Origin of the sequence: Tomitella fengzijianii, from assembly GCF_007559025.1 — a bacterium.
GTDB classification, from domain to species: Bacteria; Actinomycetota; Actinomycetes; order Mycobacteriales; family Mycobacteriaceae; genus Tomitella; species Tomitella fengzijianii.
In genome coordinates, this window is the sequence record NZ_CP041765.1 from 3,038,622 (window position 1) to 3,092,500 (window position 53,879).

The 53,879-nt window shown below is 68.3% G+C and carries 43 protein-coding genes and 5 rRNA genes (1 of these 48 only partly in view); 27 read left to right on the top strand and 21 right to left on the bottom strand.

The features are described 5' to 3' along the window. Positions 1-96: 96 nt before the first annotated feature. From FO059_RS13880 to FO059_RS13895, 4 genes are all read right to left on the bottom strand, one after another. Positions 97-1,245, bottom strand: coding sequence for an acetyl-CoA C-acetyltransferase (locus tag FO059_RS13880; protein ID WP_143909606.1), 1,149 nt, complete (start codon positions 1,243-1,245; stop codon positions 97-99). A 116-nt stretch (positions 1,246-1,361) separates the two neighbouring features. Next, positions 1,362-1,970, bottom strand: coding sequence for a TetR/AcrR family transcriptional regulator (locus FO059_RS13885; protein WP_233266756.1), 609 nt, complete (start codon positions 1,968-1,970; stop codon positions 1,362-1,364). A gap of 79 nt (positions 1,971-2,049) precedes the next feature. After that, positions 2,050-2,889 (bottom strand): SDR family oxidoreductase, encoded by an 840-nt coding sequence (locus FO059_RS13890; RefSeq protein ID WP_143909607.1) that lies wholly within the window; start codon positions 2,887-2,889, stop codon positions 2,050-2,052. Further along, positions 2,886-4,109, bottom strand: a complete 1,224-nt coding sequence (locus FO059_RS13895) for an acyl-CoA dehydrogenase family protein (RefSeq protein WP_143909608.1) — start codon at positions 4,107-4,109, stop codon at positions 2,886-2,888. Before FO059_RS13895 ends, FO059_RS13890 begins: the two co-directional genes overlap by 4 nt. Positions 4,110-4,233: 124 nt before the next feature. On the opposite strand from FO059_RS13895, the gene FO059_RS13900 reads away from it, so the two are divergent. Genes FO059_RS13900 through FO059_RS13915 form a run of 4 tightly spaced genes read left to right on the top strand, consistent with a single transcriptional unit; the run spans position 4,234 to position 9,189 of the window. Further along, positions 4,234-5,850, top strand: coding sequence for a FadD3 family acyl-CoA ligase (locus FO059_RS13900; protein ID WP_143909609.1), 1,617 nt, complete (start codon positions 4,234-4,236; stop codon positions 5,848-5,850). 56 nt (positions 5,851-5,906) lie between these two features. Beyond that, entirely contained in the window at positions 5,907-7,085 is a 1,179-nt protein-coding gene (locus FO059_RS13905; RefSeq protein ID WP_143909610.1) for an acyl-CoA dehydrogenase family protein, read from the top strand. Then, entirely contained in the window at positions 7,082-8,062 is a 981-nt protein-coding gene (locus FO059_RS13910) for an acyl-CoA dehydrogenase family protein (protein ID WP_143909611.1), read from the top strand. The genes FO059_RS13905 and FO059_RS13910 overlap by 4 nt, the downstream gene beginning before the upstream one ends. Positions 8,063-8,064: 2 nt before the next feature. Further along, on the top strand, positions 8,065-9,189 hold the full coding sequence (locus FO059_RS13915) for an acyl-CoA dehydrogenase family protein (RefSeq protein WP_143909612.1): 1,125 nt from the start codon (positions 8,065-8,067) through the stop codon (positions 9,187-9,189). Positions 9,190-9,237: 48 nt separating this feature from the next. On the opposite strand, the gene FO059_RS13920 is transcribed toward FO059_RS13915, so the two are convergent. Then, positions 9,238-10,143: an alpha/beta fold hydrolase gene (locus tag FO059_RS13920; protein ID WP_143909613.1), complete on the bottom strand. Its 906-nt coding sequence runs from the start codon at positions 10,141-10,143 to the stop codon at positions 9,238-9,240. A 238-nt stretch (positions 10,144-10,381) separates the two neighbouring features. On the opposite strand from FO059_RS13920, the gene FO059_RS13925 reads away from it, so the two are divergent. Both FO059_RS13925 and FO059_RS13930 read left to right on the top strand, forming a co-directional pair. Continuing rightward, on the top strand, positions 10,382-11,275 hold the full coding sequence (locus tag FO059_RS13925) for a metal-dependent hydrolase (RefSeq protein ID WP_143909614.1): 894 nt from the start codon (positions 10,382-10,384) through the stop codon (positions 11,273-11,275). Further along, on the top strand, positions 11,275-12,435 hold the full coding sequence (locus FO059_RS13930; RefSeq protein ID WP_143909615.1) for a PDR/VanB family oxidoreductase: 1,161 nt from the start codon (positions 11,275-11,277) through the stop codon (positions 12,433-12,435). The genes FO059_RS13925 and FO059_RS13930 overlap by 1 nt, the downstream gene beginning before the upstream one ends. A 10-nt stretch (positions 12,436-12,445) precedes the next feature. Here the strand turns inward: FO059_RS13930 and catC are convergent, their stop codons facing one another. From catC to catA, 3 genes are read right to left on the bottom strand one after another with little or no spacing between them, the layout of a single operon-like run. Further along, positions 12,446-12,727, bottom strand: a complete 282-nt coding sequence (gene catC, locus FO059_RS13935) for a muconolactone Delta-isomerase (RefSeq protein WP_143909616.1) — start codon at positions 12,725-12,727, stop codon at positions 12,446-12,448. A 55-nt stretch (positions 12,728-12,782) separates the two neighbouring features. Then, a complete protein-coding gene (locus FO059_RS13940) occupies positions 12,783-13,904 on the bottom strand; it encodes a muconate/chloromuconate family cycloisomerase (RefSeq protein ID WP_143909617.1) in 1,122 nt (373 codons plus the stop codon). A gap of 5 nt (positions 13,905-13,909) precedes the next feature. After that, the gene (catA, locus tag FO059_RS13945) at positions 13,910-14,773 is read right to left on the bottom strand and encodes a catechol 1,2-dioxygenase (RefSeq protein WP_143909618.1); all 864 of its coding nucleotides are present in this window, start codon (positions 14,771-14,773) and stop codon (positions 13,910-13,912) included. A gap of 347 nt (positions 14,774-15,120) precedes the next feature. On the opposite strand from catA, the gene FO059_RS13950 reads away from it, so the two are divergent. The 9 genes from FO059_RS13950 to FO059_RS13990 all read left to right on the top strand — a co-directional run bounded on the left by FO059_RS13950 (position 15,121) and on the right by FO059_RS13990 (position 22,415). Next, entirely contained in the window at positions 15,121-15,918 is a 798-nt protein-coding gene (locus tag FO059_RS13950) for an IclR family transcriptional regulator domain-containing protein (protein WP_143909619.1), read from the top strand. Between the two features lie 14 nt (positions 15,919-15,932). Then, positions 15,933-16,853 carry a LysR substrate-binding domain-containing protein gene (locus tag FO059_RS13955; protein WP_143909620.1) on the top strand — a complete coding sequence of 307 codons (921 nt, stop codon included), beginning with the start codon at positions 15,933-15,935 and terminating at the stop codon, positions 16,851-16,853. A gap of 147 nt (positions 16,854-17,000) precedes the next feature. Further along, complete coding sequence (locus tag FO059_RS13960) at positions 17,001-17,405, top strand: hypothetical protein (RefSeq protein WP_143909621.1); 405 nt, start codon at positions 17,001-17,003, stop codon at positions 17,403-17,405. A 66-nt stretch (positions 17,406-17,471) separates the two neighbouring features. Next, positions 17,472-18,488 (top strand): ferritin family protein, encoded by a 1,017-nt coding sequence (locus FO059_RS13965; RefSeq protein WP_143909622.1) that lies wholly within the window; start codon positions 17,472-17,474, stop codon positions 18,486-18,488. Continuing rightward, positions 18,485-18,772, top strand: coding sequence for an MmoB/DmpM family protein (locus tag FO059_RS13970; RefSeq protein ID WP_143909623.1), 288 nt, complete (start codon positions 18,485-18,487; stop codon positions 18,770-18,772). Before FO059_RS13965 ends, FO059_RS13970 begins: the two co-directional genes overlap by 4 nt. A 1-nt stretch (position 18,773) precedes the next feature. Beyond that, on the top strand, positions 18,774-20,318 hold the full coding sequence (locus FO059_RS13975; protein ID WP_143909624.1) for a YHS domain-containing protein: 1,545 nt from the start codon (positions 18,774-18,776) through the stop codon (positions 20,316-20,318). 1 nt (position 20,319) lies between these two features. Beyond that, positions 20,320-20,640 (top strand): phenol hydroxylase subunit P4, encoded by a 321-nt coding sequence (locus tag FO059_RS13980; protein ID WP_143909625.1) that lies wholly within the window; start codon positions 20,320-20,322, stop codon positions 20,638-20,640. A 31-nt stretch (positions 20,641-20,671) separates the two neighbouring features. Further along, positions 20,672-21,724, top strand: coding sequence for a 2Fe-2S iron-sulfur cluster-binding protein (locus FO059_RS13985; protein WP_143909626.1), 1,053 nt, complete (start codon positions 20,672-20,674; stop codon positions 21,722-21,724). A gap of 31 nt (positions 21,725-21,755) precedes the next feature. Further along, positions 21,756-22,415 (top strand): LysR family substrate-binding domain-containing protein, encoded by a 660-nt coding sequence (locus tag FO059_RS13990; protein ID WP_143909627.1) that lies wholly within the window; start codon positions 21,756-21,758, stop codon positions 22,413-22,415. 129 nt (positions 22,416-22,544) lie between these two features. On the opposite strand, the gene FO059_RS13995 is transcribed toward FO059_RS13990, so the two are convergent. The 4 genes from FO059_RS13995 to hsaA form a co-directional block, all read right to left on the bottom strand. Further along, positions 22,545-23,489: an alpha/beta hydrolase gene (locus FO059_RS13995; protein WP_143910776.1), complete on the bottom strand. Its 945-nt coding sequence runs from the start codon at positions 23,487-23,489 to the stop codon at positions 22,545-22,547. A 215-nt stretch (positions 23,490-23,704) separates the two neighbouring features. Further along, positions 23,705-24,274, bottom strand: a complete 570-nt coding sequence (gene hsaB / locus FO059_RS14000; protein ID WP_143909628.1) for a 3-hydroxy-9,10-secoandrosta-1,3,5(10)-triene-9,17-dione monooxygenase reductase subunit — start codon at positions 24,272-24,274, stop codon at positions 23,705-23,707. Between the two features lie 2 nt (positions 24,275-24,276). Then, positions 24,277-25,185 carry an iron-dependent extradiol dioxygenase HsaC gene (hsaC, locus tag FO059_RS14005; protein WP_143909629.1) on the bottom strand — a complete coding sequence of 303 codons (909 nt, stop codon included), beginning with the start codon at positions 25,183-25,185 and terminating at the stop codon, positions 24,277-24,279. 45 nt (positions 25,186-25,230) lie between these two features. Further along, entirely contained in the window at positions 25,231-26,388 is a 1,158-nt protein-coding gene (hsaA, locus tag FO059_RS14010; RefSeq protein WP_268892842.1) for a 3-hydroxy-9,10-secoandrosta-1,3,5(10)-triene-9,17-dione monooxygenase oxygenase subunit, read from the bottom strand. A gap of 434 nt (positions 26,389-26,822) precedes the next feature. On the opposite strand from hsaA, the gene FO059_RS14015 reads away from it, so the two are divergent. The 4 genes from FO059_RS14015 to FO059_RS14030 are packed head-to-tail and all read left to right on the top strand — an operon-like array spanning position 26,823 to position 31,201. Continuing rightward, the gene (locus FO059_RS14015) at positions 26,823-28,019 is read left to right on the top strand and encodes a Rieske 2Fe-2S domain-containing protein (RefSeq protein ID WP_143909630.1); all 1,197 of its coding nucleotides are present in this window, start codon (positions 26,823-26,825) and stop codon (positions 28,017-28,019) included. Between the two features lie 5 nt (positions 28,020-28,024). Then, on the top strand, positions 28,025-28,408 hold the full coding sequence (locus tag FO059_RS14020) for a hypothetical protein (protein WP_143909631.1): 384 nt from the start codon (positions 28,025-28,027) through the stop codon (positions 28,406-28,408). A gap of 14 nt (positions 28,409-28,422) precedes the next feature. Beyond that, on the top strand, positions 28,423-29,571 hold the full coding sequence (locus tag FO059_RS14025; RefSeq protein WP_143909632.1) for a ferredoxin--NADP reductase: 1,149 nt from the start codon (positions 28,423-28,425) through the stop codon (positions 29,569-29,571). A gap of 28 nt (positions 29,572-29,599) precedes the next feature. Further along, positions 29,600-31,201: an AMP-binding protein gene (locus tag FO059_RS14030; RefSeq protein ID WP_143909633.1), complete on the top strand. Its 1,602-nt coding sequence runs from the start codon at positions 29,600-29,602 to the stop codon at positions 31,199-31,201. Here the strand turns inward: FO059_RS14030 and FO059_RS14035 are convergent. Then, entirely contained in the window at positions 31,185-32,192 is a 1,008-nt protein-coding gene (locus FO059_RS14035) for a hypothetical protein (protein WP_143909634.1), read from the bottom strand. The two genes, FO059_RS14030 and FO059_RS14035, sit on opposite strands and share 17 nt — an antisense overlap. Then, the gene (locus tag FO059_RS14040) at positions 32,189-33,412 is read right to left on the bottom strand and encodes a CaiB/BaiF CoA transferase family protein (RefSeq protein WP_233266739.1); all 1,224 of its coding nucleotides are present in this window, start codon (positions 33,410-33,412) and stop codon (positions 32,189-32,191) included. Before FO059_RS14040 ends, FO059_RS14035 begins: the two co-directional genes overlap by 4 nt. Before the next feature lie 253 nt (positions 33,413-33,665). On the opposite strand from FO059_RS14040, the gene kstD reads away from it, so the two are divergent. The 3 genes from kstD to FO059_RS14055 all read left to right on the top strand — a co-directional run bounded on the left by kstD (position 33,666) and on the right by FO059_RS14055 (position 37,470). Then, positions 33,666-35,372 (top strand): 3-oxosteroid 1-dehydrogenase, encoded by a 1,707-nt coding sequence (kstD, locus tag FO059_RS14045; RefSeq protein ID WP_199257001.1) that lies wholly within the window; start codon positions 33,666-33,668, stop codon positions 35,370-35,372. Further along, positions 35,362-36,225, top strand: a complete 864-nt coding sequence (locus tag FO059_RS14050) for a MaoC/PaaZ C-terminal domain-containing protein (RefSeq protein ID WP_143909635.1) — start codon at positions 35,362-35,364, stop codon at positions 36,223-36,225. The genes kstD and FO059_RS14050 overlap by 11 nt, the downstream gene beginning before the upstream one ends. A 642-nt stretch (positions 36,226-36,867) precedes the next feature. Continuing rightward, a complete protein-coding gene (locus FO059_RS14055; RefSeq protein WP_143909636.1) occupies positions 36,868-37,470 on the top strand; it encodes a hypothetical protein in 603 nt (200 codons plus the stop codon). A 229-nt stretch (positions 37,471-37,699) separates the two neighbouring features. On the opposite strand, the gene FO059_RS14060 is transcribed toward FO059_RS14055, so the two are convergent. Beyond that, entirely contained in the window at positions 37,700-38,152 is a 453-nt protein-coding gene (locus tag FO059_RS14060; RefSeq protein WP_143909637.1) for an RrF2 family transcriptional regulator, read from the bottom strand. Between the two features lie 62 nt (positions 38,153-38,214). On the opposite strand from FO059_RS14060, the gene FO059_RS14065 reads away from it, so the two are divergent. After that, on the top strand, positions 38,215-39,207 hold the full coding sequence (locus tag FO059_RS14065; protein WP_143909638.1) for a sulfite exporter TauE/SafE family protein: 993 nt from the start codon (positions 38,215-38,217) through the stop codon (positions 39,205-39,207). A 109-nt stretch (positions 39,208-39,316) separates the two neighbouring features. Here FO059_RS14065 and FO059_RS14070 read toward each other — a convergent pair whose 3' ends face one another. Then, positions 39,317-40,165, bottom strand: coding sequence for a mycofactocin-coupled SDR family oxidoreductase (locus FO059_RS14070; protein ID WP_143909639.1), 849 nt, complete (start codon positions 40,163-40,165; stop codon positions 39,317-39,319). 489 nt (positions 40,166-40,654) lie between these two features. Here FO059_RS14070 and FO059_RS14075 point away from each other — a divergent pair, with 489 nt between their 5' ends. Beyond that, a complete protein-coding gene (locus FO059_RS14075) occupies positions 40,655-41,380 on the top strand; it encodes a DUF998 domain-containing protein (RefSeq protein ID WP_143909640.1) in 726 nt (241 codons plus the stop codon). A 113-nt stretch (positions 41,381-41,493) separates the two neighbouring features. Here the strand turns inward: FO059_RS14075 and rrf (FO059_RS14080) are convergent. The 3 genes from rrf (FO059_RS14080) to FO059_RS14090 form a co-directional block, all read right to left on the bottom strand. After that, positions 41,494-41,609 (bottom strand): 5S ribosomal RNA (rrf, locus tag FO059_RS14080). Positions 41,610-41,696: 87 nt separating this feature from the next. Further along, a 23S ribosomal RNA gene (locus tag FO059_RS14085) occupies positions 41,697-44,844 on the bottom strand. A 344-nt stretch (positions 44,845-45,188) separates the two neighbouring features. Then, a 16S ribosomal RNA gene (locus FO059_RS14090) occupies positions 45,189-46,712 on the bottom strand. Together the 16S, 23S and 5S rRNA genes form the textbook arrangement of a ribosomal RNA operon. Positions 46,713-47,714: 1,002 nt before the next feature. Here FO059_RS14090 and FO059_RS18415 point away from each other — a divergent pair. The 3 genes from FO059_RS18415 (at position 47,715) to FO059_RS14100 (ending at position 51,428) form a co-directional block, all read left to right on the top strand. After that, positions 47,715-47,876 (top strand): hypothetical protein, encoded by a 162-nt coding sequence (locus tag FO059_RS18415; protein ID WP_158726877.1) that lies wholly within the window; start codon positions 47,715-47,717, stop codon positions 47,874-47,876. 831 nt (positions 47,877-48,707) lie between these two features. Beyond that, positions 48,708-49,484 carry an ABC transporter ATP-binding protein gene (locus tag FO059_RS14095; protein ID WP_233267129.1) on the top strand — a complete coding sequence of 259 codons (777 nt, stop codon included), beginning with the start codon at positions 48,708-48,710 and terminating at the stop codon, positions 49,482-49,484. Between the two features lie 3 nt (positions 49,485-49,487). Continuing rightward, the gene (locus FO059_RS14100) at positions 49,488-51,428 is read left to right on the top strand and encodes an ABC transporter permease (protein WP_143909641.1); all 1,941 of its coding nucleotides are present in this window, start codon (positions 49,488-49,490) and stop codon (positions 51,426-51,428) included. A 420-nt stretch (positions 51,429-51,848) separates the two neighbouring features. On the opposite strand, the gene rrf (FO059_RS14105) is transcribed toward FO059_RS14100, so the two are convergent. Together rrf (FO059_RS14105) and FO059_RS14110 are read right to left on the bottom strand one after the other, a co-directional pair. Next, positions 51,849-51,964: ribosomal RNA gene (gene rrf / locus FO059_RS14105) — 5S ribosomal RNA — on the bottom strand. Positions 51,965-52,051: 87 nt separating this feature from the next. Then, a 23S ribosomal RNA gene (locus tag FO059_RS14110) occupies positions 52,052-53,879 on the bottom strand (it continues 1,319 nt past the right edge of the window).

Genomic DNA, 53,879 nt, shown 5'->3' on the forward strand with positions numbered 1-53,879 from the left:
TGCCCCGACACAGCGGACGGCGGCCTCCGGGGGTTTTCCCCGAAGGCCGCCGAATCGATGTGGACTTGTGATCTCAACAGCGTTGAGAGGACCCTGTCAGAGCCGTTCGATGATGGTGACGTTGGCGGTGCCGCCGCCCTCGCACATCGTCTGCAGCCCGTAGCGGCCGCCGGTGCGCTCGAGCTCGCACAGCATGGTCGCGAACAGCTTCGCGCCCGTCGCCCCCAGCGGATGCCCCAGGGCGATCCCGCCGCCGTTGACGTTGACGCGGGCCGGGTCGGCGCCGGTCTCCTTGAGCCACGACAGCACGACCGACGCGAAGGCCTCGTTGATCTCGACCACGTCGATGTCGTCGATCGACAGGCCCGCCTTCTCCAGCGCGTACCGCGTGGCGGGGATCGGGGCGGACAGCATCATCACGGGATCCGCGCCGCGCACCGAGATGTGGTGGACGCGCGCGCGGGGCTTGAGGTTGAACCGCTGCACGGCCGCCTCGGACGCGACCAGCGTGGCGGACGCCGCGTCGGAGATCTGGCTGGCGACGGCCGCGGTGAGGCGGCTGCCCTCGGACAGCGGCTTGAGGCCCGCCATCTTCTCCATGGACGTCTCGCGGGGGCCCTCGTCGGTCGTGAACTCGCCGAACGGCACGATCTCCCGCTCGAAGCGCCCCTCGGCGATGGCGGAGCGGGCGCGGTCGTGGCTGCGCAGCGCGAACTCCTCCATGTCGAGCCTGGAGATGTCCCACTTCTCGGCGATCATGTCGGCACCGCGGAACTGCGAGACCTCCTGGTCCCCGTAGCGGGCGCGCCAGCCCTCGGAGCCGGAGAACGGGTCGTCGAAGCCGAACTCCTTGCCGGCGATCATCGCCGCGCTGATGGGGATCTGGCTCATGTTCTGCACGCCGCCGGCCAGGACGAGGTCGGACGTGCCGCTCATGACGGCCTGCGCCGCGAAGTGGATGGCCTGCTGCGACGAGCCGCACTGGCGGTCGACCGTGGTGCCCGGCACCTCCTCGGGCAGGCCCGCGGCCAGCCACGCGGTGCGGGCGATGTTGCCGGCCTGGCCGCCGATCGCGTCGACGCAGCCGAAGACCACGTCGTCCACCGCGGACGGGTCGATCTCGTTGCGATCGACCGCGGCCTTCATGATGTGCGCGCCCAGGTCGGCCGGGTGCACTCCGGAAAGCGAGCCGCCCCTCTTACCGGTGGGGGTCCGGATCGCGTCGATGATGTATGCCTCGGCCATGATGTTCTCCTGATGTTCTGCGTCCCGCGGGTTCCGCCGCGATGGCGGCGCCCGGTGGCTTCATTTTCACGATGCTGATGCTGTGGTGCGGGGACGGTTCTCGGCGCCCCCACGACTCACGTGCCGGCGGATATGCCGTTCAGCACGATGGACAGGTACTCGGAGGCGATGGTGTCGGCGCTGCGCTGCCCGCCGGGCCGGTACCAGCGCACCGCCACCCACACGGTGTCGCGGATGAAGCGGAAGGCGATCTCCACGTCGAGGTCCGGGCGGAAGCTCCCGTCCGCCACGCCGCGGCGCAGGACGCCGATCCACAGCTCGCGGAACTCGCGCGCCCGCTCGCCGAGGTAGTCGAAACGCGGATTCGACGCCAGGTGCTTGGCCTCGTCCTGGTAGATCGCCACCGCCGAGTGCCGCAGGTCGATCGCACCGAAGGACGCGCGCACCAGCTGCTCCAGGGTGGTGCGCGCGTCCTCGCCGGCGTCGACGATGCGGCGGTAGCCGCCGAAGAGCTCGTCGAGGAACGCGGCGAGGATCTCGTCGACGATCGATTCCTTGGAGTCGAAGTGGTGGTACAGGCTGCCGGAGAGGATACCGGCGGAATCGGCGATGTCGCGCACCGTCGTCGACTTCATGCCGCGGTCCGCGAACAGCCCCGCCGCGATCTCGAGCAGCTCGCTGCGCCGCTCCGATCGGGACGCCTCCGTCTTGCCGCCGTTGTTCACCGCACTCACACCCCCATCCTAACTACCAAGCGCTTGCTAGGCGCGCCCTTCGGGCCGCCCGGCGGGCGCGTCCGCGTGGTCACGCCCGCTGACTGGAGACCGAGACGACCTCGCCGGTCATGTACGTCGTGTAGTCCGAGGCCAGCATCGCGATGACGGTGGCGATCTCCCACACCTCGGCCGCGCGCCCGTACGCCTCGCCCGCCGCCAGGTTGTCGAGCAACTCCTCGCTGGTCACCTTGGCCAGGAAGGGGTGCCGGGCGATGGACGGCGAGACCGCGTTGACGCGCACGCCGTGCTCGGCGCCCTCGACGGCGCTGCAGCGGGTCAGCGCCATCACGCCGGCCTTGGCGGCCGCGTAGTGCGCCTGCCCGTGCTGGGCACGCCAGCCGAGCACGCTGGCGTTGTTGATGATCACGCCGCGCCGGCCGCGATCGGCCGCGTTGGCCTCGCGGAAGTAACGCATCGCGGCGCGCGTGGCCCGGAACGTGCTGTTCAGCGTGATGTCGAGGACGCGATCCCACTGCTCGTCGGTCATGTCCGCGATGGGCGTCTCGCCGCCCAGGCCGGCGTTGTTCACCAGCACGTCGATGCGCCCGAGCTTCTCCGCCGCGCCGGCGATGAGCGCGTCCACCTGATCGGTGGCCGAGACGTCGCACAGGATCGACTCCACCTGGCGGTCCGGGAACTCGGCCCGCAGCTCCGCCACGGTCTCGCCCAGCCGCCGCTCGTGGAAGTCCGACGCCAGCACGTCGCCGCCCTCGAGCAGCACCCGGCGCGCGGTGGAGAACCCGATGCCGGTGCCCGCCGCCGCGGTGACGACCACCTTGCGCCCTGCCAGCAGCCCGTGCCCCGGCGTCTCCTGGGGAACCTCCGCCAGCGGCGATTCCTTCGCTGCGGTCGTCTGCTCGTTGCTCACGGTCGTGCCTCCCTCGGTAGGCCGAGCACACGCTCGGCGATGATGTTGCGCTGGATCTCGTCGGAACCGCCGTAGATGGTGTCGGCCCGGGTGAACAGGAACAGCCGCTGCCACTCGTCGAACGGGTCGGACTCGTCGTACGAGCCGCCCGCGGCCAGCAGCGACGGCGCTCCGCGGACCTCCATGGCCAGCTCTCCCAGGCGCCGGTGCCACTGCGCCCACACCAGCTTGGCCACCGACGGGGCGCCGGCGATCTCGGTGTTGCCCTCGCCCAGCGTGCGGGCGGCGTGCGCGCGCATGACCTCCAGGCCCACCCAGGCGCGGGTGAGGCGCTCGCGGATGGCCGGGTCCTGCGCGGCGCCGTTGCGTTCGGCGAGTTCGACGAGCGCGGAGAGCTCCCCGGCGAACTGCACCTGCTGGCCCAGCGTGGCCACGCCGCGCTCGAACGCCAGCGTGCCCATCGCGACCTTCCAGCCCTCGCCCTGCTCCCCGACGATCAGGTCGGCGTCGGTGGTGGCGTCGGCGAAGAAGACCTCGTTGAACTCGGAGGTGCCGGTGAGCTGGATGATGGGCCGCACGTCGATGCCGTCCTGGTGCATCGGCACCAGCAGGTAGCTCAGCCCCTTGTGCCGCTTGGACCCCGCCTCGGTGCGGGCGACGACGAAGCACCAGTCGGACAGGTGCGCCAGCGAGGTCCACACCTTCTGGCCGTTGATGACCCAGCGGTCGCCGTCCAGACGCGCGGACGTGCTGACGCCCGCCAGGTCCGAGCCGGCACCGGGCTCGGAATAACCCTGGCACCACAGCTCGGTGACGTTGCGGATGCCGGGCAGGAACCGCTTCTTCTGCTCCTCGGTGCCGAACGCGATGAGGGTGGGCCCCAGGAGCTCCTCGCCGATGTGGCTGACCCGGGCGGGCGCGCCCGAGCGCGCATACTCGAGGTGGAACAGGACCTGCTGATTCATGGTTGCGCCGCGCCCGCCGTACTCCTTCGGCCAGCCCAGGCATGTCCAGCCGGCGGCGGCCAGGTGGCGGTCCCAGGCCAGACGCGCCTCGAAGGCCTCGTGCTCGCGACCCGGCCCGCCGAGCCCCTTGAGTTCCGCGAATTCGCCGGTGAGATTGTCCGCCAGCCATTCGCGCACCTCGGCGGCGAAAGCGGCGTCCTCTGCTGTCTGTGCGGCCCCCGCGGACTGCGCGGTCGGGACTGTCGTTTCGGTCATCACCGTTCCTTTGGCCCGAAGTTCTCCACTGGCTTTCACCATTGCCGATACGGTACCCTACCAAGCACTTGCTTGTGTAGCCGTGTAGCCTGGCTCCGCGAGCGACTCGAACCGAGGAGGCCCCTTGAGCAGCGACCCGCGGAGCGCCGGGAACAACACCGCCCACCCCCGGACCACGCCGGCGGCCCTCACCCGGGCCGCGGACCTGTTCGGAGACTCCCTCGCGGTGGCCGACGGCGACGACCGCATCACCTATGCGCAGCTGCTCGAGCGCGTGCGGCTCGTGGCCCGCGCGCTCGCCGCCAAGGGCGTGGAACCGGGCGACCGGGTGGCGCTCTGGGCGCCCAACACCCACCACTGGATCGAGGCGGCGCTGGCCGCGCACTACATCGGCGCGGCGATCGTCCCCATCAACACGCGCTACACCGGCCACGAGGCGCTGGAGCTGATCCAGCGCACGCAGGCCAAGGCGCTCGTCGCACCGGAGAAGTTCCTCGGCTTCGACCGCCTGGCCGAGCTGATCGAGGCCGCGGGGCCGGAAGGCCTCCCGGACCTGGGGCTCATCGTGCGCGCACCCGCCATGGGAGGCGCCCTGCGCAACGGCCTCGAGGTCACCGTCCCGGCACTCCCCTACGGCGAGGTCGTGGACTGGCACGCGCTCGGCATCGCCGCGGAGGCCGTGGACCAGGCCACCGTCGACGCGCGCGCCGCCGCCGTCGACCCGGACGACCTGTGCGACATCCTGTTCACCTCCGGCACCACCGGAAAGAGCAAGGGCGTGCTCACCGCGCACCGCCAGTCCATGGGCATCGCCGACGCCTGGGCCGAATGCGCCGAGATCACCTCGGACGACAACTACCTCGTCACCAACCCGCTGTTCCACACGTTCGGGTACAAGGCCGGGATGCTCGTGTGCGTCCTGCATGGAGCGACGATGGTGCCCATGGCGGTCTTCGACGTCCCCGCCCTCATGGACATCGTCGCGCGCGAACGCATCACGGTGTTCCCCGGCGTGCCCACCATGTACCAGTCGATCCTCGACCACCCGGACCGCGACAAGCTCGACATGACGTCGCTGCGCGTGGCGATCACCGGCGCCGCGGCCGTGCCGGTGCCGCTGGTGGAGAAGATGCAGAACGAGCTGAACTTCGACGCCGTGCTCACCGCGTACGGCCAAACGGAGGCCGTGGTGGTCACCATGTGCCGCACGGACGACGACCCGGTGACCGTCTCCACCTCCTCCGGCCGCGCGATCCCCGGCATGGAGGTCCGCCTGGGCGACAAGAACGAGATCCTCGTCCGCGGCGACAACGTCATGCTCGGCTACCTCGACGATCCGGAGTCCACCGCCAAGACGATCGACGCGGACGGCTGGCTGCACACAGGCGACGTCGGCACGCTCGACGAACGCGGCTACCTCGACATCACCGACCGGCTCAAGGACATGTACACCTCCGGCGGCTTCAACGTCTACCCCGCGGAGATCGAGAACGAGCTGGCACGCATGGACGAGGTCGCGGAGTCCGCCGTGGTGGGCGTGCCGGACGAGCGGCTCGGCGAGGTCGGCCGCGCGTTCATCGTCGTGCGGCGCGGGCACACCCTCTCCGAGGACGATGTGCTGGCGTACTGCCGCGAGCACCTGGCCAACTTCAAGAATCCGCGTTCCGTACGGTTCGTGGACGTCCTGCCGCGCAACGCTTCCGGCAAGGTGCTCAAGAACGAGCTCCGGGCCCTCGACTGACCTTCCGGGCCGCCGCCGCGCGGGACCCGAGTTGAATCGAAAGGACGTATCCGACAGTGGATCTCGAATTCGATGCCGACACCGTCGCGTTCCGCGACGAGGTCCGCACCTTCCTGCGTGAACACGTGCCGGCGGAGCCGTTGCCGTCGATGGACACGGCGGAGGGCTTCGAGGCGCACCGCCGGTGGGAGCGCACCCTCGCCGACGCCCGCCTGTCCGTCGCCTCCTGGCCGGCCGAGTACGGCGGCCGTGACGCGTCGCTGCAGCAGTGGGTGATCTTCGAGGAGGAGTACTACCGCGCCGGCGCCCCGGGCCGTGTGAGCCAGAACGGCATCTTCCTGCTGGCGCCGACGCTGTTCGAGCACGCGAGCAAGGATCAGCTGGACCGGATCATGCCGCGCATGGCCCGGGCCGACGACATCTGGGCGCAGGCCTGGTCCGAGCCGGAGGCGGGCAGCGACCTGGCCTCGCTGCGCTCCACCGCCACCCGCACCGACGGCGGCTGGCTGCTCAACGGGCAGAAGACGTGGAGCTCCCGCGCGGCCTTCGCCGACTGGGGATTCGGGCTGTTCCGCTCGAACCCGAACGCCGAGCGCAAGCACGCGGGCATCACCTACTTCATGTTCGACCTGCACTCCGAGGGCGTCACGGTCCGCCCCATCGACCAGCTCGACGGCGAACCCGGCTTCGCGGAGCTGTTCCTGGAGAACGTGTTCGTCCCCGACGACCCCGCGAACCCGGCCGAGTCGGGCGTGATCGGCGCCGTCGACAACGGCTGGCGCGTGGCCATGAGCACCGCGAGCAACGAGCGCGGCCTGTCGCTGCGCGCCCCCGGCCGCTTCCTCGCCACCACCGACCGGCTGCTGGACACCTACCGGTCGCAGATCGCCTCCGGCGCCGTCGATGCCGCGGACACCGCGCTGCGCGACGGGGTCGTCGACGCGTGGGTGGGCGCCCGCGCCTACGAGCTGAGCACCTGGTCCACAGTCACCCGTCTCGAGGCGGGCGGCCAGCTGGGCGCCGAGTCCTCGATCAACAAGGTGTTCTGGTCCAACTGGGACGTCGCCGCACACGAGACCGCCCTGGACCTGCTGGGCCCGGAGGCGGAGGTGATGGGCCCCTGGCAGGACGGGTACCTGTTCTCCCTGTCCGGCCCCATCTACGCCGGCACCAACGAGATCCAGAAGAACGTCATCGCCGAGCGTCTCCTCGGCCTACCGAAGGCGGATCGATGAGATTTGCACTGGAAGAGATCCACGACGACTTCGCCGCGTCGCTCGACTCGCTGCTGAGCAAGGCGGACCTGCCCGCGGTCATCCGCGCGTGGTCCGACGGAGATTCCGCCCCCGGCACGGCCCTGTGGGGCCGGCTCGCCGAAACCGGCGTCAACGGCCTGCTCATCGGAGAGGACGACGGAGGCATGGGCGCCGACGCCCTGTTCCTCATCGTCGCCGCGGAGAAGCTCGGCTACCACGGGGTCCCCGGGCCGGTCGCCGAGACGCTGGCCGTGGCGCCCGCCCTGCTCGCCGCAGTGGCACCCGACCGCCTCGGCGCGCTGTCCGAGGGTGCACTGGCCACCGTCGCCGCCCCGCCCGCCACGCCCTACGCGGTCGATGCCGACACCGCCTCGACGGTCCTGCGCGTCGACCCCGCCGCGGACGGGGGCGCGACTGTCGCGCTCGGCGAGCCGGGCGCGCGCGCACAGTCCGTCGACCGCGCACGGCACCTCTACCAGACCGCGGCGGGCTCGCCGCTGGGCACCGTCGACTCCGGCGTGCTCGCCGCCGCCCAGGACCTGGGGGCGCTCGCGACCGCGGCGCAGCTGCAGGGCCTCGGCCAGGCGATGCTCGACTCCACCGTCGAGTACGCCAAGCAGCGCAAGCAGTTCGGGCGCGCCATCGGCAGCCAGCAGGCCGTCAAGCACCTCGTGGCGGAGGTCGCCGTGGCCGTGGAGATGGCCCGGCCGTTGCTCCACGCGGCCGCGATGGCCGTCCGCGACGGCGCGCCGACCGCCCGCCGTGACGTCAGCGCCGCCAAGGTGGCCTGCGGCCAGGCGGCCTACCACTCGTCGCGGGTGGCGCTGCAGGTGCACGGCGCCATCGGTTACACCCAGGAGCACGACCTGTCGCTGCTGCTGACCAAGACCCGCGCGCTGGTGACGGCGTGGGGCACCCCCGCCGAACACCGCGGACGCATCATGGAGGCGCTGTAATCATGGCGGCCAGAAACACCGCGATCAGCCTTTCCGAGGCGGGACCGTTCACCGACGAGCAGCGCGAGCTCGCGCGCACGGTCCGCGACGTCGTCGCCAAGCGCGCGGACAGCGCGGCCGTCCGGGCGGTCGCCGAGTCCGACGCCGGCTACGACACGGCCCTGTGGTCCCTGTTGTGCGAGCAGATCGGCGTGGCCGCACTGGCCGTGCCCGAGGAGTTCGACGGCATCGGCACCGGCTACTTCGAGTCGCACCTGGTGCTCGAGGAGCTCGCCCGCGGCCTGGTCCCCACGCCGATGCTCGGCAGCGCCGTGATCTGCGTGCAGGCGTTGCTGGCGACCGGCAACGACGAAGCGTGCGCGCGCATCCTGCCCGGCATCGCGGCGGGCGAATCGACCGCGGCGCTGTGCTGGTCCGGCTTCGAGGGCTACTGGGGCTCGGACGATCTCGAGGTCGGCGCCGAGCGCTCCGGCGACCAGTGGACGCTCACCGGCGACACCTACTACGTGCTCGACGGCGACCGGGCGGACGTGCTGCTGGTGGCCGCCGGTACGGATGACGGCCCCGGGCTGTTCGAGGTGGACCCGGCCGCGGCCGGGGTCGAGCGGACCGCCACGCCGGCCATGGACCCGACGCGCCCGCTGGCGCGCGTGCGGTTCTCGTCCACCCCGGCGACGCCGCTCGCGACGGGCGCCGAGGTGCTCGACAAGGTGCTCGCCATCGCCCAGGTGGCGCTGTCCGGCGAAGCCGTCGGTGCCGCGGACCGGCTCCTGGCCCTCACCGTGGAGTACACGCAGCAGCGCAAGCAGTTCGGCCGGGCCATCGGCAGCTTCCAGGCCCTCAAGCACCGCATGGCCGACCTGTACGTGCTCGTGGAGACCGCGCGATCGATGTCCTACAAGGCGGCCGAGTCGCTCTCCCCCGTGGACGCGGCCACCGCGAAGGCCTACTGCGCGGAGGCCTTCCAGCAGGTGGCCGGCGAGGCGATCCAGCTGCACGGCGGCATCGCCATCACCTGGGAGCACGACGCGCACCTGTACTTCAAGCGGGCGCACGGCTGTGCGCAGCTGTTCGGCCAGCCCCGCGAGCAGCTGCACCTGCTCGAATCGGCGGCCGGTCTGACCTAGACGGTCCACGGCCCGCGCGGGCGACGCCTGCGCGGGCCGACCGGGCCCCTACTCCTCCACGCGCTCGAGTATGAACCGCGCCAAGGCATCCGGAGCCTCCTCCGGCACCCAGTGGCTCACGTCCTCGAGCACCTCGAACCGGTAGTCGGCCTGCACGTACTCCGCCGTGAGCTCGGCGCCGCGCCGCGTGAGCGCCACGTCGCCGTCGCTCCACACGAAGGTGGTGGGCACGCGTGAGGGCCGGTTCATCATCGTCGGACTGGTCAACGGCATCGCCCGGTACCAATTGATCGCACCGGTCAGCGCGCCGGCGTCGATGACCTCGGCGCGCACCCTCTCCACCATCGCGTCGGTCATCCCCGTGCGGCGCAGCATCCGGTCGAAGACGCGGGGAAGCCTGCGCGCCACCCACTCCGGCAACCGCGGCACCTGGAACATCGCCATGTAGTAGGAGTGCATCGCCTGCGTGCTCGAGAGCATCGAGCGCACGAACGCGCCGGGGTGCGGCACCGACACCGCGGTGAGCGTGCGCACGAGGTCGGGGCGGTTGGCGGCGAGCATCCACGCGACGGCGGCGCCCCAGTCGTGTCCCACCAGATGCACCGGGCCCGTGCCGATCCGCTCGATCAGCGCGACGACGTCGGCCATCAGAAGCTCCAGCCGGTACGCCCGTCGGCCGCGGGGGCGTGCGCCCGGCGAATACCCGCGTTGATTCACCGCGATAGTGCGGTACCCTGCGCGATTCAGTTGTGGGGTCACCGCGCCCCAGCTGGCCGCCGTCTGCGGGAATCCGTGCAACAGGACCACGGGGGCAAGGTCGGGGGCGTGGCCGAGTGCGTGGCCGGAGGCGTCCGGGTCCGGGGCGTCCGGGTCCGGGGCGTCCGGCGCGCTGTCGATCACGTCGAACGTCATTCCCGCATGTTCGTACCGGTCCATCTGACGCCCAGCCGCCATTGCGCTCCCTCCGTCGGCCCGCACGACCATTGTCGTCCGTGTGCGGGCGCCGCGTCGGCACTTTCCCATCCACCGCAAGTGTCGTATCGTCGGAACCTACACGTTACGTTCAGTCACATGCACGCGCGTCTGCAACGGACAGCATGCCGCCGAGAAAGTTCCGACGCGAAGGCGCCGAAGCGAGAGCGGACACCCGCGGCGGCACGCGCGGCACGGCAGTGATCACGGGAGGCGACCGATGCCGGACGACGCGAGTACCCGCACCCCGGGCCGGGTCGAGTTGCGCGCGCGCAACGTCGAACACGACTGGTCCAGCACGCCGCTGCACTGGGTTCCAGGCGACCCCGTCGCCTCCCATGCCATCGGCGCGCTGAACTTCCTGCTCCCGGAGGGCGAGCGGATGTTCTGCGCCACCTTCCACGAGTTGCTGCCGCTCATCGGCGACGAGGCGTTGCGCCGCGACGTACTGGGGTTCATCGGGCAGGAGTCCATGCACGCCGAGACCCACGAGGTCGTGCTGCACCAGGTCTACGGCGCCCGGGGCATCGACCCGGCGCCGCTGATCCGCCAGTCGGAGTACTTGTTCCGGGTCGTCGTGGGCCCCCGTCCGGGCCAGAGCCCCCGCCGGGCACGGCAGCATCTGATCGAGCGCGCGGCGCTGATCGGCGGCCTGGAGCACCTGTTCGCCTTCCTGGGCGACTGGATCCTCAACGCCCCGCTCGACGAGCACGGCGCCGACCCGCAGATGCTGGACCTGTTCCGCTGGCATGGCGCCGAGGAGGTCGAACACCGCAACGTGGCCCACGACGTCGTCGCCTACATGGGCGTCGGCTACCTGCGGCGCAACATCGCGATGGTCGTCGGCGTGGGCGCGCTGCTCGCCCTGATCCTGCGTAACACCAGGTATCTCGTCGGGGCCGACCCGCAGCTCCCCGCCATGGGGTACCTGCGGATCGGCCGGCACCTGGTGCGCTCGATGCGCCGGGACACGTTCCCGCGCATCCCCCGGCTGCTGCGGAGCGCCGCGATATGCCTGGCCCCCGGGTACTCCCCCGAGTCCGTCGGCGACACCGCGCAGGCGCTCGCCTACCTCGCCACGTCCCCCTCCACGCGTGCGGCGGCGCGGATCTGATGGCCGGCCGCCACGCCGCGGGCCGGGTGCGGCGCCCGCAGGCCCCGCCCAGCCTCAACGGCCACGCCGGTGTCGACCGCGTCCTGCGCACCCTCGACACCGCCATCGGCGCCTACATCTGGGCTTCCGGATCGGCGCCGCGGGCATCGCGCACCGGAACGCGGAACGACGGCACGCTCGAGCTCGTCGTCGCACGCCGCCGCGTAGTGGCGCACGACCAGAACGTGGTGGAGCTGACGCTGGCGTCGGCGGACGGCGCCCGGCTTCCGGCGTGGCACCCCGGCGCCCACCTGGACCTGCACCTGCCCTCCGGACGGCGGCGCCAGTACTCGCTGTGCGGCGACCCGGCCGACCGCCGCGGCTACCGGATCGCAGTGCGCCTGATCCCCGACGGCGACGGCGGCTCACTCGAGGTGCACACGACCCTCACCGAGAAGGCCGCGGTGACCGTGTCCGGTCCGCGCAACGCCTTCGCCTTCGTCGCCCCCGGGCACGGATCTCCGGCCGGGCGGCTCAGGCTCATCGCCGGCGGCATCGGCATCACCCCGATCCTGCCGATGGCCCGCATGGCCGACGCCCTGGGCGTCGACTGGTCGCTGGTCCATACCGGCCGCAGCCGCGATGCTCTGCCGTTCGCCGCCGAGGTGGCCGCGCTGGGCCCCCGGGCCCGGGTCCGCACCGACGACACCGACGGCATGCCCGCCCCCGAAGACCTGCTGGGGCCGTGCGCAGCCGGCCAGGCAGGCCATGGCGCACCCGGGGCCCCGGACGTCGCGACGACCGTCTACTGCTGCGGCCCGCCGCCGATGGTCGCCGGAATCCTCGACGCCCTGCGCAGCCGGACCGACGTCGAGTTCCACTACGAGCGTTTCGCCGCGGCGGCGGTGACCGACGGCGCGCCCTTCACCGTGGAGCTGGCCGGGTCCGGCCGCACCATCGCGGTGCCCGCGGACCGCACCGTGCTGTCGGCCGTGCTCGACGAGCTGCCGCAGACCCCGTACTCGTGCAGACAGGGGTACTGCCGCACCTGCAAGACCACGGCACTCTCCGGCGCCGTCGAGCACCGCGACACCGTCCTCACCCCCGCCGAGCGCGCACGCGGAGAGATGCTGATCTGCGTATCCCGCTGCACCGACGACAGGCTGCGTCTGGACCTGTGACGGTGCGGCGTCAGCGGATCGACGATCCGTGACGTGTCAGCGGCATGACCTCGACCCGCATGTACGGGAAGAGCGGCAGTCCCCACAGGATCTCATGCAACTCATCCGCGGACTCGACGTCGAAGATGCTGATGTTGCTGTATTGACCCACGATCCGCCACAGGTGCGGCCATTTTCCGTCGCGCTGCAGCTGTTGCGAGTACGCCTTCTCGCGGGCGATAGTCTCGTCGCGGACGGCGGGGTCGAGATCGCGGGGGATCTCGACGTCCATACGCACGTGGAACAGTGCCATCGCACCGGGTCCTTTCGTCGGCGGCCACGCGGATCCACGCTGCCGGGGTCGGGGTTCAGTTGCGGGTGAAGCGCTTCACCGCGTCAATGTCGAGCTCCACGCCCAGGCCGGGACCGTCTGGCAGGTGGACCGATCCGTCCCGGTACTCCAGCGGCGTAGTCAGCAGCTCCTCGGCGAACAGGAGCGGACCGAACAGTTCACTGCCGTAGTCGATCCCCGGCTCGGCGCAAGCGAAGTGCAGCGATGCCGCGGTGCCGATGGGCCCTTCGATGGAGGTGGCCCCGTGGCACGCGATGCCGGCGGCCTTCGCCACGGCGACCACCTCGCGGCTGCGCCGGAGCCCGCCGCATTTCGTGGTCTTCACGGCGATGACGTCGGCCGCCTCCGACCGCGCCACGACCAGCGCGTCGTGCGGCGTCTGAACGCTCTCGTCCGCCATGATGGGGACGGGCAGCATTCGGGAGAGCTCGGCGAGCACCTCGATCTGTTCGGCCGGGGTGGGCTGCTCGATCAGCTCCACTCCCGCGTCGGCGAGGGCGGGCAGGTAGCGCTTGGCGGTCACCCTGTCCCACCGCGCGTTGACGTCCACCCGCACGCCGGCCGTCCCGGCCAGCGCGCCGGCGATCGCGGAGACCCGGCGCACGTCCTCGTCCGGCGCCAGCGCACCCATCTTCAGTTTGAACGAGCGATTGAGCCCGGCGTCCACCTTGCCGAGCGCCTCGTCGATGATCTCCTGCGCCGGCGCCGCGCCGAGCGCCCACGTCACGTCGACCGAGGTGCGGAACGCCCCGCCCAGCAGCACGTGCAGCGGCACGCCCAGGCTGCGGGCCCACGCGTCGTGCATCGCCACATCCACCGCGGCCTTGGCGAAGCGGGCGTTGGCCACCACCCGGTCGATGTCGGCGAGCACGCCGGTGACGTCGTCGACCCGCCGGCCGCTGACGATCGGCGCCATGTAGCCGTCGACCAGCGCCTTCATCGTCTCCACCGATTCACCGCCCCACCACGGGCCGCCGGGGACGACCCCCTCGCCGTACCCCGTCACGCCGTCGGCCGTGCGGATCGCCACGAGCAGGATCGGCTGCGCCGTCGCCGTGGTGGTGGCGAACTTGTGGGGACGCACCAGCGGTACATCGAGGATGGTCGCCGTGACCTCGGCGATCTCCAGTCCGTGCATCCTCGTCAGTCCTCCGGCGCCGGGTCGAGCACGAATCCGTACTCCTGGTGGTACCGGCCGTCCTCGCCCTTGCGCGGTTCGAGCATCAGCTCCGGCTTGACCGCCGAGGCGACGTCGTTGTCGATGTAGTCGCCACCGCGGAAGTACAGCTGAGTGGTGATCGCGTTCCTGCCGGAGGCGGAGACGATCAGGTGCAGATGCGCCGGACGCCACGGGTGGCCCCCGTACGACTCGATGAACTTGCCGGTGGGGCCGTCGTGCGGGATGCGGTACGGCACCGGGTGCAGCGTCGTGATCTCGTACCGGCCCTGGTCGTCGGTGACGATGGTGCCCCGCAGATTCCATTCGGGGATGTCCATGCCCTCGGCGAACTGCGAGTAGTAGCCGTCGGCGTCGTTGCTCCACATCTCGATCCTCGCGCCGCCGATGCCGGTGCCGTCGAGATCGGTGACCTGGCCGGAGAACACGAGCTGGTCGGCGCTCAGGTCCTTGTCGCGCATCGGCATGGTGCACACCGACGGCAGCTTGGGCGCGTTCGGGATGTAATAGGGCCCCTCGATGCTGCCCTTCGTGCCGTGGAACCCGTGCCGGCTGTAGTTGACGTCCTCGACGTGATGTTCGACGAACACGTCCAGCCACAGCGGCCATTCGCCACCCTCGCCGACGTCAATCACCCACTGCTTGAGCACCTTGTACTCGGCATAGGTGACCTCGTGCTTGCGGATCACGCCGCCGAGCGCGTCGAGGACGTCGTCGTAGATCATCTTGGCACGCTCGGGCGGCGTGTCCGCCGAGAGCCGTTCGGTCTTGAACCGGTCGGTCGCAGCGCTGCCGGAGCCCTTGGCGCTGGGGGCGTCGATCGTTGTCATCGTCGCTGTCCTCCTGGGGGGATGCGTCCGGCGCGGGTGCCGGGCGCGGGTTCTGCCGAGAGTCCTGTCCGGATCGCGCAACGCGTACGTCCTGCGCCGCACCAGCAGCATGCACCGGTGCCACGCGATTGAAGACTTCGCGCAGTGCGAAAACCTGTCAGGTGTACGTTGTGCGTACAGAGCGCACGTTCTGCGTACATTGACACTGTGCTCCATGTCATACGGATTGTCAACGCCGGCCGCCGCGCAGGTGCCGCACCCGAAGTACGCTCTGCGTACACGCGCTCGGCGATCCGCTGCCACGCGCCGTGGCCGCCCCGCCCCGCTGAAGTGAAAGGCCCGCCACTGTGAGCACCAGCGAGCGCGACTACATCCGCAGCATCGAGCGCGGCTTCGCCGTGCTGCTGGCGTTCGATGAGCACAACCCGTCGCCGAGCCTCGGCGAGCTCGCGTCCGGAACGGGCCTGTCCCGTCCGGCAGTCCGCCGCATCCTGCTCACGCTGCAGCGGCTCGGCTACGTGACGGGTACGGACGGTCGGTGGAGCCTGACCCCGCGGGTCCTCAGCATCGGCCAGCACTACTCCGCCACCCACACCCTCACCGACACCGCGACCCCGCACCTGTTGGCACTCGCCGAGACCGCCGGCGAGTCGGCGTCCCTGGGCGTCCTCGACGGCACGGAGGTCGTCTACGCCGCGCGCGTGCCCGTACGGCGCATCATGAGCATCAACGTCTCGGTGGGCACCCGCGTACCCGCCTACGCGACGTCGATGGGCCAGGCTCTGCTGGCATGGACTGACGCCGGCACCGTCGACGCGGCGATCGGGGCGACGGACTTCCGCGCACTCACGCCCCGCACGATCACCGATCCCACGGTGTTCCGCGATCGCCTCGCCGACGTGCGCACGGACGGCTACGCGACGAGCATTGAGGAGCTGGAGTTGGGTCTGGTCTCCGTCGCGGCCCCGGTGCGCGACGCCGTCGGCCGGGTTATCGGTGTGATCGCATGCTCGAGCTCCACCGGACGCAGCGACCCCGCGGACTTCCTCGCCGCCACGGCGCCGCGCGTCGTCGACACCGCGAAGGCGCTCAGCCGGGACCTCGGACTCACCACAGGACAGGAGGCCCGCGCCGGTGGCGTGTGACACACTTCCTGCCCATGGAACTGCGCCACCTCCGGTACTTCGTCGCTGTCGCCGAGGAACTCCACTTCGGGCGGGCCGCTGAACGACTGCACATGGCGCAGCCGCCGCTGTCGCACCAGATCCGGCAGTTCGAGGAGGAACTGGGCGTCACCCTGCTCCACCGGTCCACCCGCAAGGTGGAGCTGACGGTCGCGGGCGCGGTGTACCTGGAGCGCGCCCGGTCCATCCTGCAGGCCGTCGACGCCGCAAACCGGGACGCGACGCGCGCCGCCGCAGGCGAGATCGGCGAGTTGTCGATCGGCTTCACGGGGTCCGCTACCTATGAGCTGCTGCCCGGCGTCACCCGGATCCTGCGTGCCGAACTGCCGCGCGTGTCGCTGACCGTCAAGGGCGAGATGCTCACCCCCGCCCAGGTCGACGGGCTGCGGGACGGCACCCTCGACATCGGTCTGCTCCGCCCTCCGGTGCACGACCCGGAACTGACCGTGCATATCGTGCGCACCGAGCCGTTGATCGCGGCCCTGCCGGAAGCGCACCCGCTCGCCCGCAACGACGCTGTGCGGCTGGCGGATCTGCGCGACGAACCGTTCATCACCTATCCGTCGCATTTCCGGTCCGTCGTGCACGACGCAGTACTCGACGCATGCCGGGAGGTGGGGTTCCGGCCGCGCGACGTCACGGAAGTCTCCGAGACCTCGACGCTGGTCACCTTCATCGCCGCAGGGCTGGGCGTCGCCGTCGTCCCGGCGTCGGTGCGGCGCTTGGAGATCCCCGGCGCCGTCTACCGTCCACTGGCGGCGACGACGCGCGAGGTGGAGCTGGCCCTGGCGTTCCGCGCCGGCGATCCCGATCCGCTGTTGCAACGCGTCATCGCGCGCCTGCACCGGTTCCTCGGTGGCCCGCGTCCTCAGCGCACCCGCGGGGACCGGCACTGATGCGGACCGATCCGCAATAGGTACTTCCTGCATATCAATAGTGACACAACTGGTACTTCCCCCATCCCGATCCCGGGGTGAGACTGGCATCACAGCCCAGGCGGAGAAGTGCCGCAGGGCACGCACCGACTACCTCAGGAGTGCGATGTGACCCCCTTCATGCTGGCGGTGCAGGACCACCTGGACGGCGCCCCCGCAACGGCCCCGTCCACGACGCCGAGCGCCGTGCGGACGCTGGCCGCGGCGGCGGACACGCAAGTGCTGATCCGTTCGCTCGCCGAGCAGCTGCTCTGCGAGGCCAACGTGGTTCTCCGGCAGCACGGCGCCGAGTTCACCCTCGTCGACGAGAGCGGCCCCGGCGCCTTGACGTTCACGATCGCCTGCGCGGACCGCTCCGCCCGCATCGCCACATTGGTCGACGCCCGCAGCGCCACCGCGCACATCCAGGCCCCGGGCATCGCGGAGTCCCGCGAGCTTGCAGGCGAGGAACAGATGCAGGCGCTGCTCCTCAGCCTCGTGCCGGCGACAGCCGGCGACCGCAGCACCCCCTGATCCGCCACCCGCACCGCCGATCCCGGCTCCGACCACCACCGCGACCCCGCCACCAGGAGGCTGACCGTGCAATACGAATTGCGCACCCAGGTCATCGAACCGCGACGTCACACTTTCCAGAACGTCATCGACCGCCGCGGCGACGAACCCGCCAGCCGCTACCTCGAGGGCACCCTCGATATCGAGCCGCGCAACGTCTACCACTACCGTCCCACCTGGACGGCCGAGCACGAGCTGTACGACCCGAACTTCACGCAGCTGCTGCTGACCGACCCGTATTCGTTCCTAGACCCGCGCCAGTACTACTACACCCCCTACGTCACCAACCGGGCCGCGCACCATGACGAGTTCGGCAAGTCGCTGGCATATATCGAGCAGCGCGGGCTGCTCGCGAAGATGCCGGAAGGCTGGCGCTCCATCGTCGGGTCCGCGGTGGTGCCACTGCGGCACTACGAGTCCGGCGGGCAACTTGTGAGCGTCGCCGGCTCCCGCTTCGCCTACGGCACCTCCATCGAGCAGTGCTGCAGCTACGCCTCGTTCGACCGGATCGGCAACGCGCAGATGCTCTCCCGGGTGGGCATCGCCCTCGCCGACGGCACCTCGGACATGCTGCAGTCCGCCAAGATCGAGTGGATCGAGGGCGCGCACCTGCAGCCGCTGCGCAAGCTGACCGAGCAGATCATGGTGTGCGACGACTGGGCGGAGTCGCTGCTGGCGCTCGACGTCACCGACTCGCTGCTGTACGAGGTGGTCTTCCGAGGGCTCGACGAAGCCGCCCTCACCACCGGCGGCGGGGCGTACAGCCTTGTCGCGCAGTACTTCACCGCGTGGTTCGCCGATCAGCGCCGGTGGCTCGACGCACTCGTCAAGTCCTGGTGCACCGACGATGGACACGGCGCACAAAACCGCCAGACGCTGGAGTCGATCCTGGACCGCTGGCGCGGCCGGGCACTCGAAGCGGTGATGCCGATCGCCGCATTCATCGACGCCCAGGTCGACGGGGTCTTCGCAAAGGACCTCCTCGGCGACACGCACGCACACGAGACCGACGTGTGGAACACCAAGCTGGGAGCACAGGCATGAGTGACATCACCACCCGTCAGGTGGGCATCGACCTGCAGGAATCCGACGACAACCGCGCGATCATCGACGCGATCCGCGAGGACAACCCGGACCTCACCGTCCGCCGGCTGCCCGGCCTGGTGAAGGTCCAGTGCCCCGGGCGCATCGTCGTGAACCGGGAGACCGTCGAGGACAAGCTCGGCCGGGACTGGGAGACCGGCGAATTCCAACTGGCCATCGTCTCCTGCGCGGGGAACTTCTCCGAATGGGACGACGATCAGATCATCGTGAGCTGGGAGCACTGACATGGCGACGCAGAAATCCAAGACCCGCACCCGCAAACTCCCTCTCAAGCAGCGCTACTCGCTGCTGACCCGCGACCTCGACTGGGAACCGAGCTACGTCGAACGCGACGAACTCTTTCCCTACACCTCGTACGAGGGCATCAAGATCCACGATTGGAACGGCTGGGAGGATCCGTTCCGGCTCACCGTCGACGCCTACTACAAGTACCAGGCGGAAAAGGACAAGCGGCTATACGCCGTCCTCGACGGGTTCGCGCAGGGCCAGGGACACCTGTCACTCTCGGACGCCAGCTACCTGAACGCGCTCAAGATCTTCATCCAGGGCGTGACCCCGCTCGAGTACGCGGCGCACCGCCACTTCGCGTTCCTCGCCCGGTACCTCGAGGGCCCGGCACCCCGGTTCGCGTCGCTGTGCCAGTCCGTGGACGAGTTGCGGCACTGCCAGACCCAGATCCACACGATCAGCAACTACAACAAGTACTACGGCGGATTCCACAGCTGGACCACGCAGAAGGACCGCGTCTGGTACCTCTCGGTGCCCAAGTCGTTCTTCGACGACGCGATGACCGCCGGCCCGTTCGAGTTCCTCATCGCGATCTCGTTCAGCTTCGAGTACCTGCTGACCAACCTGCTCTTCGTCCCCTTCATGAGCGGAGCGAGCTTCAACGGCGACCTGCCCACGATGTCGTTCGGATTCTCGGCTCAGTCGGACGAGAGCCGGCATATGACCCTCGGCCTCGAGGCCATCAAGTTCCTCCTGGAGCAGGACGAGGGAAACGTGCCGATCATCCAGGAGTGGATCGACAAGTGGTTCTGGCGCGCATACCGCGTGGCCGCGCTGGTGGCGGCGATGATGGACTACATGCTCCCGCGGGAGGTCACCAGCTGGAAAGAGGCCTTCGAGCTCTACTTCGAGGACCAGATGCTCGGCGGTCTGTTCCCCGACCTGGAGTTCTACGGCATCACCCCGCCCAAGCACGTGGACCTGGCGATCTCCGAGAAGGAGCACCTGTCCCACCAGGCCTACAAAATCCTGCACAACTTCTCGTTCGCGGCGGCGTTCACCACGCAGACCCCGACCGCCGAGAAGATGGAATGGCTCAGCAGCGCCTACCCTGAGTCGTTCGACGAGTACTACCGCCCCACCTGGGAGAAGCACGCCCGCATCGAGGCCGACGGCGGCCGCTCCTTCGTCGAAGGCCTGCCGCAACTGTGCCAGGTGTGTCAAATCCCGATGGCCTTCACCGAGCCCGACGACCCCACCCGGCTGTCCCTGCGGCACAGCGAATACCAGGGCGAGACGTTCCACACCTGCAGCGACGGCTGCCAATGGATCTTCGAGCGCGAACCCGAGAAGTACATCCAGGCCTGGCTGCCGGTGCACCAGATCTACCAGGGCAATTGCGGTGGGCCGAGCGTCCCCGAAGTCCTCGAATGGTATGGGCTGCAGGAGGGCGACAACGGCGAATACAAGGGCTCACCCGACGCGCGGGCGTGGGCCGAATGGCACGGCGAGCCCGCCACCGCACAGGCGAAGGAGTCCTGATATGACCGTCAAGGCCCTGTACGAGTACGACTACCCGTCCGCCGACCGCGCGGAGCTCTACGGCGACGACCAGCTGGTCTACGTGTACTGGCGGGGGAACCTGCTGTTCAGCTCCGCCGGGTGCTTCCGCGTGCCCCGCGCCGTGACGTTCGCGGACTTCCAGGAGCAGTTCGTCGACGGGTGGGCCGCGTCCGACCCCGACTTCGACGCCGGCGCGGTGGGCGGCTGGCAGTTGTTCGACGAGCCGATCACGCCGGACCCGCACAAGACGCTCGAACAGCTGGGCGTCGGCCACAAGGCACTGCTGAGCTTCTCGGCGTGACCGCGGCCGAACGTCTGGACGGAGGACGACCATGACCGAATACACCGTCGCCATCGAACCGCTGGGCGCGGAGGTGACGTGCCGCGAGGACCAGACGGTGCTGGACGCATGCCTGCGCGAGGGCATCTGGCTCCCGCACGCGTGCACCCACGGAACTTGCGGCACCTGCAAAGCCGAGGTCCTCGAGGGCGAGGTGAACTACGGCGACGCCTCGCCGTACGCGCTGCTGGAGAGCGAGCGTGAGGAAGGGGCTGCGCTGCTGTGCGTCGCGACCCCACGCGAGGACCTCACCGTCGAGGCCGAGGTGGACGTCGAGGAAGGCGTCGACATCCACCCTGTGCGCGACTACACGGGCGTCATCGAGTCGGTCGAGGAGGCCGGTCCGCGGGTCCGCAAGGTGATCATCGCCGCCGACACGCCGGTGAGCTTCAACCCCGGGCAATACGTCTCGCTTGCATCCCCCACCGGCGAAGTGCGGCCGTACTCCATCGCCAGCACCCCCCAGGACCCCAGCAGGATCGAACTGCACATCCAGCTCTCCGACGGCGGCGTCGTCACCGAAGGATGGGTCTTCAAATCGCTCGCCGCCGGCGACCGCGTCTCCTTCACCGGCCCGTACGGCAAGTTCTCGTGGCGCCCGTTGCGGGAGCAGCCGGTGGTTCTGCTGGGCAGTGGCACGGGCCTGGCGCCGCTCAAGTCGATGGTGCGGCATGTGGCGGAGACCGGCAGCGGGCACCAGGTGGTGCTGTATCACGGCGTGGCCACGCGGGACGACCTCTACGACAAGGAGTTCTTCACCGAACTGGACGAGCAGAACGACTGGTTCAGCTACCGGCCCGCGCTGTCGAAGGACACCTGGAACGACCGCACCGGCCGCGTGCCCGCCCTGCTGGCCGAGGACTACCCGCGCGCCGCAGGCAACGTCGCGTACATCTGCGGCAACCCGGCCATGGTCACGGACACGATGAAGGCACTGATGAAGGCGCGTCTGTTCCCCCGGGACATCTACCGCGAGGACTTCTTCGACTCCGCCGACCGCGCCGCGGGCACCAACGTGGTGCGCAGCCCACTGATCAAGCGCTGAACGACCGAGACACGGGGAAGGTGCAGCACCGATGATCGACAACGCAGCCGCCGAGCGGCGGATCACCATAGGATTCACCGGGTCGGCGACGTACGACCTGCTGCCCGGCATCACGCGTACTCTCGCGGAGGACTTCCCCGAGCTGCGGCTGGGGCTCAAGGGCGAGATGCTCACCCCCGCCCAGGTCGACGCACTGCGGTCCGGGAAGATCGACATCGGGCTGCTGCGGCCGCCCGTCCACGCCGACGACGTGGCAGTGCACCTGGTGCGCACCGAACCACTCATCGCCGTGCTTCCCGCCGCGCACCGCCTCGCACAGAACGATGCGGTGCGCCTCGCGGAGCTTCGGGACGACCCGTTCGTCGCCTATCCGTCCCACTTCACCTCGGTGGTGCACGACGCCGTCGAGGAGGCATGCGGGGAGGCCGGGTTCGCGCCGCGCACCGCGGTGGAGGTCGCGGAAACGGCCACCCTGGTCGCATTCGTCGCCGGCGGCCTGGGCGTCGCGCTGGTCCCCGCGTCCGCGCAGCGTCTGCAGATCGCCGGAGCCGTCTACCGTCCGCTCGCCGGGAATACCCGCGAGGTCGAGCTGGCCCTGGCGGTGCGCGCAGACGACCCCGACCCCGCCCGGGAGAAGGTGGTGCACAGGATCTACCGACTGATCGGGGGGCCGCGCCCGGTGCGGTCCTGACGTGCGAACGGGGGCTCGCCGGCCGGTGCGCGGGGGTGCCGCCCCTCCCCCCCGTGCACCGGCTTTCACCTCGCTCCTCGGCCCTTCCCACGCGCCGCGCACCGATTCCCACGACCCGCACGCATCCCGCTACGCGCAGCGCCCCTCGTCGTCCTCCTCCGGCCGGCCCGCGACCGCCCTGCGCGCGAACTCCACCGAGAGACGGACGATCTCGCGTGCCTCGGGCAGCCGCGGGCCGACCGCCGGGAACGCGTGCACCTGCCCCACCCACAGGTGCGTCTCGACCGGCACCCCCGCATCGTGGAGCCGCTGGGTCATCACCTCGACGCCGGGGCGCAGCAGCTCGTACTCGGCGGCGGAGAGGAACACGGGAGGGAACAGTGCGGGGTCGGCGTCGACGGGCGACTGCGCGCCTTCGATCATCGCGGGGCCGTCCAGCCAGCGCTCGCGCAGCTTCTCCAGCGGCCGCGTCGGCAGGTACGCGTCGCGGCGGAAATACCCGGGATCGTTCTTGCCCAGCACGAGGTCGAGCAGCGGCGAGTACCCGATGACCGCGGCCGGTCCCCGGATCGACCGCAGCGCGGCGATCTCGGCGACCTTCATGGCCAGATAGCCGCCGGCCGAGTCGCCGCCGACGATGATGCGGGACGGATCCGCCACCGATTCCAGGAGCGCGGTGTAGGCCGAGACCGCGTCGGCAACCGACGCGGACACCGGGCCGGCGGGGAGCTGACGGTACTCGACGGAGTAGACGGGGACCCCCGCGGTCTTGGCGAGCAGCGCGCACACGCCGCGGTGGGTCGACGGTCCGCCGAACAGGAACGCCCCGCCGTGCAGGTAGAGCACCGCGCCCCCGGCGAGCCCGGCGGTCGCGGCTTCACGCGGCATCGTCCGCTCGCAACGCACCCCGCCCAGCAGCACGTCGGTGATGTCGGCGCCGGCGGGGTACGGGATCCGCGACTCCGCCCAGTGGTCGGCCCGTTCGATGACATCGATGCCGCGCTCGGTCATCGGCCAGATCGTCATCAGCGGCTTGACCGCCACACGCGCGAGCCGGCGGATTCGCTTGGCCATCCGGCTCTGCGTCCAATGCCAGGTGAACGGCGCGGTGGAGGTGGACACCGTCAGCGCGCGCGCCGTGCCCACGGGTCGGTCGTCTTCGTCATGTGCCCCCGCAGTGGTCATGACTCCACGCTAAGCCACCGCGCGGATCTGCCTGTGACGCGGGGTACCGGCATGCGGCGGCCCGGCCGCGCTTCCGCAGCCGGGCCGCCGGGACCGACGCGCGGTCAGAGCCAGGTGTCGTTGGTGCCCGCGGTGAACAGGAACTCCTCGAGGTCCGCACGCCACGGCGCCGGCACGGACTTGTCGGGTTCGATCCCCGTGTACTGGCCGCGGTAGAACAGCAACGGCTTGTCCGGCGTGCCGGTGCCGAAGGCCTCCACCCGGCCGAACACCACGTGGTGGTCGCCGCCGTCGACGACGTTCTCCACCGTGCAGTCGATCCAGGCGAGCTCGCCGTCGAGGATCGGCATGCCCCCCGGCGACAGATGCCAGTCCACCGCGGCGAACTTGTCCGGGTTCCGCGAGCCGAACACGGCGCACGCGTCCTGCTGGTCCTCGGCCAGGATCGTCACGCCGAACCGGCCGGCCGCCTCGATGGCGCTCCACGACCTCGAAGTCTTCATCGGGCAGAAGAGCACCATGGGCGGGTCCAGCGACAGGGAGCTGAACGACTGGCAGGCGAACCCCACGGGCGCGTCATCGACCGTCGTGGAGATGATCGTGATGCCGGTCGCGAAGTTGCCGATGAGGTTGCGCAGCGCCCTGCCGTCGATTTCCGCGGGTGCGTCCGTCATATCTACTTGCGTCCAATCGTGAAGTCGTGTCCCCACAGGCTGACCGCCGTGCTCTCGCGGGCGATCCAGCTGTCATCATCTTCCACCTGCAGGCCCTCGCAGCCGAACTCGAGGTCGAATCCGCCCGGGGTCTTCATGTAGAACGACAGCATCTCGTCGTTGACGTGACGCCCCAGAGACGCGGCCATGGGCACCTTGCGGCGGTACGCGCGGTCCAGGCACAGGCCGACGTCATCGCTGTTGCCGACCTCCAGCATCAGATGCACGATGCCGGTGGGGTACATGCCCTTGATGGGGGCGAAGGCCAGGCTGTGGTGGCGCGGGTTGACGCCGAGGAACCGCAGCCACACGGAGTCGTGGTCGGCGGGCAGGCCGGCCACCTGCGGGGGCAGACGGAACGAGTCGCGCAGGTTGAAGCCCAGCACGTCGCGGTAGAACTTCAGGTCCGCGGCGTCGTCGTCGGTGGCGAGCACCACGTGCCCCAGGCCCTGGTCGCCCGTCACGAAGGTGTGCCCGTAGGGGCTCACGACGCGGCGGTGTTGCAGGGCCACCTGGCAGAAGATCTCGAGCGTGTACCCGGTGGCGTCGTGGGTCTTGATCATGTCCACCACGCGGCGCTCGGCCAGCTCCTCCGGCGTGGCCTCCTCGAACTCCCACCCGGCCGCCGTGAGCCGGTCGCGGATGTCCTGCAGCCCCGCCTCGTTGGCGCATTCCCAGCCGATGGAGGAGATGTGCTCCCGCTCGCCGGGGACGATGACCAGGCGCGCCGGGAAGTCGTCCATCCGCAGGTAGAGGTTGTTCTCGTCGTCGCCCTTGCCCTCGATCATCCCGAGCACCTTGAGGCCGTACTCGCGCCAGGCTTCGATGTCGGTGGTCTCGATACGCAGGTATCCCAGCGCACGGATGCTCATCGCGTTCGTCTCCTCGGTTGTCTCGGTGTCCGGGGCCGCCCCGGATCAGACCATGCTGTCGTTGACGGGCAGGCCGAATTCCGCCCCGCCGTACATCACGTACGCCCGCTCGGCGTCGTTGGCCGCGTGCACCCGCCCCGCGTGCGCGTCGCGCCAGAGCCGCTGGATCACCGTGCCGGAGTGCAGCGCGGTGGCGCCGGAGGATTCGAAGAGCCTGTCGATCGACGCGATGGCGCGCGAGGTGGCCCGCACCTGGTCGCGACGCGCGGCGAGCCGCATCGGCATCGGCACCTGCTCGCCGGCGCGCACGCACTCGTACTCCTCCGCCAGGTTGCCGGACAGCTGGCGCCAGGCCGCGTCGATGTCGCTGGCGGCCTCGGCCACCCGGACCTTCGCGAACGGGTCGTCCTTGGCCTTCTCCCCCGCGTAGGCCGCCCGCACCCGCGTGCCCTGATGCTCCACGTGCGCGTCGTAGACGCCGTAGGCCATGCCGACGATGGGCGTGGAGATGACGGTGGGGTGGATGGTCCCCCACGGCATCCGGTAGAGCGGTGCCGTGTTGACCTCCAGCCCCGGCGCCGTGTAGTCGGTCATCTGCTTGAAGCTCAGCGCGCGGTGCGCCGGCACGAAGGCGTCCTGCACGACGATCGTGTTGGACCCGGTGCCCTTGAGCCCCACCACGTGCCAGACGTCGTCGATCCGGTAGTCGGCGCGCGGGATCAGGTAGCTGACGAAATCCACGGCGCGCCCGTCCTTGATCACGGGGCCGCCGACGACCACCCAGTCGGCGTGCGCGCTGCCCGACGACCACGCCCAGGCGCCGTTGACCTTGTAGCCGCCGTCCACGACCTCGCCGGAACCCATCGGGGCGTAGGAGGACGAGATGCGCACGTTCGGGTCTTCGCCCCACACGTCCTGCTGCGCCTGCTGCGGGAACAGCGCCAGGTGCCAGTTGTGCACGCCGACGATGCCGGCGACCCATCCGGTGGACCCGCAGGCCCCCGCGAGGTCGCGCACCGCCGTGTAATAGGTGAGCGGATCGGCTTCGATGCCGCCCCACTGCTTGGGCTGCAGCAGCCGGAAGAATCCGGCCTCCTGCAGTTCGTCCAGCGTCTCCTGCGGGAGCTCGCGCAGCCGTTCGGCCTCTTCGGCCCGCGCCCGGACCGCGGGGAGCATCGCGCGCACCCGCTCGAGCACCTCCAAGGCGGCCGGGTCCTGCCACGACGCGGTGCGCTCCCGCCCGATGCGCTCGTCGATTCCGCTCACCGTAGAACTCCCGTCTGTCGCCCGTTGTCCGCCCCGGCGGCGCGCCCACGAACGCGCCCAGACTAGAACACGTTCTCATTCGTGTCGAACGCCGCCACGTCACACCGTTCCACATCACGCCGCGGCGCATGCCGGGGCCACTGGTGGGTGGGACGTTGCCGCGAGGCGTATGATTTCTATAACCTGTTCTACTATGGCGTCGGGCATGGCGCCGGGCATCGCGTCGGGCATGGCGCCGAGATCGGCGCCGCGGCCGTCGCGCCGCGTACCGGGGCCCGCACGGCGCGGCCTGCGCGCCGACACCGGATGCGCAGCGTGCGCACGACGATCGACGCGAGTGCACCGCACTACCGAAGAAGGAAGTGAGAGCGATGGCGACCACAGACACCTCGGACCACGTCCGGCACATCGACGTCGGCGAGACGCAGGAGCGGTTCGCCCGCGGCTGGCACTGCCTGGGGCTGGCGAAGGACTTCCGCGACGGCACGCCGCACTCGGTGGAGGCGTTCGGCGGCAAGCTCGTCGTCTGGCAGGACACCAAGGGCGAGCTCAACGTCCTCGATTCCTACTGCCGGCACATGGGGGGCGATCTCTCCCAGGGCACGGTCAAGGGCGACGAGATCGCCTGCCCGTTCCACGACTGGCGCTGGGGCGGCGACGGCAAGTGCAAGCAGATCCCCTACGCCAAGCGTGTGCCCATGCGCGCCCGCACCCAGAACTGGCCGACGCTCGAGCGCAACGGCCAGCTGTTCGTGTGGAACGACCCCGAGGGCGGGGCGCCGGAGGACTACATCCCCGAGATCGAGGGCGTCGACTCGGACGAGTGGACCGAGTGGACCTGGAACTCGATGGTCATCGACGGCTCCAACTGCCGCGAGATCGTCGACAACGTGGTGGACATGGCGCACTTCTTCTACATCCACTACGCGTTCCCCACGTACTTCAAGAACATCTTCGACGGCCGGGTCGCCTCGCAGTGGCTCACCACGAAGGGACGGCCGGACATCGGCATGGCCTCGCAGTACGGCGGCGACACCCTGCTTGAATCCGTGGCCGCGTACTACGGCCCCTCGTACATGATCAACCCGCTGACCAACATCTACAGCGGGTACAAGGTCGAGTCGGTGCTGATCAACTGCCACTACCCGGTGAGCCCGGACTCCTTCGTCCTGATGTGGGGCGTGATGGTCAAGAAGCCCCAGGGCGTCTCGGACGAGCTGGCCGACAAGCTGGCCGCGAAGTTCACCGAGGGCATCAGCGAGGGCTTCCTGCAGGATGTGGAGATCTGGAAGCACAAGTCGAAGATCGACAACCCGCTGCTGTGCGACAACGACGGCCCCGTCTACCAGATGCGCCGCTGGTACGAACAGTTCTACGTGGACAAGGCCGACGTCACCGACGAGATGACGCAGCGCTTCGAGTACGAGGTGGACACCACCAAGGCCAACGAGTTCTGGGAGAAGGAAGTGGCCGAGAACCTCGAACGCATCCGCGCCGAACAGGAGCAGTCGGCCGCGGACGACGCGACCCCCGCGCAGCGGGCCACCGAGCGCCAGGTGGAGGTCTGAGCGCGATGGCCGGGCGGCATGCCCCGGGATTGGGTGGTTGGGCCAAGGCCCGGACCTTCACCGATCCCGCGGAGCGCGCGGCGCTGCACCGCGCCACGGAGGAGGATCGTCGCCGCTACATGGTCGACGCGATGGTCCCGGTGGCCTGCGAACGCTGCGGCACCGAGGTGCTCGTGCGCAAGCTCACTGCACAGCACACCAGCGTGCAATGGCAGGATGAGCCCGCCGCGACGTGCCCGCGTTTCGCCGAGTGGGCCGGGACGGGTACCCCGACCGCCCTCCGGGACGGGTGCCCCGACCTGGACTCTTCGATAGTGCATTCTGTTCGGGCGGGCCGTGTCGAGGTGCCCGAAGACGAGGACCCGGAACCGGGTCAGCAGACACGATGAAGGACTGAACGAGGATGCCAGAGGCCCAACCGCCCAACTCGGACCCCAACACGGACGACGCAGGGTCGGACGACGCCGGAAGCGGCTCAGGCGTGCGGACAGCCGCGGCCGGGAACGGACTCGTGGGCAGCCACGTGCACTCGCTCTCGCTGGCGCGCGTGATCGCGGAGACCGACGACGCCCGGTCGCTGGTGTTCGACGTGCCCGCCGAGCTCGCGAAGCGTTTCGGATACTCCCCCGGCCAGTTCCTCACCCTCCGCATCCCGAGCGACCTCACCGGGTCGGTCGCGCGCAGCTATTCGCTGTCCAGCTCGCCGTACACCGACGACCAGCTCACGGTCACCGTCAAGCGCACCGCGGACGGCTACGCCTCCAACTGGCTGTGCGACAACGCCGCCGCGGGCATGCAGGTGGACGTGCTGCAGCCGTCGGGCATGTTCGTGCCGAAGGACCTCGACCACGACCTGCTGCTGATCGCCGCCGGCAGCGGCATCACCCCGGTCATGTCGATCCTCAAGTCGGCGCTGCAGGAGGGCAGCGCCGATGTGACGCTGATCTACGCGAACCGGGACGAGAACTCGGTGATCTTCGCCGACCGGCTCCGCGAGCTGTCAGAGCAGTACCCGGGGCGCCTCACGGTGCTGCACTGGCTGCAGACGCTGCAGGGCCTCCCCTCGCGGGCGACGATCGCCGCGTTGGCCAAGCCGTTCGAGGACCGCGACGCCTTCATCTGCGGCCCCGGGCCGTTCATGTCGGCGGTCGAGGGCGCGCTCAAAGAGGACCTGGCGATGCCGCACGCACGCGTGCACATCGAGGTCTTCCAGTCGATCGAAGGCGACCCGTTCGCCGAGATCGTCGTCGAGGAGTCCGACGAGGACTCCACCGACAACGCCACCGTCGAGGTCACCCTCGACGGCGAGAATTACGAATACTCGTGGCCGCGCAACACCAAGTTGCTGGACCTGCTGCTGAGCAAGGGCCTGGACGCCCCGTTCTCCTGCCGCGAGGGCGCCTGCAGCGCGTGCGCGTGCATGGTCCTCGAGGGCGACGTGGAGATGATCACCAACGAGGTGCTCGAGCCCGAGGACATCGAAGAGGGCATCTACCTGGGATGCCAATCACTGCCGAAGTCCGACCACGTGAAGGTCTCCTACGACGAGTAGCCGTCACACGATGAGAGATGGGTAGTCCATGAATCTTGCCGACATCTTCGAGGCGCTTGCCGACAAGCTCGACGAGCGCGAGGCGCTGGTCTTCGAGGACAAGCGCCTCACCTTCGCGCAGCTCGACCGCGAGTCGAACCGCATGGCGCACGCCATCGCCGCCACCGGCATCGACACCGGGTCGCACGTCGCCATGCACATGCGCAACAGCGTCGAGTACATCGAGTCGGTGATCGGCGCGCTGAAGGTACGCATGGTGCCGGTGAACATCAACTACCGCTACACCGAAGCCGAACTGGCCTACCTGTACACCAATTCGCGCTCGGCTCTGCTCATCGTCGACGAGGAGTTCGCCCCGCTCGTGGCCCACGTGGTCCCGGACTGCCCCGACCTCGAGGCGATCCTCGTCGTCGGCACGCCCACCGCCGAGCTCACCGACGCGTGCGGAAAGGCCGGCATCGCGGTGCGCGCGCTTTCCGAGGCGCTCGCGGAGGTCGGCGACGAACGCGACTTCGCGCCGCGCAGCGCCGACGACCGCTTCATCATCTACACCGGCGGAACCACCGGGCACCCCAAGGGCGTCGTCTGGCGGCAGGAGGACTTCTACTACGCCGCGCTCTCCGGCGGCAATCCGTACGGCGACCCGCACCACACGATCGAAGAGCTCACCGAGGCCGCCGCCAACTTCCCGCAGCTGACCATCCTGGTGACGGCCCCGCTGATGCACGGCGCCGCGATGTACTCGCTGTTCCAGATGTTCTTCATCGGCGCCCGCCAGGTGCTGATGCGCAACTTCGGCCACGTCGAGGCGCTGGAGCTGACCGAACGCGAGAAGATCCAGATCCTCATGATCGTCGGCGATGCGATGGGCGTTCCGCTGGTGGACGAACTGGTCGCGAACCCCGACCGGTACGACGTCTCCACGCTGTTCTCGGTCGCCTCCGGCGGTGCCATCTGGTCGCAGTCCTCGCGCACCAAGCTGCTCGAGCTACTGCCGAACCTGCTGATCCGCGACAGCTTCGGGGCTTCGGAATCCGGCGCCGACGGCGTGGTCGACATGGACGAGGAGGGCGTGCTGCGACTGCAGGCCAGCGAGCACACCATCGTCGTCGACGAGCTGCTCGACCCGATCGCGCCCGGCACGGACCAGATCGGCTACCTCGCGCGACGGGGCCACGTGCCCTTGGAGTACTTCGGCGACGAGGCCAAGTCGCGGGCCACGTTCCCGGTCAAGGACGGCGTGCGCTTCTCGGTGCTCGGCGACATGGCCAAGGTGGACGCGGACGGCTCGATCATCGTGCTCGGCCGCGGCTCCGGCTGCATCAACACCGGCGGCGAGAAGGTCTTCCCCGAGGAGGTCGAGCAGGCGCTCAAGAGCCACCCGGCGATCCTCGACACCCTCGTCGCGGGCGCCCCCGACCCCAAGTTCGGGCAGTCGGTGGCCGCCGTCATCCAGCTGCGCGACGGGTTCGGCGAGCCGTCGCTCGAGGACGTGCGCGCCCACCTCAAGCCGCTGCTCGCCGGGTACAAGGCCCCCCGCTCCCTGGTGGTGGTGGACGCCATCCGCCGCTCGCCGAGCGGCAAGGCCGACTACCGCTGGGCCAAGGCGACGGTCACCCCCGCGGGCTGACGTCCCCGTTCCAGGCGGCGTCCAGCCGGATGCAGCGGCGGCCGTCCTGCCATCCCTCGATCCGCACGGAGTCCGCCTCCGTGCGGATCGAGTCGCTTCCGGGCCCGCTCGTCGCCGACGCGGGCTGCGCCTCGACGAAGTCGACCGGCGCCCCCTGGTACGCCGTGGCGATCAGCCGGTAGTCCACGCGGTCCGGGTGCCGGCCGCCGATCCGCCGCGCCGCCTCGATGCCCTCGAGCGCCAGCAGCGGCCCGTGCACGACGAGGTCCGGATGCCCCTCGACGCCCGTCGCATAGTCGCGGTCGTAGTGGATGCGGTGCGGGTTGTAGGTCAGCGCGCTGGTGAGCATGAGCAGCCGCTCGTCGGCCTCCAGCCGCAGGATCGGCCCGGCCGCCGGGCCTTCCGCAGCCGGGCCGGAAGCGTCGCCCACGCCGATCCGCACGGCCGGGGCGCCGCGCACGTCGTCAGGCATGCGGTAGACGATGTCGCGTTCGTCCTCCACGCGCAGGTTCCCGCCCGCCTCGAACTCATGCAGCTCGGTCACCAGCAGCAGCCATCCGCTGCGGCCGTGCCGGGCGCGGACGTTCCGGACGGCGCTGGTGCGCCGCACGCGCTCGCCGATGCGCAGCGGGTCGTGCACGACGATGCGCGCGCCGCCGAACATCCGGCGGCGCCGCGGGATCGGCGGCAGCAGCGGGCCGCCCAGCAGGTGCCCGTCCTCGCCCAGGTCCTCGATGCGCGGGCGGTCGCGCAGGTACACCTCGTGCCACAGCGGCGGCAGCGCGCCCCCGTCCTCCGCGGGCGGATCGGCGCCCAGCAGTGCGGCCAGGGCTGCGGCCGGCCACGGCGACAGCACCTCCTCGGCGGCCTCGGGCTCCGGCCGCCAATGCTCGGCGATCTCGGCGAATACCGCCGGCGGCGCACCGGCCCCCGGGTCGTCCTGCCCCGAGCCGCCCCGCGCAGCGCCGTCCCGTCCCGGGCCGCCGATCATTGCACCACTCCCCTTTCGCGGAGGTCCGCGATCCGCCCGCCGCCGACCCCGATCCCTGCCAGCACCGCGTCCGTCTGCTGCCCCAGCGCCGGGACGTCGCCCATCGCGGGTTCCGCACCGGAGATGCCGATCGGCGGCAGCACCGCGTCCACCGGGCCGGCCGGGGTGCCGACGCTGCGCCACCGCCCGCGCGCCGAAATCTGCGGGTGCGCCACCATGCCCGGCACGTCCCGCAACCGGGCGGCCGCGATCCCGGCCTCGGCGAGCAGGTCGAGCAGGACCGCCGACGTGAAGGTGCGGGTGCCGGCCGCGACCGCGGCGTCGACCTCGGCGCGGCGGCGCACGCGTTCGACGTTGGTGGCGTACCGCTCGTCATCGGCCAGCTCCGGGCGGCCCAGGACCGTCGTGGCCAGCGCGCGCCAGCCGTCGTCGTTCTGCACGCCGATCAGCACCTCGCCGTCCGCGGTGGGGTAGCCGTCGTACGGGGCGATCGACGGGTGCGCGATGCCCGTGCGCTCGACCGGCGTCCCCGAGTACATGGCCGTGTACATCGGGTAGCCCATCCACTCGACGAGGGAATCGAGCATCGACACCGACACCTCCGCCCCCTCGCCCGTCCGTTCGCGCCGCAGCAGCGCGCCGAGCACGCCGGAGAAGGCGTACATGCCCGCAGCGATGTCCGCCGACGGGATGCCGGTCTTCGCCGGGGAGTCCGGGGTGCCGGTGATCGCGACCAGCCCTGCCTCCGACTGGACGAGCATGTCGTAGGCCTTGCGGTCGCGGTAGGGCCCCTCGTCGCCGTAGCCGGACATGTCCACGGTCACCAGTCCCGGCCGTCCGGCGCGCAGCTGATCGCCGCGCAGCGTGTCGGCGCCGAGGCCCAGGCGGCCCGCCGCACCCGGGGCGAGGTTCTGCACGAACACGTCGGCGCCCGCGATCAGCCGGCGCACCAGGTCGAGGCCGTCCGGATCCTTGAGGTCCACCGCCACCGATTCCTTGCCCCGGTTCAGCCAGACGAAGTGTGCGGCGAGGCCGTTGACCGCGGTGTCGTAGTGGCGGGCGAAGTCGCCGGTGCCCGGCCGCTCGATCTTGATCACCCGGGCGCCCAGGTCGGCCAGGTGCCGGGTGGCGAGGGGCGCCGCTACGGCCTGCTCCACCGCCACCACCGTCACGCCGTCGAGCGGAAGCGTGCCGCGCTCCCCGGCCTCGTTCGTTCCCACGGTCAGGCTGCTCCCTTCTGCGCTTCGGCCGGCCTGATCCGGGTGCGGACGCACCCCCGTCAGTGTGGCAGTCCGCACCGGCGGTCCGAGCACCGTTTCCACCACGCCCGGCGGGATCCGGCGCTCGGGCCGCGCAGGACGCGTCCCGCTGGCCGGTACCCGCACGTCGCGTTCAAGCCGGTCAAGGGGCCAGAATGACGGTCGCAGGCATGGGCCTGGCGTCGCCCCACCGCCGTTCTATAACCTGTTCTACATGACCGAGCAGCAGTACGACATCGTGATCGTCGGCAGCGGCGGCGCCGGCATGACAGCCGCCCTTGCCGCCGCGAAGAACGGTCTCCGGGCCGTCATCATCGAGAAGGCCGAGAACTACGGCGGGTCCACCGCCCGCTCCGGCGGCGGAGTCTGGATCCCCAACAACGAGGTGCTGCGCCGCGACGGCGTCCAGGACACCCCGGAGGCGGCCCGGACCTACCTGCACTCCATCATCGGCGACACCGTCGCGCCCGAGCGCATCGACACCTACCTCGAGCGCGGGCCCGAAATGCTCTCGTTCGTCCTCGCCAACTCCCCCCTCGAACTGCGCTGGGTGACCAACTACTCCGACTACTACCCGGAGGCGCCGGGCGGCCGCGTGGGCGGGCGCAGCGTGGAGCCGATCCCCTTCGACGGCCACAAGCTGGGCGACGAGCTGAAGAACCTCGAGCCCGACTACGTCAAGGCCCCGCCGAACTTCGTCATCACCCAGGCCGACTACAAGTGGCTCAACCTGCTCATGCGCCATCCGCGCGGGCCGCTGCAGGCGATGAAGGTGGGCATCCGCTTCCTGGCGGCGAAGGCCCGCAAGAAGCACCTGCTGGTGCGCGGCCAGGCGCTCATGGCCGGCATCCGCGGCGGGCTGCTGCAGGCGGGCGTGCCGATCCTGCTCAGCACCGAACTCACCGACCTGGTCACCGAGGGCGACAAGGTCACCGGCGTCGAGGTCCGCAAGGCCGACGGCACCGAGGAGACGATCGGCGCACGCCTGGGCGTGATCCTGGCGTCGGGCGGCTTCGAGCACAACGCGGAGATGCGCCAGAAGTACCAGCGCGCGCCCATCGGCGCCGATTGGACAGTAGGGGCCAAGGCCAACACCGGGGCCGGCATCGAGGCCGCGGAGCGCCTGGGCGCCGACCTCGGCTTCATGGAGGACGCCTGGTGGGGCCCGTCGATGCCGCTCACCGGCGGCCCGTGGTTCGCGCTGTCCGAGCGCAGCCTGCCCGGCTGCATCATGGTCAACGAGCGCGCGAAGCGGTTCGTCAACGAGTCGGCGCCCTATGTCGAGGCGACGCACGCGATGTACGGCGGCAAGTGGGGCCAGGGCGAGGGGCCCGGGGAGAACATCCCCGCATGGCTCGTCCTGGACACGCGCTACCGCAACCGGTACTCGTTCGTCGGAATCCCGCCCCGCCAGAAGCTCCCCCGCCGCTGGTTCAAGTCCGGCGTGATCGTCAAGGCCGGCAGCATCGCCGAGCTGGCCGAGAAGATGGGCGTGCCCGCCGACGCGCTGCAGGACACCGTCACCACGTTCAACGGCTTCGCGCGCGACGGCAAGGACCCGGATTTCCAGCGCGGCGAGAGCGCGTACGACCACTACTACGGCGACCCGCTCAACAAGCCCAACCCGTCGCTCGGCGAGATCGGCAAGCCGCCCTTCTACGCCATCAAGATGGTGCCGGGCGACCTCGGCACCAAGGGCGGCGTCATGACCGACACCGCCGCACGGGTGCTCCGCAAGGACGGTAGCGTCATCGACGGCCTCTATGCCTCCGGCAACTGCAGCTCGCCGGTCATGGGCCACACCTACGCGGGCCCCGGCGCCACCATCGGACCGGGCATGACGTTCGGCTACCTCGCGGTGCTCGATCTGGTGGACAAGGACAACAAGCGCAAGGCCGAGGAGGCTTCCCATGCCCATTGATCCGAACATCGCCGTCGGCGCCGAACTGCCCGCCCAGGAGTTCTCCTGGACCAGCTCCGACGTGCAGCTCTACCACCTCGGCGTGGGCGCGGGGGCTCGGCCGGTGGACCCGGCCGAGCTGCGGTACCTGCGCGACGACGAGTCCCAGGTGCTCCCCACCTTCGCGACGGTGGCCGCCACCTTCCACGCCTCCGAGCCGCCGAAGGTGCAGTTCCCCGGCGTCGACATCGACCTGGCGAAGGTGGTGCACGGCAGCCAGGAGGTGACCGTGCACCGGCCGATCCCCGCGAACGGCACCGGCCGCACCACCACGAAGATCGCCGAGGTGTGGGACAAGGGCAAGGCCGCCGTCATCGTGCAGGAGGCGGAGACCGTCGACGCCGAGGGCAACGCGCTGTGGACGGCCCGTTCGTCGATCTTCGCCCGCGGCGAGGGCGGTTTCGGCGGCGAGCGCGGCCCCTCGAGCAAGGTGGAGCTGCCGGACCGCGAGCCCGACGCCGTCGTCGACGCGCCGGTCCTGCCCCAGCAGGCGCTGCTCTACCGGCTGTGCGGCGATCGCAACCCGCTGCACTCGGATCCGGAGTTCGCCAAGGCGGCCGGCTTCGACAAGCCGATCCTGCACGGCCTGTGCTCCTACGGCATCACGTGCAAGACCGTCGTCGATGCGATGCTCGGCAGCGACACCGCCAAGGTGAAGGGCTTCAAGGCGCGTTTCGCGGGCATCGTGTTCCCGGGCGAGACGCTGCGCGTGCGCATGTGGCGCGAGGGCGACCAGATCCTCGTCTCCGCCGTCGTGCCCGAGCGCGACGAGGCGCCCGCCCTCGCGGACGTGGTGCTCACCGTCGCGGAGTAAACCGACACCACAGCGACCGGGGCCCGTTTTCCGCACGACGCGGAGAACGGGCCCCGACCTTTTTCACACGCCCTTCAATCGCTTGACAGACGGGCCGGCGAGGCGCATTCTGGTGGCGTTGCGCAACAGCGTCGGACCGCACACCGACCGGCCTGTCACTGAACAGGAATCGATGCGGAACACACCGCGATCCGCCCGACAGCAGGCGGATGCAGAAGGTGTGCGATTCGACGCGAATACGGATCCATGGGCTGATCAGCACCATGGTGACCGCTCGACGCCACCAGCGCGTCCAGGTGGATGATTACGGACATTCCATGGCAATCATCGCGAAATTAATACATACTTTCTTTCGCGCATTGGAATCCCGATACATCACCCGCATTGCACTATTCCGGTCATGATTGCCCCCGGAGAATAATCGAATACAGACCTATCGGGATTCGATGAACCCCATCGCATCCATCGCAGCCCCAGGCCGGCGAATGTCAATCCCCCCTACACAAGGAGCAGCCGAAACCGCCGAAACCAGACCGCCGCCGCCAGACCGTTCGAAGAGCCCCCCAGGGATCCCCCTGGGGGGCTCCGCCGTCCCCGACCCCGTCCATACCATCCCGGCCCACCGGAAACCGAGGAGCAACCATGACCACCGAACACGACCTCAGCGGCATCGGCCCCGAGGACTGGCCCGCGGACTGGCAGCCCGTCACCTCCGACGGACTGCTCGTCGAACCGTGCGGGTGCATCCTGCAGATCGACGCCGACGACTTCGACGTGTCCCCCGACTCGTTCTGCAGCGACGAATGCGAGGCGGCCTTCTGGCACGCCGACGAGCTCGAGCGCCGCAGGCGCGAGTTCGACACGCTCGTCTTCGGCAGCCTGATGGCCGATCTCGAGCACTTCCGGCCGGTCGCGGACATCCTCGTCGCACCCCTGACCGCCGCGCCGCGATCCCGGGAGGTCCACGAGGCCGCCACCGAGGAGATGAGGGTCTTCCTGCGGCACCTGCTCGACACGGTGGGGTGCGCACCGTGGTTCCCGTGGCTGGCCGAGCAGGCTGATCAGCAAGGCGACCTGCGGCTTCCGTGGCCGTTCTTCGTGGACGCCGCACTGGAGCGGAACGACTACGCCGCCGAACTGCGGCCCCACGGCCTGGACCTCGTCGACAACGTCAGCGCCGATCCGGAGACGTATGTTTCCGCGCTCCTCTCCGCCTTTCTCGCGTCACGGACCGCCCCGTCCTGAACGCGACGTCCCAGAACGCCGCGGGGCGCGGTCCGTGGAACCGCGCCCCGCGGCGCACGCAGCCTCTGACCCGCTGCACTTCTACACCAATCCGATTGACATTGTGGTGTTCTCTGGTGGAAGCTGTCTCCCATGTACTCGGCCCCATTGACCCGTCGACGCTGCGTGGACTTCATGCGAAGCGCGTCGGCCTGCTGTCGCCCGTAGCGCCGACGCGCCCGCGCGCCCTTCAGCGCCGGTGCTGCACGCCGGGATCGCCGAGGACCTTCAACACCGGCTCCGGAAGTTCCCCGGCCGCCAGATCATCCAGGGTGACGGTCTCGAGGATCTGCCGCACTGCACCCCTCGTCGCGATCCACACGTCGCGTAGCGGTGCCGTGGCGCCGGGATAGTCCAGGTCCTCCGGGGCCTTTCCGGCCACATCCGCCAGCGGCCCCTCCACCGCGCGCAGCACATCCGCCACCGACACCTCGGCCGCCGGACAGGCCAGCCGGTAGCCGCCGTCGCGGCCCCGCCGGCTTTCGACCAGCCGGGCCACCCGCAGCTCGTTGAGGATGTTCAGCAGGAACCGGGTGGGCATCCCCTGCCTGGCTGCGATGCCCTCCGCGGTGAGCAGCCCGTCCGCGGTGGCGAGCTCGATCATGGCGCGCACCGCGTAGTCGGCCTTCGACGTGATCCGCATGCGGACCATTCTTCCGCATCCGGTCCGACACCGACCTTTGCTATCGACCTGGGAGTCATCAGATGCCGAGTTTCCTACTATTGGCCCTTGCCGGGCTGGCCGGCCAGCTCATCGACGGCGCACTGGGCATGGCCTTCGGGTTGACGTCAACGACGGTGCTGCTCACCGTCGGGGTAGCCCCGGCGGCCGCCTCGGCCGGCACGCATCTCGCCGAGATCGGCACGACGCTCGCCTCCGGGCTGTCGCACTCGGCGTTCGGCAACATCGACTGGACCAAGATCGCCTGGCTGGCGGTACCCGGTTCGGTCGCCGCATTCGCCGGCGCCACATTCCTCACTTCGTTGCCGGCGTCCACGGCCGCGCCCGTCGTCGCCGTGATCCTGTTCGGCCTCGGCGCCTACATCCTGTTCCGCTTCGTCTTCCTGCGGTCGGGTGCCGTGCGGGTGCGCCGCGTCCGGCGGCGGTTCCTGGTGCCGCTGGCCGCGGTGGCCGGATTCATGGATGCGGTCGGCGGAGGCGGCTGGGGCCCGATCGGTTCCTCGATGCTGCTGGCCTCGGGGCGTATGGAACCGCGCAAGGTGGTCGGCACCATGGCCGCCGCCGAGTTCGTTGTCACCCTCGGCGCCAGCGCCGGTTTCCTCGTGGGGCTCTCCGCCTCGGAGATCCCGTTCAAGATCGTCGCCGCACTGCTGGTGGGCGGCGTCGCGGGGGCCCCGCTGGCCGCCTGGGTGGTGCGCCTGCTGCCGGCACGCGCGATGGGCACGCTCGTCGGCGGCATCATCCTGCTGACGAATGCGCGGACCTTCCTGGACGCCGTCGGGCTCGGACAGGCCGCGGCCGCCCCCTTCTACATCGTGCTGGCCGTCGTGTGGATCGCCGCGCTGATAGTGGTGGGCCGCGCGATCCGGCGCGAACGCTCCGCCGGACAAGGTGACGGCGACTTGCAGGTTGTCCGGGGCACGGGCGCTGCGCGCGACCCTGAGACCGTGCAGGACGGGCAGGACGGGGCGGACGGGGCGGACGCGGAAGAACCGCTACCGTTGCCGCAATCGTGAAAGCCGCGCCCCGGCCCGCGCGAAGAACATCCCCGAGACGACCGCGGCCCCGGCCCAGGTGATTCTTTTCCTGGGCCGGGGCCGCGGTGGCGCCGTAGAGGGGAGGACGTCAGGCGGACGTACGCGCGGCCGCACCCGCGTCGACGGGGATGACGATGCCGGTCATGTGGGCGCTGCCCTCATCCGCCAGGAACATCACCGCGCGCGTGACCTCGAACGGGTCGAGGATGGCGATGGGCTGCGCGTGCAGCTGCTGGAGGCGCGGCGCGACGTCGTCCCAGGTGGGGTTCTCGATGTCGGGGCACACCACATCATAGAGACGCTGGTTCTTGACCATCGGGGTGTCGATGTTGCCGGGGGCGACCGCGTTCACCGTCACGCCGACCGCCGCCAGGTCCTGGGAGACGGACTTGGTCATGCCGATCACGCCCCACTTGGACGCCGCGTACGCCGCCTGCCCCGGCGACGAGCTGCGGCCCATCATCGATGACACGGTCACGATGCGTCCGTACCCGCGCTTGGCCATACCCGGTGAGACCGCTGCGAGGGTGTTGAACACCCCGTGCAGGTTGGACCCGACGACATCGTCCCAGACAGCCTGGGGAGCGTCGGTGATCGGCGCCATGCCGGAGACGCCCGCATTCGCGACCGCGATGTCGACGCTGCCGAACTCCTTCTCAGCGCGAGCGACGAGCGCCTCGAGCCCCGCGCGATCGCGGGTGTCGATCTTCTCGGAGATGACCCTGCGCCCGAGCGCCTCGACCTGACGCACGGTCTCGGCGAGGTCCTCGTCGGTCGCCAACGGGTAGCCGACGCCGGCCTGGTCCTCGCACCGGTCGCAGATCACCACATCCGCGCCGCGCTCCGCGAAGGCCACCGCATGCGTGCGGCCCTGTCCGCGTGCGGCGCCCGTCACGAACGCGACCTTGCCGTCGAACCTCAAGTCCTCGCTGCTCATCTGCTCTCCCTGGTCATCGAGTGGTATAGGAGCGGCGACGTGTACCGGACCGCGATAGGACAACGCCCTGGCTGGGCATCCGCCGCCGTTGATCCGACGCTAGACGCGCGTCACGCCACTGTCGACTGCATCCGTCGTCCAATGGGACGGTTGTCCTGTGTGGCATCCGGCCACCGTCGCCGCTCGGCTTCCCCGACCGGCCGTGAAGCGACACGAATCAGACATTCGGGTGCCGACATGTCTCACATCGTCGTAAATTTGAACTGAGGAGTTTCATCAGCAGCGCATGCCTCCCCCAGGGGAGGGCAACTCAGCGTTGCTGTTCGGGTACGCCTCGGCGGCCTGACGCGGGGAGCAGCCTGAGTACCACCGTGCTCCGCACGCGGTTCGGCCCGGCGCGCCCAGCCTGAAAGGGGGCCGGATGACCGACGCACACTCCGTATCCGTCACGACACGACACCCGCCACACCGACGTCCCGTGGGGCGCAGATGGGGCCGGTCGACCGGATCTCGCTGATGCTCGATTCGGTGGAGCCGCCCCCCGCAGCCCGCGTCGTCCATGATCGTCCACCACTGTGGGCGGTGTGGTCGTCGGCGTTCACGCCGACCGTATTGATCGTCGGCTGGGTCGTCGCCGGCGCGGTCCAACCTCCCGGCTACGACCCGCTCCAGCAGACGATCAGCGTCCTTTCGGGTCACGGCGTGGCGCACAGCTGGATCATGACGACGGCGCTCTACTGCGTGGCGGTCTCGTACCTCGCCACCTCTGTGGGACTCCGCACGGTGCACACTTCGGCCCGGATGATCATCGCCTTCGGCGGTGCTGCAGGCCTGGGTGTGGCCTACTTCCCGCAACCGGCGGGAGGCAGCACGTTCGACCACATGTTCTTCGCGGTCGCGGGGGCGGGCCTCCTGGCGCTCTGGCCGTTCGTCATGGCGTACTGGCGCCCGTCGATTCCTCTACGTGGTGATCGCGCATCCGGCTGGACCGTGTGGCAACGCTTGGTCAGCCGGGAGGGCCTGATCGTCTGCGGTCTCGTCGTCGCTTTGTCGGTCCTCGCCATGTACGTGACCGCGCAAGCAGGGATGTATCTGGGATTGACGGAGCGCATCTGCACAGGACTGCAGGCGCTTCTACCGTTCTTTATCGCTGTCGGTTTGCGTCGGACCGCGGTCGTCGAGGACTCCGATCGGGCCGGTTCCCGAGCCTGTTAGTGGCCGGCGTGCCGTTGCCCTGCCGGTACACGGGGACGGTGGGTCCACCCCACAAACACGTTTCGGGCCCGGCACCCCCTAAGGGGGGCCGGGCCCGAAACGATTCAAATATTGTGCGGCAGTGACCTACTCTCCCACACCCTGAGGGTGCAGTACCATCGGCGCAGTAAGGCTTAGCTACCGGGTTCGGAATGGGACCGGGCGTGACCCTCACGCTATAACCACCGCAACTCCATGCGACACACACCCACACGCAGTGAACGTGGGTGTTGCCTCAGACACCGGACAGTGGACGCACAAACAACCAGACAACTTCATGGGTAAGCCTACGGCCTATTAGTACCGGTCACCTCACACCCCTCACAGGGCTTCCAGCTCCGGCCTATCAACCCCATCATCTCTAGGGGGCCTTACCCCACAAAAGGGGAAAGAAACCTCATCTTGGAACAGGCTTCCCGCTTAGATGCTTTCAGCGGTTATCCCTCCCGAACGTAGCCAACCAGCAATGCCCCTGGCGGAACAACTGGCACACCAGAGGTTCGTCCGTCCCGGTCCTCTCGTACTAGGGACAGCCTTCCTCAAGTTTCTTACGCGCGCGGCGGATAGAGACCGAACTGTCTCACGACGTTCTAAACCCAGCTCGCGTGCCGCTTTAATGGGCGAACAGCCCAACCCTTGGGACCTACTCCAGCCCCAGGATGCGACGAGCCGACATCGAGGTGCCAAACCATCCCGTCGATATGGACTCTTGGGGAAGATCAGCCTGTTATCCCCGGGGTACCTTTTATCCGTTGAGCGACACCGCTTCCACAAGCCAGTGCCGGATCACTAGTCCCGACTTTCGTCCCTGCTCGACCCGTCAGTCTCACAGTCAAGCCCCCTTGTGCACTTGCACTCAACACCTGATTGCCAACCAGGCTGAGGGAACCTTTGGGCGCCTCCGTTACTCTTTAGGAGGCAACCGCCCCAGTTAAACTACCCACCAGGCACTGTCCCTGAACCAGATCATGGTCCGAGGTTAGAAGTCCGATACGATCAGAGTGGTATTTCAACAACGACTCCACACCGGCTGGCGCCGGCGCATCACAGTCTCCCACCTATCCTACACAAACCGAATCACACACCAATACCAAGCTATAGTAAAGGTCCCGGGGTCTTTTCGTCCTGCCGCGCGTAACGAGCATCTTTACTCGTAATGCAATTTCGCCGAGCCTGTGGTTGAGACAGCAGAGAAGTCGTTACGCCATTCGTGCAGGTCGGAACTTACCCGACAAGGAATTTCGCTACCTTAGGATGGTTATAGTTACCACCGCCGTTTACTGGGGCTTAAATTCTCAGCTTCGCGGCCCCGAAGAGCCACTAACCGGTCCTCTTAACCTTCCAGCACCGGGCAGGCGTCAGTCCGTATACATCGTCTTACGACTTCGCACGGACCTGTGTTTTTAGTAAACAGTCGCTTCTCTCTGGTCTCTGCGACCACACCCAGCTCCCACCGCACGGGTGTTCACCGGACATGGCCCCCCTTCTCCCGAAGTTACGGGGGCAATTTGCCGAGTTCCTTAACCACAGTTCTCTCGATCGCCTCGGTATTCTCTACCAGACCACCTGTGTCGGTTTGGGGTACGGGCCATGACACCACTCGCTAGAGGCTTTTCTCGACAGCATAGGATCACAGAATCCCCCACACCGGGGTCGCATCGCCTCTCAGGCTCATATGAGGCACGGATTTACCTGCACCTCGCCCTACGGGCTTACACCAGTATTACCACTGACTGGCTCTGCTACCTTCCTGCGTCACCCCATCGCTTGGCTACTACCAGATCAGGTCCCACGCATCCACCACACGCCGGCACCCGAAAGTGCACGACACGGGCTTCAGGATGGTTAGTATCACTGATTCACCACGGGCGCGATATCACGGGTACGGGAATATCAACCCGTTGTCCATCGACTACGCCTGACGGCCTCGCCTTAGGTCCCGACTCACCCTGGGCGGATTAACCTGGCCCAGGAACCCTTGGTCATTCGGCGGACGAGTTTCTCACTCGTCTTTCGCTACTCATGCCTGCATTCTCACTCGCGCAGCCTCCACGGCTAGATCACTCTGCCGCTTCCCCGGCTACACGACGCTCCCCTACCCACCCACACGGCTGCACACCCACCCGCAGGCAGATGCGAACCACACATGTGAGTGCCGCGGCTTCGGCGGTGTACTTGAGCCCCGCTACATTATCGGCGCAGGACCACTCGACCAGTGAGCTATTACGCACTCTTTCAAGGATGGCTGCTTCTGAGCCAACCTCCTGGCTGTCTTCGCAATCCCACATCCTTTTCCACTTAGTACACGCTTAGGGGCCTTAGCCGGCGATCTGGGCTGTTTCCCTCTCGACTACGAAGCTTATCCCCCGCAGTCTCACTGCCACGCTCTCACACCACGGCATTCGGAGTTTGGCTGACGTCAGTAACCCGGTAAGGCCCATCAGCCAACCAGTAGCTCTACCTCCATGGTGAAACACGCGACGCTGCACCTAAATGCATTTCGGGGAGAACCAGCTATCACGGAGTTTGATTGGCCTTTCACCCCTACCCACAACTCATCCCCTCAGTTTTCAACCTAAGTGGGTTCGGGCCTCCACGACGTCTTACCGTCGCTTCACCCTGGCCATGGGTAGATCACTCCGCTTCGGGTCTAGAACATGCCACTAACTCGCCCTATTCGGACTCGCTTTCGCTACGACTACCCCACACGGGTTAACCTCGCGACATGCCACTAACTCGCAGGCTCATTCTTCAAAAGGCACGCCATCACCCACCGCAGACCAAACTACGCGCAGGCTTTGACGGATTGTAAGCACACGGTTTCAGGTACTCTTTCACTCCCCTCCCGGGGTACTTTTCACCATTCCCTCACGGTACTATCCGCTATCGGTCACCAGGGAGTATTCAGGCTTACCGGGTGGTCCCGGCAGATTCACAGCAGATTTCACGGGCCCGCTGCTACTCGGGCACCACGACAAGGCAGACACACAGCTTTCACGTACGGGACTCTCACCCACTACGGCAGGCCATCCCAGACCACTTCCGCTAACCATGTGTTTTCTACAACTACCCGCCGGCACGGCAGTACCGGCACGCCGCAGCCCCACAACCCCACACACACAACCCCTGCCGGGTATCACATGCGCATGGTTTAGCCTCATCCGCTTTCGCTCGCCACTACTCACAGAATCACTATTGTTTTCTCTTCCTACGGGTACTGAGATGTTTCACTTCCCCGCGTTCCCTCCACACGCCCTATACATTCAGGCGCGGGTAACAGCGCATCACCGCTGCTGGGTTTCCCCATTCGGACATCCTCGGATCACAGCTCGGTTGACAGCTCCCCGAGGCTTAACGCAGCCTCCCACGTCCTTCATCGGCTCCTGGTGCCAAGGCATCCACCGTGTGCTCTTACACACTTACAACACAAAGATCAAAGATGCTCGCGTCCACTGTCCAGTTCTCAAACAACACACACACCACCACACCCACCACACCCGGCCACCCACCCCACAACAGGGCAAGACCAGCCGAGCGCATCCGGCAGGCACACCGGCGCATCACATCAAGACAACCCACCACACACAAACACGCGGCGTGTTCCCTCAAAGCCCAACAGCATGCCGACTAGCACCCCCGCCCCGCACCGGCCACCACCCATAACGGCGGCGACCACCACGAAACTCCTGCACGAAGTGCCACCAGTGTCCACCCATGAGCAACCCCAGACCACACGCACGGCGGCCTCGAGACACTTGATGCTCCTTAGAAAGGAGGTGATCCAGCCGCACCTTCCGGTACGGCTACCTTGTTACGACTTCGTCCCAATCGCCGATCCCACCTTCGACGGCTCCCTCCCACAAGGGGTTGGGCCACCGGCTTCGGGTGTTACCAACTTTCATGACGTGACGGGCGGTGTGTACAAGGCCCGGGAACGTATTCACCGCAGCGTTGCTGATCTGCGATTACTAGCGACTCCGACTTCATGGGGTCGAGTTGCAGACCCCAATCCGAACTGAGGCCGGCTTTAAGGGATTCGCTGAACCTCACGGTCTCGCAGCCCTCTGTACCGACCATTGTAGCATGTGTGAAGCCCTGGACATAAGGGGCATGATGACTTGACGTCGTCCCCACCTTCCTCCGAGTTGACCCCGGCAGTCTCCTGCGAGTCCCCACCATTACGTGCTGGCAACACAGGATAAGGGTTGCGCTCGTTGCGGGACTTAACCCAACATCTCACGACACGAGCTGACGACAGCCATGCACCACCTGTACACCGGCCACAAGGGAAACCGTGTCTCCACGGCGATCCGGCGTATGTCAAACCCAGGTAAGGTTCTTCGCGTTGCATCGAATTAATCCACATGCTCCGCCGCTTGTGCGGGCCCCCGTCAATTCCTTTGAGTTTTAGCCTTGCGGCCGTACTCCCCAGGCGGGGTACTTAATGCGTTAGCTACGGCACAGAACCCGTGGAAGGGTCCCACACCTAGTACCCACCGTTTACGGCGTGGACTACCAGGGTATCTAATCCTGTTCGCTCCCCACGCTTTCGCTCCTCAGCGTCAGTTACTGCCCAGAGACCCGCCTTCGCCACCGGTGTTCCTCCTGATATCTGCGCATTTCACCGCTACACCAGGAATTCCAGTCTCCCCTGCAGTACTCAAGTCTGCCCGTATCGCCCGCACGCCCACAGTTAAGCTGCGAGTTTTCACGGACGACGCGACAAACCGCCTACGAGCTCTTTACGCCCAGTAATTCCGGACAACGCTCGCACCCTACGTATTACCGCGGCTGCTGGCACGTAGTTGGCCGGTGCTTCTTCTGTACCTACCGTCACTTCCGCTTCGTCGGCACTGAAAGAGGTTTACAACCCGAAGGCCGTCATCCCTCACGCGGCGTCGCTGCATCAGGCTTGCGCCCATTGTGCAATATTCCCCACTGCTGCCTCCCGTAGGAGTCTGGGCCGTGTCTCAGTCCCAGTGTGGCCGGTCGCCCTCTCAGGCCGGCTACCCGTCGTCGCCTTGGTAGGCCATTACCCCACCAACAAGCTGATAGGCCGCGGGCCCATCTCACACCGCTACATAACGCTTTCCACCACACCCCATGCGAGGTACGGTCCTATCCGGTATTAGACCCGGTTTCCCAGGCTTATCCCAGAGTGCAAGGCAGATCACCCACGTGTTACTCACCCGTTCGCCACTCGAGTACCCCCGAAGGGGCCTTTCCGTTCGACTTGCATGTGTTAAGCACGCCGCCAGCGTTCGTCCTGAGCCAGGATCAAACTCTCCGTTGAAAGATTCACAACCCACCATCCCACCGGCACCACCACACACGGCAGCAGCCCCGACGACACGGCGAATCAGTCAAATCACATCGAGAAATCCACTAGCAAAACAAACCTAGCTTCAAAAAACATCGAGCCGCACCTCCCGACAGGGAATGGAAGACACGACCCGCAAACAACCACACCCCACAAACCATGGGATGCGGCATGCCAAATTATTGGCACTGGCATTCATCGACACACTGTTGAGTTCTCAAAGAACACGCACAACCACCACCACCCGGACACTCCCGAGCTTCAGCCGGCCGCACCTGCTGCAAACACCGTAGCACACTCACAAGCGCACCGCCCCCAGCCCCTACTCGGGCTTGGGAGCTGCTCTCGCCGCTCCGGCCCGGATAAAGTTACGCCCACCCCCACCCAAACACAAATCCCCAGGTCAACAGCGCGACACCATGCCAAACAAGACCGGCCATGTCGCTGCGGACACGCGCGATCGGCCGACGACGGGAGGCCGGTGCCTTCAGCCTTTGCAGAGCACGTCACCTTCGTGGTGACGGCGCTCCTTGATTGTCCCCATTGACGCTCACTGAAACTCCCCACCCGTGTGGCGCCGGCCACGAGCAAAGCGCGGCATCGAGCGACGCTCGCATCGGCGCCGACACCGACAAGATGCGCACCCTCTCCACGGATGGCCTGTCCGCCTCGAGGCACCTCGACACGCGCACAGGCGACGATCGTCGACCGCACGCCGGTTCACGCCCGGCCCCACCACCGTGCAGTGGACCCTCTCCGTCGGCCGGCTCAACGCGCGCAGTGCGCCTCCCCCGGCCGGATACGCACGGGGACTACCGTGTGAACTGTCGCCAGGCCAGGCTCCATGGCCTTCGCCGCTCCGGCGCAGCCGGCTCCAGCGTCGGCGCCGACCGGTTCAGACTCTCCCGCGCCGCGGCGACACGCCGCCAGCCGGATTGCCGCTCCGATTCCCACAACGAAGGACGCACACAGCGCATGACTGGAAGCACCTCTGAGCAGATCCACCACTCACTGTTCTCGAATTTCGACGACGGCGTCGACGCCCCTGCCGACCACACGCCCATCCCGTCACGCCGCGGAGGCACACGCCCCGCCGGCGATCGCCGCCGCTCCGGCGGCGACACGCGTCGCCGGTAGCGACGCGGTCCCGGATAGCCTGGCCCCTCCCCGCGCCGTCGACTTTCACGCAGCTCGAGGCCCCACGGTGTGCGGGTGCCGTGTTCCGGGGCGATGCCGGTCCGGTTCCTTCGCGCGGCGCAGCGCCCAGACGAGCGCCCTGCGCTTCCATGCCGAGGCCACGCTCCAGCCGCCGGCCCCTTGGTGGACCGCACACCGGCCGCATCCGACGCCGACGAGGATCCACGGAGGGCGCCCACCGCCCGGGAGTCCCTGCCTGCAGCACACATGCTCACCCCCTCCGGGTCGACGCCCCGGGTCTGCCCTCGGCGATTGACCAGGTGCGCAGGGCGAAGCGGGCGACAAGGATCTCCGCGGAAGCCGATTAGACGCCGGCTCCGGTTCTGAAACATTGACCACCACAGACGGCGATCCGCCAGGAAAGCCGCCCGCGGCTGTAGGGAGACGATCACCGCAGTGTCACCGCGGACCGGCGCCGCGCGCCTCCGGTGCATCGCCGCACGATCGTCGTCGCACTCCCCATCGGGTTGGCCTGCGCGGCGCCAGGCACCGCCGACTGCGCGATGCGCCCATCCCCGCGGTGTGCGCCGCTTCGTCGGCCACGGCACGCGCAGCGGCCTCGGCGAGCATCACGCAGGTCGCCTCGAGCGTGTCCGTACTCATACCGTGGTGGTAATCGGCCCGCTCGTCGTGCTCTTCGGGGGGCGCCGCACCGAGGCCGCAAGTGCCTCTGCGGAGTCGGGCGCCCCTGCAGGTGCGCCCAGAGGTGCAGGTCGAATCGGCACCGCAGAGCGATGCCGCACAGTGCTCGCCCTGCCTAGCGTCACACGCATGGCACACATGAAATCGCGTTCGACGCGCAACCAGACCACGGCGCTTGCGGACGCGCACGCAGTCGAACTGCACGACGTGTCCCGGATCTTCGGCAAACGCGGGACGGCCGTGCGTGCACTGGATGGAATCTCGGTCGACTTTCCGCGTGCCCAGTGGACCGCGGTCATGGGTCCATCGGGCTCCGGAAAGTCGACCATGCTGCACTGCGCCGCGGGCCTCGAAGGCGTGTCCAGCGGAGAGGTCCGCGTCGCGGGAACAGACATCACCGAGGCATCGAGCGAGGCGCTCACGGCACTGCGCCGGGGAACGATCGGATTCGTCTTCCAGAGCTTCAACCTGCTCAGCGCCCTGACGGCGGAACAGAACGTCTCGTTGCCCCTGCGCCTGGGCGGACAACGGGTCTCCACATCGGACGCCCGCCGCGTGCTCGCCGACGTGGGACTCGCCGACCGTGCCAAGCATCGGCCGCGTGCGCTCTCCGGGGGACAGCAGCAGCGTGTGGCCATTGCACGAGCGATGGTGACCCGCCCCGCCGTGCTTTTCGCGGACGAGCCGACGGGCGCTCTCGATTCGACGTCCGCGAAGGTGGTGCTCGACCTGCTCCGCGACATGGTGGACAGGTCGGGCCAGAGCATCATCATGGTGACGCACGATCCGGCGGCGGCGGCACGCGCAGACAGCGTGCTGTTCCTGTCGGACGGAAGGATCGTCGACAGGCTTTACAACGCGACGTCGGCAGAGGTCGCCGGACGGCTCGCCGCGATGGAGAAGTGACGCATGTTGAAGCTATCCTGGAGCACATTCCGTGAACGCTGGCAGCTGTTCATCGGATCGATCCTCACCGTCGGGTTCGGCGTTGCTCTCGTGCAATCGTCGCTTCTGATCCTTTTGTCGGCGGTGGGATTCGAGCCGGCGCCGGGGCTGGACGCGCTCACCCGGGCGCAGATGCTCAACAGCTCGGTGCTGGCCGTTCCGGTGATCGGAATAACCCTGGCGCTCGGATTGATGTTGACGATCGTCATCGTCAGCTCGACGTTCGCGTTCACCGTGTCCCAGCGCAGGAAGGAACTCGGACTCCTCCGCCTCGCCGGCGCCTCCCGCACGCAGGTACGCAGACTCCTGCTGTCGGAAGCGGCCCTGCTCGGGCTCGCCGGTACGGCGCTGGGTATACCGCTCGGGCTCTCCGTCATGCGGCTGCAGTCGTCGATGCTCGTCTCGTTTGATTTCCTGCCGTCCGGCTTCCGCCCCGAGTGGCAGAGCTGGGTCGTCGCGGTGTCCATCGCGATCGGCCTGATCGTCGCTCTCGCCGGCGTGTCGGTGGCGTCGCGCCGCGCAGGACGGGTGCGTCCGCTCGATGCGGTGCGGGACACCGGGGACGAGGCACGTGTGATGGCGGCGTCCCGCTGGTTCTTCGGCGTCGCGTTCCTCATCATCGCCGCACTGCTGATCGTCGTCTCGCAGTCGCTGGATCCCTCGGGCGCAATGCCCCTGATGATGCTGGTGGCGCTTGCCGGAGCTGTCGGCCTCGCCGCGCTCAGTCCTGTCGTGGTCCCACCGGCCGGCCGCGTGGTCGGACTGATGTTCCGCGGCCATCCCACTGCCGAGCTGGCCGCCGCGAATATCCGCGACGGGGTCCGACGGAGCGCATCGACGGCGGCGCCGCTCATCCTGCTCGTCGGTCTGGTGGTCGGGCTGCTCAGCACCTCGCTCGCGCTGACCACCGCGTCCGAGATGACATTGCGGCGTGATACCACCGCGGATCTGGTGGCCACCACGCCGCCGGACGAGGCGACACGCATCTCGAACGTGCCGGGAGTCGCGTCCACCTCAGTGGAAACAGACGTCCCTCTTGTCATCACAAACGGCGACCACGGAGAAGACGAGCTGGGCGGCGACGTGCAGGCCGGCCACGCGAGCGTCGTGGACCCGGGCGATTTCCGGGAGTCCCACCGGCTCCAGCCGGTGGCCGGCAGCCTCGACGCCCTGCATGGCCAGGCCGTGGCGCTCGGTCCGGGGCGCACGGGCGAGCTCGGGTTCGAGCTCGGCGACACCATAGATCTCCAAATCGGTGATCGCGCACTGCAACTGCCCATCGTCGCCGTCACGCCCATCGAGCCGTACGGCGGCTCGGACCTGTTGCTGCCGGCCGGATCCCTGCAGCTGCCCGAAGGAGTGGCAGAATCGGCGCGCACATTCGTTTCCCTCTCCCCGGGAGCCGACCAGGCCACCGTGCAGAACGCGATCCAAGAGAGGATTTCCGGCACAGTCGCCGACACCGACGAGTGGGTGCAGGACCAGGCTGCGGCCCAGCAGAACACCCAGCTGAGGATCTTTGTCGTGTTGCTGGGGCTGTCGAGTCTGTACACCCTGTTCGCCGCGATCAACGCGGTCGTCATCGCGGCCTCGAACCGCCGACCGGAGCTCGCTGCGACCCGCTTGGCAGGCTTGACCAGAGGCCAGACGGTGCGGATGGCCGTCCTGGAATCGGGAGCGGTGGCGGCCATCGGCATCGTTCTCGGCGGGGTGGCCGCCAGCGGGACGATCCTCGGAATGCGGGGTGCACTTGAACGCATGACAGGAGTGGGTGTCATCGAGATCCCCTGGCCGGCCGTCGCCGGGCTCATCGGAGGCACGTTGCTCGCCGTCGGCCTCGCGAGTTCGCTCACCGCCCGCGCAGCCACACGCGTGAATCCGATCGCCGCGGTGTCGAGCGACTGAAAGTACCGTGCCAGGTCGACGGGGCCCGAACCTCGGCGGAAAGCATCTTCGCCGAGGTTCGGGCCCCCTCTAACGCCACATCCACGGCCGGCACGCCGAGGAACTGGACCCCGAACAGCACCGGGACGGCCGCTCCAGCGGGTCGGAACGGGAACCAGGCGCCGGCTCCGCCGGACCGCGCGGCTGCTGCACCGGAACCTCGACGTGCACTCGCCCCCGGTCCCCTTCGCCGCCGCGGGCCTCGAGCGAGGCGCCCTCGACACCGGTCCTCACTCGCCGCCGTCGAGGCGCGGCCGCTCGCCGACCGGCCGCGGTCCGACCGGCCTGGCGGCGTTGGTGGGCCGGGAAAAGGGTGCCGATGCAAACGTGTCGGGCCCGGCACCCCCTAAGGGGGGCCGGGCCCGAAACGATTCAAATATTGTGCGGCAGTGACCTACTCTCCCACACCCTGAGGGTGCAGTACCATCGGCGCAGTAAGGCTTAGCTACCGGGTTCGGAATGGGACCGGGCGTGACCCTCACGCTATAACCACCGCAACTCCATGCGACACACACCCACACGCAGTGAACGTGGGTGTTGCCTCAGACACCGGACAGTGGACGCACAAACAACCAGACAACTTCATGGGTAAGCCTACGGCCTATTAGTACCGGTCACCTCACACCCCTCACAGGGCTTCCAGCTCCGGCCTATCAACCCCATCATCTCTAGGGGGCCTTACCCCACAAAAGGGGAAAGAAACCTCATCTTGGAACAGGCTTCCCGCTTAGATGCTTTCAGCGGTTATCCCTCCCGAACGTAGCCAACCAGCAATGCCCCTGGCGGAACAACTGGCACACCAGAGGTTCGTCCGTCCCGGTCCTCTCGTACTAGGGACAGCCTTCCTCAAGTTTCTTACGCGCGCGGCGGATAGAGACCGAACTGTCTCACGACGTTCTAAACCCAGCTCGCGTGCCGCTTTAATGGGCGAACAGCCCAACCCTTGGGACCTACTCCAGCCCCAGGATGCGACGAGCCGACATCGAGGTGCCAAACCATCCCGTCGATATGGACTCTTGGGGAAGATCAGCCTGTTATCCCCGGGGTACCTTTTATCCGTTGAGCGACACCGCTTCCACAAGCCAGTGCCGGATCACTAGTCCCGACTTTCGTCCCTGCTCGACCCGTCAGTCTCACAGTCAAGCCCCCTTGTGCACTTGCACTCAACACCTGATTGCCAACCAGGCTGAGGGAACCTTTGGGCGCCTCCGTTACTCTTTAGGAGGCAACCGCCCCAGTTAAACTACCCACCAGGCACTGTCCCTGAACCAGATCATGGTCCGAGGTTAGAAGTCCGATACGATCAGAGTGGTATTTCAACAACGACTCCACACCGGCTGGCGCCGGCGCATCACAGTCTCCCACCTATCCTACACAAACCGAATCACACACCAATACCAAGCTATAGTAAAGGTCCCGGGGTCTTTTCGTCCTGCCGCGCGTAACGAGCATCTTTACTCGTAATGCAATTTCGCCGAGCCTGTGGTTGAGACAGCAGAGAAGTCGTTACGCCATTCGTGCAGGTCGGAACTTACCCGACAAGGAATTTCGCTACCTTAGGATGGTTATAGTTACCACCGCCGTTTACTGGGGCTTAAATTCTCAGCTTCGCGGCCCCGAAGAGCCACTAACCGGTCCTCTTAACCTTCCAGCACCGGGCAGGCGTCAGTCCGTATACATCGTCTTACGACTTCGCACGGACCTGTGTTTTTAGTAAACAGTCGCTTCTCTCTGGTCTCTGCGACCACACCCAGCTCCCACCGCACGGGTGTTCACCGGACATGGCCCCCCTTCTCCCGAAGTTACGGGGGCAATTTGCCGAGTTCCTTAACCACAGTTCTCTCGATCGCCTCGGTATTCTCTACCAGACCACCTGTGTCGGTTTGGGGTACGGGCCATGACACCACTCGCTAGAGGCTTTTCTCGACAGCATAGGATCACAGAATCCCCCACACCGGGGTCGCATCGCCTCTCAGGCCACATGAGGCACGGATTTACCTGCACCTCGCCCTACGGGCTTACACCAGTATTACCACTGACTGGCTCTGCTACCTTCCTGCGTCACCCCATCGCTTGGCTACTACCAGATCAGGTCCCACGCATCCACCACACGCCGGCACCCGAAAGTGCACGACACGGGCTTCAGGATGGTTAGTATCACTGATTCACCACGGGCGCGATATCACGGGTACGGGAATATCAACCCGTTGTCCATCGACTACGCCTGACGGCCTCGCCTTAGGTCCCGACTCACCCTGGGCGGATTAACCTGGCCCAGGAACCCTTGGTCATTCGGCGGACGAGTTTCTCACTCGTCTTTCGCTACTCATGCCTGCATTCTCACTCGCGCAGCCTCCACGGCTAGATCACTCTGCCGCTTCCCCGGCTACACGACGCTCCCCTACCCACCCA

Bases quoted from the DNA above. Each gene is read 5' to 3' on its own strand.
- FO059_RS14100 (WP_143909641.1), top strand. From the start codon at position 49,488: ATGTTGAAGCTATCCTGGAGCACATTCCGTGAACGCTGGCAGCTGTTC.
- FO059_RS14075 (WP_143909640.1), top strand. From the start codon at position 40,655: ATGGGGCCGGTCGACCGGATCTCGCTGATGCTCGATTCGGTGGAGCCG.
- FO059_RS13985 (WP_143909626.1), top strand. From the start codon at position 20,672: ATGACCGAATACACCGTCGCCATCGAACCGCTGGGCGCGGAGGTGACG.
- FO059_RS13980 (WP_143909625.1), top strand. From the start codon at position 20,320: ATGACCGTCAAGGCCCTGTACGAGTACGACTACCCGTCCGCCGACCGC.
- FO059_RS13920 (WP_143909613.1), bottom strand. From the start codon at position 10,143: ATGGCGGCTGGGCGTCAGATGGACCGGTACGAACATGCGGGAATGACG.
- FO059_RS14030 (WP_143909633.1), top strand. From the start codon at position 29,600: ATGAATCTTGCCGACATCTTCGAGGCGCTTGCCGACAAGCTCGACGAG.
- FO059_RS14020 (WP_143909631.1), top strand. From the start codon at position 28,025: ATGGCCGGGCGGCATGCCCCGGGATTGGGTGGTTGGGCCAAGGCCCGG.
- FO059_RS14065 (WP_143909638.1), top strand. From the start codon at position 38,215: ATGCCGAGTTTCCTACTATTGGCCCTTGCCGGGCTGGCCGGCCAGCTC.
- catC (WP_143909616.1), bottom strand. From the start codon at position 12,727: ATGGCACTGTTCCACGTGCGTATGGACGTCGAGATCCCCCGCGATCTC.
- hsaB (WP_143909628.1), bottom strand. From the start codon at position 24,274: ATGACGGACGCACCCGCGGAAATCGACGGCAGGGCGCTGCGCAACCTC.
- FO059_RS13955 (WP_143909620.1), top strand. From the start codon at position 15,933: ATGGAACTGCGCCACCTCCGGTACTTCGTCGCTGTCGCCGAGGAACTC.
- FO059_RS13895 (WP_143909608.1), bottom strand. From the start codon at position 4,109: ATGACCGAAACGACAGTCCCGACCGCGCAGTCCGCGGGGGCCGCACAG.
- FO059_RS14070 (WP_143909639.1), bottom strand. From the start codon at position 40,165: ATGAGCAGCGAGGACTTGAGGTTCGACGGCAAGGTCGCGTTCGTGACG.
- FO059_RS13930 (WP_143909615.1), top strand. From the start codon at position 11,275: ATGGCCGGCCGCCACGCCGCGGGCCGGGTGCGGCGCCCGCAGGCCCCG.
- FO059_RS13940 (WP_143909617.1), bottom strand. From the start codon at position 13,904: ATGCACGGACTGGAGATCGCCGAGGTCACGGCGACCATCCTCGATGTA.
- hsaC (WP_143909629.1), bottom strand. From the start codon at position 25,185: ATGAGCATCCGTGCGCTGGGATACCTGCGTATCGAGACCACCGACATC.
- FO059_RS14025 (WP_143909632.1), top strand. From the start codon at position 28,423: ATGCCAGAGGCCCAACCGCCCAACTCGGACCCCAACACGGACGACGCA.
- FO059_RS18415 (WP_158726877.1), top strand. From the start codon at position 47,715: ATGACTGGAAGCACCTCTGAGCAGATCCACCACTCACTGTTCTCGAAT.
- FO059_RS14015 (WP_143909630.1), top strand. From the start codon at position 26,823: ATGGCGACCACAGACACCTCGGACCACGTCCGGCACATCGACGTCGGC.
- FO059_RS13925 (WP_143909614.1), top strand. From the start codon at position 10,382: ATGCCGGACGACGCGAGTACCCGCACCCCGGGCCGGGTCGAGTTGCGC.
- kstD (WP_199257001.1), top strand. From the start codon at position 33,666: ATGACCGAGCAGCAGTACGACATCGTGATCGTCGGCAGCGGCGGCGCC.
- FO059_RS13910 (WP_143909611.1), top strand. From the start codon at position 7,082: ATGAGATTTGCACTGGAAGAGATCCACGACGACTTCGCCGCGTCGCTC.
- FO059_RS13995 (WP_143910776.1), bottom strand. From the start codon at position 23,489: ATGGCCAAGCGAATCCGCCGGCTCGCGCGTGTGGCGGTCAAGCCGCTG.
- FO059_RS14055 (WP_143909636.1), top strand. From the start codon at position 36,868: ATGACCACCGAACACGACCTCAGCGGCATCGGCCCCGAGGACTGGCCC.
- FO059_RS14035 (WP_143909634.1), bottom strand. From the start codon at position 32,192: ATGATCGGCGGCCCGGGACGGGACGGCGCTGCGCGGGGCGGCTCGGGG.
- FO059_RS13975 (WP_143909624.1), top strand. From the start codon at position 18,774: ATGGCGACGCAGAAATCCAAGACCCGCACCCGCAAACTCCCTCTCAAG.
- FO059_RS13880 (WP_143909606.1), bottom strand. From the start codon at position 1,245: ATGGCCGAGGCATACATCATCGACGCGATCCGGACCCCCACCGGTAAG.
- catA (WP_143909618.1), bottom strand. From the start codon at position 14,773: ATGACAACGATCGACGCCCCCAGCGCCAAGGGCTCCGGCAGCGCTGCG.
- FO059_RS14050 (WP_143909635.1), top strand. From the start codon at position 35,362: ATGCCCATTGATCCGAACATCGCCGTCGGCGCCGAACTGCCCGCCCAG.
- FO059_RS14060 (WP_143909637.1), bottom strand. From the start codon at position 38,152: ATGCGGATCACGTCGAAGGCCGACTACGCGGTGCGCGCCATGATCGAG.
- FO059_RS13990 (WP_143909627.1), top strand. From the start codon at position 21,756: ATGATCGACAACGCAGCCGCCGAGCGGCGGATCACCATAGGATTCACC.
- FO059_RS13915 (WP_143909612.1), top strand. From the start codon at position 8,065: ATGGCGGCCAGAAACACCGCGATCAGCCTTTCCGAGGCGGGACCGTTC.
- FO059_RS14095 (WP_233267129.1), top strand. From the start codon at position 48,708: ATGGCACACATGAAATCGCGTTCGACGCGCAACCAGACCACGGCGCTT.
- FO059_RS13970 (WP_143909623.1), top strand. From the start codon at position 18,485: ATGAGTGACATCACCACCCGTCAGGTGGGCATCGACCTGCAGGAATCC.